General features: G+C 52.0%; 50 protein-coding genes (1 of these 50 running past the window's edge). 5 read left to right on the top strand and 45 right to left on the bottom strand.

Annotation, left to right across the window (positions count from 1 at the left end; all coding sequences use genetic code 11):
* The 21 genes from PHT49_08750 to PHT49_08850 form a co-directional block, all read right to left on the bottom strand.
* A partial coding sequence (locus PHT49_08750) for a formate dehydrogenase (protein MDD5451966.1) occupies positions 1 to 733 on the bottom strand: 733 nt, incomplete at its 3' end.
* Positions 734 to 745: 12 nt separating this feature from the next.
* Positions 746 to 3,793, bottom strand: a complete 3,048-nt coding sequence (gene fdnG / locus PHT49_08755) for a formate dehydrogenase-N subunit alpha (protein ID MDD5451967.1) — start codon at positions 3,791 to 3,793, stop codon at positions 746 to 748.
* A 77-nt stretch (positions 3,794 to 3,870) separates the two neighbouring features.
* Positions 3,871 to 4,512 (bottom strand): formylmethanofuran dehydrogenase subunit E family protein, encoded by a 642-nt coding sequence (locus tag PHT49_08760; protein ID MDD5451968.1) that lies wholly within the window; start codon positions 4,510 to 4,512, stop codon positions 3,871 to 3,873.
* A gap of 138 nt (positions 4,513 to 4,650) precedes the next feature.
* Entirely contained in the window at positions 4,651 to 4,968 is a 318-nt protein-coding gene (locus PHT49_08765) for a hypothetical protein (GenBank protein MDD5451969.1), read from the bottom strand.
* Positions 4,950 to 7,283: a molybdopterin-dependent oxidoreductase gene (locus tag PHT49_08770; protein MDD5451970.1), complete on the bottom strand. Its 2,334-nt coding sequence runs from the start codon at positions 7,281 to 7,283 to the stop codon at positions 4,950 to 4,952. Before PHT49_08770 ends, PHT49_08765 begins: the two co-directional genes overlap by 19 nt.
* Positions 7,284 to 7,307: 24 nt before the next feature.
* Positions 7,308 to 8,846, bottom strand: coding sequence for an NADH-ubiquinone oxidoreductase-F iron-sulfur binding region domain-containing protein (locus PHT49_08775; protein MDD5451971.1), 1,539 nt, complete (start codon positions 8,844 to 8,846; stop codon positions 7,308 to 7,310).
* Between the two features lie 78 nt (positions 8,847 to 8,924).
* Entirely contained in the window at positions 8,925 to 11,651 is a 2,727-nt protein-coding gene (gene fdhF, locus PHT49_08780; GenBank protein MDD5451972.1) for a formate dehydrogenase subunit alpha, read from the bottom strand.
* A 177-nt stretch (positions 11,652 to 11,828) separates the two neighbouring features.
* Positions 11,829 to 11,978 (bottom strand): hypothetical protein, encoded by a 150-nt coding sequence (locus tag PHT49_08785; protein ID MDD5451973.1) that lies wholly within the window; start codon positions 11,976 to 11,978, stop codon positions 11,829 to 11,831.
* Between the two features lie 425 nt (positions 11,979 to 12,403).
* Positions 12,404 to 12,793, bottom strand: coding sequence for a LysR family transcriptional regulator (locus tag PHT49_08790; GenBank protein MDD5451974.1), 390 nt, complete (start codon positions 12,791 to 12,793; stop codon positions 12,404 to 12,406).
* Positions 12,794 to 13,079: 286 nt separating this feature from the next.
* On the bottom strand, positions 13,080 to 13,382 hold the full coding sequence (locus PHT49_08795) for a hypothetical protein (GenBank protein ID MDD5451975.1): 303 nt from the start codon (positions 13,380 to 13,382) through the stop codon (positions 13,080 to 13,082).
* Between the two features lie 223 nt (positions 13,383 to 13,605).
* Entirely contained in the window at positions 13,606 to 14,217 is a 612-nt protein-coding gene (locus tag PHT49_08800; protein MDD5451976.1) for an N-acetyltransferase, read from the bottom strand.
* Positions 14,218 to 14,221: 4 nt separating this feature from the next.
* Positions 14,222 to 14,956: an Abi-alpha family protein gene (locus PHT49_08805; GenBank protein ID MDD5451977.1), complete on the bottom strand. Its 735-nt coding sequence runs from the start codon at positions 14,954 to 14,956 to the stop codon at positions 14,222 to 14,224.
* Positions 14,957 to 15,062: 106 nt separating this feature from the next.
* Positions 15,063 to 15,242, bottom strand: coding sequence for a hypothetical protein (locus PHT49_08810; GenBank protein ID MDD5451978.1), 180 nt, complete (start codon positions 15,240 to 15,242; stop codon positions 15,063 to 15,065).
* A gap of 15 nt (positions 15,243 to 15,257) precedes the next feature.
* Complete coding sequence (locus PHT49_08815; protein MDD5451979.1) at positions 15,258 to 15,830, bottom strand: hypothetical protein; 573 nt, start codon at positions 15,828 to 15,830, stop codon at positions 15,258 to 15,260.
* 110 nt (positions 15,831 to 15,940) lie between these two features.
* On the bottom strand, positions 15,941 to 16,165 hold the full coding sequence (locus PHT49_08820; protein ID MDD5451980.1) for a type II toxin-antitoxin system HicA family toxin: 225 nt from the start codon (positions 16,163 to 16,165) through the stop codon (positions 15,941 to 15,943).
* Entirely contained in the window at positions 16,162 to 16,368 is a 207-nt protein-coding gene (locus tag PHT49_08825) for a type II toxin-antitoxin system HicB family antitoxin (GenBank protein MDD5451981.1), read from the bottom strand. The genes PHT49_08820 and PHT49_08825 overlap by 4 nt, the downstream gene beginning before the upstream one ends.
* Before the next feature lie 327 nt (positions 16,369 to 16,695).
* The gene (locus tag PHT49_08830; protein ID MDD5451982.1) at positions 16,696 to 17,238 is read right to left on the bottom strand and encodes a transposase; all 543 of its coding nucleotides are present in this window, start codon (positions 17,236 to 17,238) and stop codon (positions 16,696 to 16,698) included.
* Positions 17,239 to 17,302: 64 nt separating this feature from the next.
* Complete coding sequence (locus tag PHT49_08835) at positions 17,303 to 18,361, bottom strand: hypothetical protein (GenBank protein ID MDD5451983.1); 1,059 nt, start codon at positions 18,359 to 18,361, stop codon at positions 17,303 to 17,305.
* Between the two features lie 112 nt (positions 18,362 to 18,473).
* The gene (locus tag PHT49_08840) at positions 18,474 to 19,337 is read right to left on the bottom strand and encodes a M48 family metalloprotease (GenBank protein MDD5451984.1); all 864 of its coding nucleotides are present in this window, start codon (positions 19,335 to 19,337) and stop codon (positions 18,474 to 18,476) included.
* A 9-nt stretch (positions 19,338 to 19,346) separates the two neighbouring features.
* Complete coding sequence (locus tag PHT49_08845; GenBank protein ID MDD5451985.1) at positions 19,347 to 19,844, bottom strand: SH3 domain-containing protein; 498 nt, start codon at positions 19,842 to 19,844, stop codon at positions 19,347 to 19,349.
* Between the two features lie 2 nt (positions 19,845 to 19,846).
* Positions 19,847 to 21,526 (bottom strand): CHASE2 domain-containing protein, encoded by a 1,680-nt coding sequence (locus tag PHT49_08850; protein ID MDD5451986.1) that lies wholly within the window; start codon positions 21,524 to 21,526, stop codon positions 19,847 to 19,849.
* Positions 21,527 to 22,184: 658 nt separating this feature from the next.
* Between PHT49_08850 and mscL the strand changes: the two genes are divergently transcribed.
* The 4 genes from mscL to PHT49_08870 all read left to right on the top strand — a co-directional run bounded on the left by mscL (position 22,185) and on the right by PHT49_08870 (position 28,786).
* Complete coding sequence (gene mscL, locus PHT49_08855) at positions 22,185 to 22,658, top strand: large-conductance mechanosensitive channel protein MscL (protein ID MDD5451987.1); 474 nt, start codon at positions 22,185 to 22,187, stop codon at positions 22,656 to 22,658.
* Between the two features lie 158 nt (positions 22,659 to 22,816).
* Positions 22,817 to 24,019: an OmpA family protein gene (locus PHT49_08860; protein MDD5451988.1), complete on the top strand. Its 1,203-nt coding sequence runs from the start codon at positions 22,817 to 22,819 to the stop codon at positions 24,017 to 24,019.
* Positions 24,020 to 24,128: 109 nt separating this feature from the next.
* A complete protein-coding gene (locus PHT49_08865) occupies positions 24,129 to 27,020 on the top strand; it encodes a DUF748 domain-containing protein (protein MDD5451989.1) in 2,892 nt (963 codons plus the stop codon).
* 395 nt (positions 27,021 to 27,415) lie between these two features.
* A complete protein-coding gene (locus PHT49_08870; GenBank protein MDD5451990.1) occupies positions 27,416 to 28,786 on the top strand; it encodes an MFS transporter in 1,371 nt (456 codons plus the stop codon).
* Here PHT49_08870 and PHT49_08875 read toward each other — a convergent pair.
* Positions 28,744 to 29,367, bottom strand: coding sequence for an HAD-IA family hydrolase (locus tag PHT49_08875; protein ID MDD5451991.1), 624 nt, complete (start codon positions 29,365 to 29,367; stop codon positions 28,744 to 28,746). The genes PHT49_08870 and PHT49_08875 overlap by 43 nt on opposite strands.
* 383 nt (positions 29,368 to 29,750) lie before the next feature.
* Here PHT49_08875 and nadB point away from each other — a divergent pair, with 383 nt between their 5' ends.
* Positions 29,751 to 31,361 (top strand): L-aspartate oxidase, encoded by a 1,611-nt coding sequence (gene nadB / locus PHT49_08880; GenBank protein MDD5451992.1) that lies wholly within the window; start codon positions 29,751 to 29,753, stop codon positions 31,359 to 31,361.
* A 73-nt stretch (positions 31,362 to 31,434) separates the two neighbouring features.
* Here the strand turns inward: nadB and nrfD are convergent, their stop codons facing one another.
* The 23 genes from nrfD to tilS form a co-directional block, all read right to left on the bottom strand.
* Complete coding sequence (nrfD, locus tag PHT49_08885; protein MDD5451993.1) at positions 31,435 to 32,673, bottom strand: polysulfide reductase NrfD; 1,239 nt, start codon at positions 32,671 to 32,673, stop codon at positions 31,435 to 31,437.
* Between the two features lie 46 nt (positions 32,674 to 32,719).
* Positions 32,720 to 33,496 carry a 4Fe-4S dicluster domain-containing protein gene (locus PHT49_08890; GenBank protein MDD5451994.1) on the bottom strand — a complete coding sequence of 259 codons (777 nt, stop codon included), beginning with the start codon at positions 33,494 to 33,496 and terminating at the stop codon, positions 32,720 to 32,722.
* A 9-nt stretch (positions 33,497 to 33,505) separates the two neighbouring features.
* The gene (locus PHT49_08895; GenBank protein MDD5451995.1) at positions 33,506 to 35,830 is read right to left on the bottom strand and encodes a molybdopterin-dependent oxidoreductase; all 2,325 of its coding nucleotides are present in this window, start codon (positions 35,828 to 35,830) and stop codon (positions 33,506 to 33,508) included.
* Positions 35,831 to 35,874: 44 nt separating this feature from the next.
* Positions 35,875 to 36,465 carry a cytochrome c3 family protein gene (locus tag PHT49_08900; protein MDD5451996.1) on the bottom strand — a complete coding sequence of 197 codons (591 nt, stop codon included), beginning with the start codon at positions 36,463 to 36,465 and terminating at the stop codon, positions 35,875 to 35,877.
* A 99-nt stretch (positions 36,466 to 36,564) separates the two neighbouring features.
* The gene (mpl, locus tag PHT49_08905; GenBank protein MDD5451997.1) at positions 36,565 to 37,995 is read right to left on the bottom strand and encodes a UDP-N-acetylmuramate:L-alanyl-gamma-D-glutamyl-meso-diaminopimelate ligase; all 1,431 of its coding nucleotides are present in this window, start codon (positions 37,993 to 37,995) and stop codon (positions 36,565 to 36,567) included.
* 140 nt (positions 37,996 to 38,135) lie between these two features.
* A complete protein-coding gene (locus PHT49_08910; GenBank protein MDD5451998.1) occupies positions 38,136 to 39,860 on the bottom strand; it encodes a hypothetical protein in 1,725 nt (574 codons plus the stop codon).
* 266 nt (positions 39,861 to 40,126) lie between these two features.
* Positions 40,127 to 41,497: a helix-turn-helix domain-containing protein gene (locus PHT49_08915; protein MDD5451999.1), complete on the bottom strand. Its 1,371-nt coding sequence runs from the start codon at positions 41,495 to 41,497 to the stop codon at positions 40,127 to 40,129.
* A complete protein-coding gene (locus PHT49_08920; GenBank protein ID MDD5452000.1) occupies positions 41,494 to 41,823 on the bottom strand; it encodes a Fic/DOC family N-terminal domain-containing protein in 330 nt (109 codons plus the stop codon). Before PHT49_08920 ends, PHT49_08915 begins: the two co-directional genes overlap by 4 nt.
* Before the next feature lie 383 nt (positions 41,824 to 42,206).
* Positions 42,207 to 42,386, bottom strand: a complete 180-nt coding sequence (locus PHT49_08925; protein MDD5452001.1) for a hypothetical protein — start codon at positions 42,384 to 42,386, stop codon at positions 42,207 to 42,209.
* Between the two features lie 38 nt (positions 42,387 to 42,424).
* The gene (locus PHT49_08930; protein MDD5452002.1) at positions 42,425 to 42,823 is read right to left on the bottom strand and encodes a hypothetical protein; all 399 of its coding nucleotides are present in this window, start codon (positions 42,821 to 42,823) and stop codon (positions 42,425 to 42,427) included.
* Positions 42,824 to 42,909: 86 nt separating this feature from the next.
* Complete coding sequence (locus PHT49_08935) at positions 42,910 to 44,628, bottom strand: DUF87 domain-containing protein (protein ID MDD5452003.1); 1,719 nt, start codon at positions 44,626 to 44,628, stop codon at positions 42,910 to 42,912.
* Entirely contained in the window at positions 44,625 to 45,818 is a 1,194-nt protein-coding gene (locus PHT49_08940; protein MDD5452004.1) for an SIR2 family protein, read from the bottom strand. The genes PHT49_08935 and PHT49_08940 overlap by 4 nt, the downstream gene beginning before the upstream one ends.
* A gap of 227 nt (positions 45,819 to 46,045) precedes the next feature.
* Positions 46,046 to 46,489 carry a hypothetical protein gene (locus PHT49_08945; protein MDD5452005.1) on the bottom strand — a complete coding sequence of 148 codons (444 nt, stop codon included), beginning with the start codon at positions 46,487 to 46,489 and terminating at the stop codon, positions 46,046 to 46,048.
* Between the two features lie 247 nt (positions 46,490 to 46,736).
* Positions 46,737 to 48,179: an ATP-binding protein gene (locus PHT49_08950; GenBank protein ID MDD5452006.1), complete on the bottom strand. Its 1,443-nt coding sequence runs from the start codon at positions 48,177 to 48,179 to the stop codon at positions 46,737 to 46,739.
* 91 nt (positions 48,180 to 48,270) lie between these two features.
* On the bottom strand, positions 48,271 to 49,365 hold the full coding sequence (locus PHT49_08955; GenBank protein MDD5452007.1) for a serine hydrolase: 1,095 nt from the start codon (positions 49,363 to 49,365) through the stop codon (positions 48,271 to 48,273).
* A 19-nt stretch (positions 49,366 to 49,384) separates the two neighbouring features.
* On the bottom strand, positions 49,385 to 50,308 hold the full coding sequence (locus PHT49_08960; GenBank protein ID MDD5452008.1) for an LD-carboxypeptidase: 924 nt from the start codon (positions 50,306 to 50,308) through the stop codon (positions 49,385 to 49,387).
* A complete protein-coding gene (locus PHT49_08965) occupies positions 50,292 to 51,059 on the bottom strand; it encodes a type III pantothenate kinase (GenBank protein MDD5452009.1) in 768 nt (255 codons plus the stop codon). The genes PHT49_08960 and PHT49_08965 overlap by 17 nt, the downstream gene beginning before the upstream one ends.
* A gap of 14 nt (positions 51,060 to 51,073) precedes the next feature.
* Positions 51,074 to 52,423, bottom strand: coding sequence for a phosphoglucosamine mutase (gene glmM, locus PHT49_08970; protein MDD5452010.1), 1,350 nt, complete (start codon positions 52,421 to 52,423; stop codon positions 51,074 to 51,076).
* Positions 52,424 to 52,435: 12 nt separating this feature from the next.
* Entirely contained in the window at positions 52,436 to 53,362 is a 927-nt protein-coding gene (locus tag PHT49_08975; protein MDD5452011.1) for a CdaR family protein, read from the bottom strand.
* Positions 53,363 to 53,488: 126 nt separating this feature from the next.
* Positions 53,489 to 54,289: a diadenylate cyclase CdaA gene (gene cdaA / locus PHT49_08980; GenBank protein MDD5452012.1), complete on the bottom strand. Its 801-nt coding sequence runs from the start codon at positions 54,287 to 54,289 to the stop codon at positions 53,489 to 53,491.
* A 36-nt stretch (positions 54,290 to 54,325) separates the two neighbouring features.
* The gene (gene folP / locus PHT49_08985; GenBank protein MDD5452013.1) at positions 54,326 to 55,264 is read right to left on the bottom strand and encodes a dihydropteroate synthase; all 939 of its coding nucleotides are present in this window, start codon (positions 55,262 to 55,264) and stop codon (positions 54,326 to 54,328) included.
* Positions 55,265 to 55,341: 77 nt separating this feature from the next.
* Positions 55,342 to 57,153: an ATP-dependent zinc metalloprotease FtsH gene (gene ftsH, locus PHT49_08990; GenBank protein ID MDD5452014.1), complete on the bottom strand. Its 1,812-nt coding sequence runs from the start codon at positions 57,151 to 57,153 to the stop codon at positions 55,342 to 55,344.
* 288 nt (positions 57,154 to 57,441) lie between these two features.
* Positions 57,442 to 57,671 carry the end of a tRNA lysidine(34) synthetase TilS gene (gene tilS / locus PHT49_08995; GenBank protein MDD5452015.1) on the bottom strand. Its footprint extends 1,186 nt past the window's final position, so 230 of the gene's 1,416 nt are visible here — the last part of the coding sequence; its start codon lies beyond the right edge, outside the window — the gene reads right to left on this strand; its stop codon occupies positions 57,442 to 57,444.

Below are 57,671 nucleotides of genomic sequence, written 5' to 3' on the forward strand. Positions count from 1 at the left end.
GCCAATTCGCCAGATTGGTCAGAGGCCGTATTATTTTCTTGATGGCTGCCAGCCTGGTAACACCAAAGGTGTCATTGGCCGCAGCGAACTTGTGATACTTTTGAGGATCATCAACTACCAGGAAGATCGTCCGGACTGCATCCGCGTTAAGGAGCTGGGCCTTGGGATACTTTTTCTTAAGTTCTTCCAACCTCTTACTGGCTAAAGCCAGCATCTTGTCCCGATCCCCGAAATTCATGGCACCGGAAGGACAGCTCTTGACGCAGGCCGGCAACAGGCCGTTAGTGATCCGGTCGAAACACATGGTACATTTAGCCATAGTACCGGTCTTTTCATTCCGGCGCGGGATATCATAGGGGCAGGCTGAACGGATCTCCTTGAAATCAGCCTTGCTGACTTTTACTTTAGAGTTGAACAAGACAGCGCCGGTAGCCGCGTCCCGGGTAATAGCCTTGGACCCAAGCCCCTGGGCCATTTCCATACAGGGCGCATCAATACAATGCCGGCACTGGTCAGGGAAGAAATACCAGTAGGGTTTACCGTCCTCTTTCTTGCCGTCGGCGAAGCGTACAAGTTTCCAGGTGGCGGACGATAAGTCCTGGGGGTTTTGATAGGTACCGACCTGCTTGGTCTTCGTTCCAGGCAGATTATTCCATTGTTTGCATGCAACTTGACACCCCCTGCAGGCAGTGCATAATGAGGTATCTACTAATATTGATTTTCCGTTTGACATAGCTTTCACCTCCTAAACCTTTGTCACATTGACCATGAAGGCCTTGTATTCAGGCGTCCCTGTATTCGCGTCTCCCGCAGTGGGAGTAAGCAGATTGGCACTGTCACCACAGTCCTCCGGGAACAGCCAGCCATAGTTGTAGGTCATTCCAACCAGGTGGATGGTCTGTCCGCCGCAGCTGAAGGGGCGCAGCCGGGTCGTTACCATTGCAACACAGGGCAGAGAACCACGGGGTGACTCAACCTTCACCTTATCCCCGTTCTTGATGCCTCTGAGCTGTGCCAGTTCTTCGCTGATTTCCACATATACCTGAGGCTGCGCCTCGGTAAGCCAGGACTGCCACCTGGTATTGCCGCCGGTACACCAATGTTCCGTGCTGGAATATGTGGTCATCACAAAGGGATACCTGGGATCGCAGCCGGAAAATTTATCGCATGTGCCTGTAAATATCTTCATGACAGGGTTTTTCAGTTGAGATGACAGCGGATTTTTCTCCATCGGACCTTCAAGAGGTTCATAATGTTCGGGGAATGGTCCATCACTCAGTGCCGGGCCAAAGAGAGAGGACACGCCGTCCGGCTTCATGATGAACGGGTATTTCCCTTTTTCGAGATCTGCCATTGGAGGCCATGGGCCGTCGGGAACGTCACCCACCCATTTTCCATCCACCCAGGCCAGTAAAGGCCTCTTGGGATTGTAAGGCTTGCCATTCAGGTCCACTGAAGCGCGATTGTAGATAATGCGCCTGTTGACAGGCCATGCCCATGCCCACTGCGGATAGAGGCCGAGACCAGTTGGGTCGTCCTTTTTTCTGCGTTGCATGAGGTTTGTGCCATCCTGGGCAAATGACCCGGACATGAGCCAATTACCTGATGAGGTCTTGCCGTCTGCCTGAAGCAGGGCAAAGGAAGGTACACAATCACCCTTTTTGTACGTCTTGTCGCCGATAGTGACGTCTTCAAGAAAATAGCCGTTGGTGACCTTGGCTACCTCTACCACATCAAACCGGCCTTTCTCGTCGGTATAATCCCACTTCAGGTTCAAAATCGGATCAGGGAAGGCGCCTTTTTCCTTTTTATAAAGTTCCTTAAGCTTCGAAACGATCCGGATTATGATATCGCCGGTATAGATTGCGTCTCCCGGTGCCTTTGCCGCCTCGTATTTCCATGAGACCAGGCGTCCGCTGTTGGTCTGGCTTCCCTGCTTCTCTACGGAAGCCGCTCCTGGAAGCAGGAAGACCTCTGTATTGATCTTTTTGGGGTCCACTCCGGGCCCCTTCCAGAAAGAGGCTGTTTCGTTGTTATACATATTGACATGCACCATCCAATCCAGGTTGGAAAATGCCTGACGTACTTTATTGGCATTGGGAAGGCTGCAGGCAGGATTCTGGGCGACACAGATAAACCCTTTGATCGACTTTTCAAACATCCTGTCAATCATATTCAGGATAGTGCAGTCCTGTCCGTCATCGAGCTTGGGCACCCATAAATAGCCGAAGTCATTTTCCTTCTTTGCGTTGTCACCGTACCAGGCCTTGAGAAGACTTACCGTATATTTGGGGTAGTTCTGCCACCAGTTGGCCGAGCGGGGGTCGCTGGTTTTCGGGGTATTTTTCTTAATGTAATCGTCCAGGGTAGGCAGCGATGCCACCGGCGCTTTAAGATACCCAGGCAGGATATGAGACAATATGGCATGGTCTGTAGAGCCTTGCACGTTCGGTTCTCCGCGGAGAGCATTGACTCCCCCGCCGCAGATGCCCATGTTTCCAAGCAAAAGCTGTATCATACAAAGGGTCCTGATATTCTGTACTCCCGAAGTGTGCTGTGTTTGGCCTAAGGCATACATAACGGTTCCGGCCTTGTCGGGCACACCGGTGGATGAGTACAGTTCATAGACCGTTTGCAGGTCTTTTACAGGTGTCCCAGTAATCTTTGAGACCGTATCCAGATCATAACGGGAATAATGCTTCTTCAAAAGCTGGAAAACGCAGCGGGGATCTTTCAGTGTAGGGTCTTTTTCAGGAATACCGTTAGCGTCCTTTTTTATCGTCCAGGTCGCTTTGTCATATTTTCTCGTGCCGGAATCATACCCGGAGAAAAGACCGTCATTGAAATCGAACTTATCATTGACCAGGAACGGTGCATTCGTGTAGTTTACGACATAGTCCTTGAAATATTTTTCGTTTTCGATAATATACTTGATCATCCCGCCCAGGAAGGCAATGTCTGTACCCGAACGCAGGGGGACATAAACATCTGCTTTTGAGGAAGTCCTTGTAAAGCGCGGGTCAACATGAATGAGCTTACCTCCCCTCTCCTTGGCTCTCATAACCCATTTGAATGAGATGGGATGATTTTCTGCAGCATTGCACCCCTGAATGAGAACAACATCGCTGTGCTGAAGATCTATCCAGTGGTTGGTCATTGCGCCACGTCCGAACGACTCTCCCAGAGCCGCTACAGTAGGCGCGTGTCAGACCCGGGCCTGATGATCGATATAGACCAGTCCCATGGACCGGGCCATGGCGGTAATGAGCCAACACTCTTCATTGTCAATATTTGAACTTCCTATATGAGCGATGTTTTCAACGCGATTCACCACATGGCCCTTGTTGTTCTTAGTGATAAATCCTGCATCGCGTGTTGCTTTGATGTTTTTAGCAATCCGCGTGATTGCCCAATCCCAGGACTTCTCCTGCCACTTGTCGCTTTTGGGTGCACGATAAAGCACCTTGGTCAGACGATGCTCGTTAGCGGCCGTCGTCTGATAACTACCTGCGCCTTTGGCGCACAGCGTCCCCTCATTGATGGGATGCTCGGGGTCGCCCTCGATGTTGATAATCTTCCCTGTTGCAGCGTCCGTGCTGCAGACCAGCCCGCACCCGACTCCACAGTAGCAACAAATGGATGTAGTCTGTTTGGCACTCTTCACCTTATCGATCTTTTTCATTTCTTCGGCATAGGCTATCACCGGACTCAGGTCGATCCCGAGAGATGAAAGCGCCAACCCCCCGGCAAGGGTGCCTGATCCAACTAAAAAATCGCGCCGTGTTACTTTCATGTCTTCCTCCTTTCAAAAAAGGTTAGAGAATGACTAATAAAAATCTTTTCTTTTAGAAAAAACTCTCCTCCTTCACTTTATGTCTGCTTATAGCCTTCATGAGATCTAATGTATTTGTCTTCATGTGCATTTCCCTCCGGATATTCAGGGATAATGTAGGGCGAACTCCCCTGGCACGCGAAACAGATGCTGCCATCCTTCAAAGGATAAGCTTCCTCACATGACGGACAAATTACAATCTTGCCCTTATCGCGTTTTTTGAGAAATTCAGGCTTAATCTGAACAGGGCATACCCCGCATATTTCTACACCGGCCGTCTTGATCTGCGAGAGAAGATGTTCGTGGTTCTGTTCAGTCCTTGACTTGAGCTTCAAGAACCAGGCTTTTATCTCCGGCCATTGTTCTAATTTGCCGGGGTCAAGAAACACACGGAATCCATTACCATGGTATTTATCATAGAGGCTTAAAGCAAAACGGCCAAGGTTAATAATCTTGAGCCAGCCGTTTCCGGCCGTGCAAGGTGTGAGCAGTTGAACGGCATCAGGAAGGCAGGCCGGAGTTTCACATATAGCATCAAAAAGTACCCCTTCGGGAATTTGTATCCGGGCCAGATGCACCATGAACCCTCCGATGATGACCCCCGGTGCTGCATGGCCATGAAAAGGCTGAATACGATGAATATACTCTTCTATGTCAAAAGCAGAAGTTTTCCCTTGCATCGTTTCTAAGGATACTAACGTCTTATCCACCTCACAGAAATAATCTGTCTTAAGAATGTGTAAAAAGCACCTAGTCTATTAACATTACGGTTACATGAGATAATAAGTCAAATTCATTATTTTCATTGAAAAAATGAATTATTTTAATTTGTTACTATTTATGGACAGACAGAATCGCGTTTCACAGAGAGCCTCGAAAAGGACTCCATCCGGGAGGCCGTTTCGGGCCAACTCGACCATGAAACCGCCGATGAGCATGCCCGGGGCGATAGTCCCATGAAAGCCCCGCACCGCCTCACAATACCCCTCGAATGTTAACGTTCCGATTCGCATATATTTCTTCCTGATAAGATCGTCCACCGTTATCCGTTCACTGTTGCCCGTAAGGACATGGGGAAACTCTTTTCGGTGTACGATGAGCTGTAAGCAGTGAAAAACTACGTAGGCGGCGTCCATTCCACCGGCACGAACAAGCCCTTGCCGCGGGGAAAATCACCGGCCCGGTGGAGAACTGGCGTGCCCGGGTGGTCCTCAGTGGGGCATGGCCACTGAAGACCGTTTCCCTCGATGCGGCGGTATTTGATACCGGCCAGTATGGGGACGAGCACTGAGACCTCATTGTCCCAGATCTCCTGCGCGCTTGCCGATGCCCATTCTTGGCCCATCCGCCGGGCGATCTCACGAAATATCCACCAGTTGGGCCGTGCGAGCCCCGGCGGCTCCTTGCCCTTCCGGACCCGGTTTACCCGCCGCTCGGTGCTCGTAAAGGTCCCGTCATCCTCACACCAGGCCGCCGACGGCAGGACTACATGGGCGTAGCGGTTCATCTCGGTCGGGAAAATGTCCTGGCAGACGAGAAACTCTGCGGACGCCAGGCACTGATAGACGTGTCGATAATCGAACCGGCCTTTAGCCGGGTTTTCTCCGAAGCAGTAGAACGCCTTGACCGCCCCATCCGCCAAGGCGTCCAGCATGTCGGAAAACCTTAGCCCGGGTTTCGCGGGAAGCCCGCGTATACCCCAAAATCGCGAAAACTTTTCCCGGGCCGCAGGATCGGTCACCTTCTGGTAGCCGGGGAGTACATCAGGCAAGGCCCCCATGTCGCAGGCGCCCTGCGCGTTGTTCCGGACCCGCAAAGGATTGACACCGCCACACTCCACCCCGATGTTCCCGAGCAGCATCTGAAGACTGGCGATGGATACCTCCTTATTGCGTGCCGCAGTGCCCCCGGCAAGGCTCGGGGCATAACACACCATGGCCGGTCTCACTGCCGCCAAACGGCACGCGATCTGCCGGATCAAATTCCGGCTCACGCCGCAGATCCTGGCAGTCCGTTCGGGCGAGTAAGCCTTGACTAGCGCTTTGAGTTCCTCGAACCCTTCGCAGTGACGCTCGACGAACTCTTTATCATAGATATTCTCCCTTAGGATAACGTGCATAAGACCATTTAAAAATGCCACTTCGGTGCCCGGACGGATCGGGGCAATCAAGGCGGCATGGTCGCAGAGAAGGTGTTTAACATGGTCGATCACGATGAGTTCGGCACCAAGCCGCACTGCATTCCTCACAAAAGTGGCCGCTATCGGGTGGGTCTCGGTCATGTCGATACCGATGCAAACCAGCATTCGTGCGTTCGCGAACTCCCCGAGGGAATTTGTCATCGCCCCGGGGTTACCGAAAGCCAGGGACAGGCCGTTGGCGGCGTCGGTACGGCCGGTATGCCCGCAAAGGTCGATGTTATTCGTCCCGAATACCGCCCGGAAGAGCTTCTGCAAGTTGTAAGAGTCTTCATTGAGAGCCCGGGCCCAGCTCAAGCCGGCTACGGAGTCGGGACCGTGCAGGCGAATAATATCCCGAAAGCGCGCGGCCACAAGGTCCAGGACTTCGTCCCAGGATGCCGGCCGGAACTGCTCGTTTTCCTTGATCAGCGGCGTGGTAAGCCGTTCCATACCATAGACGAAGTCATAGGCAAAACGGCCCTTGACACACAACCGGCCTATATTGGGGGCAGCGTCGGTCACAGCCGTGACTTTAGTGATTTGCCCATCCTTCACATGGACCCACTGCTGGCAGCCTACGCCGCAGTACGGGCAGGTGGTTCTTACCTTTTGGGTTTCCCAGGCCCGACCGAGCCCCCTCGCCTTTTTTTCGGTCAGGGCGCCCACCGGGCAGGCCTCGACGCACTGCCCGCAGGATACACACTTAGCCGGGTCGGGGAGCGGGAACCAGCCGTGCGGCCCGGCCCGGTCTTCCCGACGGCCGAACGGGTAAGCGATGGCGCCGTTAACCTGAATCTCCCCGCAGGCGGCCACACACCGGCCGCACAGGACACACTTGCTATAGTCCCGGATAATGAAAGCCTCCTCCGGGGCCGACGGGGAGGCATCAGCCGGCTGCCGGACCGTAGTAGGTTCCACTCCGTACTGGTAGGCCAAATCCTGGAGGCGGCAGTCGCCGCTAGCCTCACAGGCAAGACAGCTATGCCGCCCCGCAGCCAGGAGCAGTTCCAGGGTCTGACGGCGGGAGCGAACCACCCGCTCCGTTTCGGTCCACACCTCCATGTCTTCACGCGCGAGTGTGCTACAAGCCGGCAGAAGCCGGTCAACCCCCTTCACCTCCACCACGCAGATCCGGCACACATTGGAGTGGTCCGCCTCTTTCCAGTGGCACAAGGTCGGGATTAAGATACCGGCGGTCTGAGCGACCTCCAGTATTGTCTCCCCCGGGGAAAAGGAAATCTTACGATTATTTAGCAGCATCTGGGAATGCATGGGTTCTCCATTCACTTGGGGAGCTTAGGCGAAAACCGCAAGGGCGATTCGGTAGCAGCGCAGACAGCGGCTTGCTTCTTTCCTCGCTTGTGTGGGAGTAAGTTCACCCTTGAGCTTTGAGAGGCGTTGCCCCCGTTTGGCCGGCCCGGCCGCGGAGGAATTGGACAGTGCCTCTATGGGAGCATCCCCTTTAGCGGTCTCCTGGTTCAGGGCAGAGATGAAGAGGTCGAGCCGATCTTGTTCGTCAGGACTACAGTCTCCCGTTTCCAGGTATTGAATGATGGATTTAGCGGCCCGGCGGCCGGCTGCCAGGGCAGCTACTATCATACTCTGCCCGGTCACGCAGTCACCGCCGCAGAAAATATAGGGTACTGCGGACTGTAGTGTGACCGGATCCACCACCAAGGTGTTGTTGGAGGCCACCTTGATTCCCGCCTGAGCGAACCGTTCGATCTTGCATTTTCCGGTTGAGAATTTAGGGGCTCCAACACTGATAAAAACTGCGAGGTAACCTTCGTTAAGGAGTTCTTGTATGGTGATGTCTTCACCTACTGTCACGCCGTAGCGGATATCAGATCCGAGCTTTTCAACCAAGTCCGCTTCGCGCTGCAGGATGTCCCGCGGAAGACGGGAAGCGGGAATCCTCTCGGCAGCCGTACCGCCGGGCTGAAATGCAGCTTCAAAAATCGTGCTTCGATAGCCGTTGACTCCCAGGTAGTAGGCACAGGAAAGGCCTGCCGGTCCGGCGCCCACGATGGCTACCTTTTCCTCCTGTACAGGCCGGAAATGGTGAGCGGCGCTGTTCCCGGGTGTGATTTCACGGTCGGCCACATAGCGGTGGAAGGTGAGAACCGGAGGGCTGTGCGTCTGTACATATCTCGCTGCTGCCTCACGGTCCGCCGCGTAACGCTTGAGGTTCTTGATGGCGACAGATTCATCTATAACGCCTCGCCGGCATTTCCGCTCGCAGTTTCGGAAGCAAATCCGGCCTATTGTACCCGGCATGAAGCAGGTATTCCGAACGAGATCGAGGGCCTCATCCCAACGATCCACCCGGATTTTTTCCACATACCCCGGGATATCTACGTGGGCGGGGCAGGCGGTTATGCAGGGGGCGGTTACCGACCAGACGTAGCTCCCTCGGGGGAGAGGCTTCGCGTTGCGCACCGCGGCAAGAAATTCATTACGGAAGTACTCCAGTGCGTCCAGAAGCGGGCGGGGCGCGGTCTGGCCGATATCGCAGCGGGCAGATTCCCGGACATAGCGAGCCAGGATCTCCAGTCTGTCGAGGTCATGCTCGGCCCCTCGACCCGCGCAGATTCTCTCCAGGATATCAGCCACCTCCGCAGTGCCAAGCCGGCAGGGAAAACACTGGCCGCAGGATTCTGCTCTGGCCCGGGCCGCATATTCCCGGGCCATGTCCACGACGTCCACCGAGTCGTCACAAATGATCAGCCCATCCCAACCCATGAATGCCCGCAGCCCCAGATCAGGGGGAAAGGACGGCGGCGAGCTTGCACCCTTGGGATCGCTTACGCCCCACGTCGAAAAAACTGCGGTCATCTGTTCTTCACTCCTTGTTCGGTTGCGGGTTACGAGTTAAGAACCGGACAGACGTTCATTAACTCTAGGCACGTTAGCTCACTTTAGGCACTCTCCTGACGCCAGTTTCTCCACCTTCACCGCGCACACCTTATACTCCGGACATTTGGCAACCGAATCAAAGGTGTTATTAGTCAGCAGATTGGTGAGCACATCGCGATAGTGGAAAGACATCCAGACCGTGCCTATGGGCGACCGGTCGGTCACCCTGGCCTTCACCTTGACCTCGCCCCGGCGGGAAGCGACCCTGACGGTTTCCCCGTCCAGGACGTTCAGGCGGAAGGCGTCGTGCGGATTGATCTCAACCTGCTCATGGTTCCATACCTTGAAAATCCCGGTGCGCCGGGTCATTGAGCCATTGTTGTAGTGTTCGCGGCGACGGCCGGTGCACAGGATAAAACCATAATCCGCATCCGGCCATTCACTCGGTTCTTTGAAGTCGATCGGCGTAAAGATCGCCAGACCGTCGACATGGGAGAACTTCTCGGTATACATGGTCGAGGTGCCCTTAGATCCCGGCGGGCAGGGCCACTGTATGCCCTTTTCCCGCAGACCCTCATACGTGCAGCCGCCCATGAAGTGCTCCGCTGCTTGCGTCATCTCCTCGAAAATCTCCGAGGCATGGCCGTACCTGGGGCCGTTATAGCCCATGCGCTCCATAACTTCGCAGAGAATCTGCCAGTTTTCCTTGCCGGAAAGAGGAGGAACGGCCTGGTTTACGAGCTGGATGCGCCGTTCGCCGTTGACGTAAGTTCCATTCTGCTCGGCAAAGCTGGAAGCAGGCAGGATGACATGCGCGAATCGGGTGGTCTCGGTGTGAAACATCTCCTGAACCACCAGAAAATCAAGCGCCTCCAGGTTCTTACGGATGTGCGTGATATGCGGATCGGTATGCGCCGGGTCTTCGCCCAGGATGTAGAAGCCGCGGATCTCTTTGGAAACCATTTTCTCCAGCATCTCCGTGGATTTCAGCCCCGGCCTGTCCGGCAACTTTGCTCCCCAGGCGGCCTCGAACTTGGCCCGCGCCTTTGGGTCGTCCACCTTCTGGTAGCCGATGTAGATGTTCGGCAGGGCACCCATATCGCAGGCCCCCTGTACGTTGTTCTGGCCGCGCAGCACGTTTATCCCGGTGGACACGCGTCCCACGCTGTCTGTCAGAAGGGCCAGATGCGCCAGACTCATAACCCCTTCGGTGCCGAAGGCGTGTTCCGTGATGCCCAGACTGTAGTAAATCATCAGGTTCCTGGCCCGGCCTATCATCCCGGCCGCCTCGACTATCGCCCCGGCGGGGACGCCGGTGATCCTGGCCGTGTATTCCGGGGTGAACTTTCTGAGGTTCTCGGCAAAAGCTTCAAAACCTCTGGTACGTTTCTCGATGAATTCTTTATTGTGCAATCCGTCTCTTACGATTACGTGCATTAAGCCGCTGAAGAGGGCCACGTTGGTGCCTGGACGCAGGCCGAGCCAGTGGTCGGCATGTTTTACCAGCTCGATCTTTCGTGGATCCGCCAGAACCAGCCGGGCTCCATTTTTTACGGCCCGCTTGATGTTCATGCCGATAATGGGATGGGCCTCGGTAGTGTTGGAGCCGGTAACAAAGAGCACATCGGCCCCGTCGACCTGATCGAAGGAGTTGGTGGCCGCTCCGGTGCCGAAAACCGCCGACAATCCTGCCACGGTTGGGGCGTGGCAGACCCTGGCGCAGTTATCCACGTTGTTCGTGCCGAAAACGGCCCGCGCGAGCTTCGTAAGCAGGTAGTTATCCTCGTTGACCGAGCGGGAGCAGGCAAATACCCCCAGACTGTCCGGGCCGTGCTTCTCCTTGATTTCCATAAACCTGCGGGCGATCAGATCATAGGCCTCGTCCCAGGTAGCGGGCACGAATTGGCCGTTTTTCTTGATCAAAGGAGTCGTGATGCGGTCGGGATTGTGGACGAACTCATAGCCGAACCGCCCCTTGACACAGGTGCGCCCCTGATTCACCGGCCCTTCCTTGCACCCGGCTGCCTTGACCACCCGATTTGTCTTTGGGTCCACGAACAGATCGATGTTGCATCCGGTGCCGCAGTAGGGGCAGGTCGTTCGAACTTTCTTGAGCTCCCAGTGCCGTCCGACACGCTTTTCGCGTTTGCCGACCAGCGCCCCGGTGGGGCAGACAGCAATACACTGGCCGCAAAGCTCGCACTCCGCCAGAGTATTGTCTTTGTCGTGCGGAATGTCGGCCACCGCCGTGAACCCCCTGGTCGGAGAAAATCCGATGGCTCCTCTAATCACTATCTCGTTACAAGTCCGCACACAACGGTTGCACATGATGCATTTGTTGCGGTCCCATTCAATCAGCGGATTGTTGTCCTCGATGGAATAGTTGTACTTAGCACGGTCCCAATCGGCCACGACCTCGTCTTTGGTCAGATATTTGTAGGCCAGGGCCTCCAGTTCGCAGTCGCCATTCTTGTCGCAGGTCATGCAACTGTTCGGATGATTGGCCAGGAGAATTTTGATACTGTTTCGCCTTGCGGCCAGGATGTCTTCGTCATCCGTAATGATGCTCATGCCGTCGTACACCCTGGTATTGCACGCTGGGATCAGGCCTGAGGCAGAATCCACCTTTACGAGGCAAACCCTGCAGGCCCCGTATGGCTTCAAACCGGAATAATGGCAGAGGGTGGGGATGTAGTGCCCTGCCTTTTGGGCCGCCTCAAGCACGGTCTGATTCTCTAGAGCAGGGACCTTGATTCCGTTGATTGTGATTTGTATCGCGGCCACCTTGTCTCCCCTTGCGGAAAAACTGCTTTGGTATGAGTTCGAAAAGGATAGGCGACCGGCTGCCGTCACCGCAGGATTGCGGCAGACGGCTCCACCCATCCCTGGGTCATGGCACAATGCACAAGCAAAAATCGTGTTTGTGTTTGAAAAGGTTGTTTTTAAGGGTAATTGACGAAATCATATCGGTCCTCCTCCCGCAGTAAAGTCCAGACGGACGGCTTTACGATTGGAGACTGCCCGATGGTTATAACCCACCTTGATCCCGTCAGCAGCGAAGTCGTTCTGGCGCGGTTCGAAATGAATCCGTTCCTGAAAGAGTCTTTTCATCGGCCAGTTTCCAGCTTCTCCGCCCGGTCTGCGCCTTGTATTTCCCGGCGGTGTGGTTGCTGGAAGCTGATTGTTGCAGCGGAGTATGCCAAAAAAGACATAATGTGTCAAGCGTAAATTCCTTGGCGCAGCTATCGTTCTGCTTTCTACTCTCCCTTGATCTTACCCTGAATTTGTAATCTCTTGAGCAGCTCGGAAATCACTCTTATAATGGCTGGGCAGGTAGTCCATTTTGAAAATCTCAATATGGCCGGAAGGGAGCACACCAATATGGCGCTGGCTGCTCCCGGCACTGTCAATTGCCCTGGCCGTTAACACAAACCGGTCAAACGCGGAGCATGACCTTGAAATACGTGGAAATTTAGTAAGTTAGCTCAGGAATAACGACCTGTTTTTATCTCTGAAGCTGCCAATGAGCTGTTAACCTACTGGCCAGATCGTTTACATCTGCTCCCTTTTCTCCCGGTCTTCTTCACGGTGCGCGAGAGAAGTACCTCCGGCAACAGCCTCGGGCTTGCCTCCTCAAGAAAAGACTGCGTTTCCCGGCGTAAGGCCTTGTATGCCTGAAGGAGTTTCCTGGCCTCCTCTGTAAGCGACATAACTTTGCGGCTCAGGTCTTGCTCTACCAGCTTAAAGCCCAACCGCTCTTCAGATGCCCTCAGCCGGCCCCAAGCGGCCCGGTATGACATATTGAGTTTTTTTGCCGCTCCAATCAGAGTGCGGAATTCTTCGATGGCCTCCAGCAACTCCTCGCGGCCCTTGCCGAAGAGCACTTCACCGTCCTCTTCCAGCCATATTTTGAAATTTATGTTCATTCTGTGTGCCCCCCGGCATACGTTCCCGATACAGGTTTTGTACTCTGCACAATTATCTGATGAGCCAATTCCATGTCAAGTGAAATACCCCGCGGCAAGCGAAGGGGGTTCTGCAAAGGGTTTCGCTAAGAAGTCTCCGGCTAAGAGCAAGGCGTCAGCTACAGCAAAGAATCGGATTTATTGTTCTGTATCTCCTTAAATCAATCTCTCATATTATTTCGTAAAAAACTACCATCAGTTAACTAACCGGTATGCCCGGAAAATAATAAGGACGTGGGTCTGCTACTTAATCAACATTCTCGGGGTTGCCAATTTTAAGAAGTCTGTGTTTGCCTGTGCCTTCAGTGATCTTGACACCATCGTTGTAGAACTCAAGATCGAGGATTTTGTCTAATTTAATATTGAAAGACTTTTTGTCGCCCCTGAAAATAGCTCGTTTACTCGTTAAGACAAACTGACCAAGGCTAACCGTTACTATAGCAGTATCAGAAACGATGTGCCCACGATGGGCGCCGATGCGGTAACTTAAACCCTTAGCGATACGAATACTTACACCATGCGAACCATCTTCATAGCGACGCCGAACCACACGCTCTTCTAAAAGTAGGCGTGAACCGCCGAAGGGCCGAACATGAAGCAGGGAAGGAGTAGCAATGAGCTTTCATGACACGATGAATCCGACCGGAGGAGTGGACATGGGGCGCGTTATTGAAGTACCCGACCCGGATCAACACCAGACACTTGTAGGTGAACATCTACTGTCCGGCTACGGCCCGATAGGCTTCATGAACCGCCTAGTGCGGACCCGCATGCTAGGTGGTGTGGGGGCTGGGGGCTAAACACCCCCGGCTACCCGATTGGCCATCCGCTTTGAATCCTTTGTGGAAAGCGACGGTACCCTGCGGAGTGTGCCCGTCGAAAGACAGAGCGAAGAAGACCTCCTGTGGCACTCCCTCATGCACAAGTCCAAGCATGTTCCTGAACCCGAATTTCCTGTAGTAATCCGGATGCCCCACGAGACAGCATCCTCGGGCATTCATATCTTTCAGACGTGACAATCCTTCTTTTATCAGTGCCTTGCCGATGCCCTTTCGCTGGTGCTCCGGCAAAACGGAAACAGGTCCAAGTCCATACCAGTTCGGTGTGCCGTCGGAAATGGTCACGGGAGAGAAGGCAATATGCCCTATCACGCGGCCATCCATTTCTGCGACCAGCGATACCGTAAGAGCTTTGGCGGCACGTAGTGCCTCGATGATGAACTGCTCCGTGTGGTTGCTGATCTCCAAGGTTTTGAACGCTGCGACAGTCACCTGAGTTATCGCACAAACATCGTCATGCTTCTCGTTCCTGATAACGATCTTTGGATTCATGGTCTCATCTTCCTCTTTCTTGCATGCCCTTGTTAGCCCTCGCCGTACAGCCAAACAGCTATGCATTTCGAAAGCCGCCCTCCGGGATGCAGGCAGATACGAATAATCGCCCGAACTCGGTGAGGCGCATGGTGCTGTGCCTACGAACCCCGGTTTGAATCCCTTCGGGACTGATAATAGGGTCTTGCTTGTGAACCGGCCATTCGACGAGGCTCAAGGAACTCAGATGTGAATAGTAGAGTCCGACTTGGCCAGATTGCCAAAGGTCGGCGGTTGGGATGCTACTCTCCTCGACGATGAGGTTTTCGAATCGGTTCCCCTTGCGGTTCAGGTCTAGAGTGTCGATGACTGTGAACTCGCCCGCCCGAAGCCGATACAGAATCACAGCTTCATCTCGAGACAACTGTGAGATCAGGTGCGCGAAGGATGGGCGGACTTTCGCGATTGCCTCCGAGTCGACTGAGCAAGTCAACAATTCCTCGAACATTTGCCAAAGAGGATTGTCCTCATCCAGGTACTGCATCTGCTGGATCGCAGGCCCAACGATCTCAGCAGGGGCTTGTCTGTGCCTTTCCTCTGGTACTTTTGTACGGATCCTTTCGATGACCCGTTCGAACCGGTCTTGGAACGCGGCGGCGAGTTGGAACGGAGCAAGAAGAAGGCGAGCAGTCTTTACGAGATCAACTGCAACCTTGCTCACCTCCTTCGCGGGCTGAGACGCAAGATCGTCGTACGCCTTCTCGACCACCTTGGCTGGAAGGAGCTTCTCGATCCCGTCTGGCAATCCGGGCATTTGCGGCCTCGTTTGTGAGAGGGCTAGCGGAAAGCTCAGTGGGAGCCGGCTTTTTCGGCGATCCACTGCAGCGCCTTGTTCGCCGCTGTTCCTCTTCCGTTGAACTTCATTGGTCTTTGCCTTTCAATAGCTTCCTAAGCTGGCGCTCACTCTGAAATACAATAGACCTTATTTCTTTCTTCTCTTGCTGTTTAAGTTGGATGTAGTTTCCAGCCTCCAGCGCGAGAAACCGGATGACGTGCATGACATCTATGACGATCTGCGGCATACCACTAGTTTCGATCATCCAGGCGCATGGCCCCTAATGCTCGAAGTTATTCCGCAACCCCTTGTGGAGCGCTGTCACAGAGGTCTTCTGCGACTCAGACATAACGAGGGGCTTGCTTTGAACAGTCATGAGCATCCATTGAGGGTCTTGACACCTTTCAAGGGCCACAGGAAAACTGATGATCTCATGGGTCTTCTCGTACAAATCTATCACGGCATCTTGATACCAGGCATCGTTAGATAGAGCAAGCAATAGATTGGCGGTTTGTAGCGACATTGTCCCTTTAAACTTAAGCTGCTTTTTTGATGGAGTGTCCACAGTCTGGAAATCGGGTGGAAAGGATTTACTATCTAATTCCGCCGGGATTGCCGCTATGTTAACCGAGAAGTCTTTATTGGCTTTCATGACTCTGTGAGGGTTCGTGCCTTTTAGGGCACAAATGGCAAAACCATAGAGTGCGGCATCCAAAGAAATAGTGATCCACTTCCACGCAATGCTGTCTGAAGCCACTTGCCCTATGTACTCTCGGGATTTCCTTAGGTAGTCCAGAGCGTTTTGCTCTTCAGAAAGAACCAGCAGATTAGTATGTGCTAAGGTGTTATCCATTCATCATTTCCTATGGCGAACATTATATTTTAGCTAGCGACTGTCTTTTTTCATAGTCATAGAGAAAAAAGATAGTGAATTGTTCCCGTCCTATCCACCCGATTATTTACTCAAAGCATTTTTTGAAGCTCTTCTCTGGAAATTTCACAGTCCCTCAGTATTTGAGCAAGCAAACCGCGACCTATAGTCTCTCCGCGGTGGACCGGGACTACCGTACAGCGACCGTCAGAATGCTGCAAGAAATGATGGCTACCTTTAATTCGAATTACCTCAAACCCAATTTTGTGTAATGCACGAATAAGCTTGCTGCCGGTAATTGTTGGCAATGTGGTCATGAGTTTACCGCCACTTTCTGAACCCCAATAAATTCACTGGTTATCGGTTTTTCCACTTCAAGGCAGAGCTCGATAGCCTCTTTAATTCTTTTCATCAATGTATCAAGGGATTTCGCTTGAGTATGACATCCACGAAGGGCCGGAACTGAAGCGACGAAATATCCATCCTCATCCCTTTCAATTATCACACTGAATTCCTTCATTTTTTATACCCTCCATTTATAGCGAATTTCTTTAATCAAGTTTGTCTTTCAAGGAACGAACATTACATATTATATCGACTCGACCTTTTTCGTCGAACCCTGTATTAGGGGAAATCGTATAAGAATTTGTTTAATAACACAATAAGAAAATCTATTTAAATATTCAAGGCTTATCTACTGCCAACGCTCCTTGGTAACCTAAACAAAAAAGCGTTCCACCTGTGTTGGTTCCATCCCCAAGCCCCTTTTGAGAGCAAGGTCAAGGTAAAACACCCTCTCATATCCCAGCCCCGTAGGGTGGGCTTTGCCCACCGTCTTTGTCGTCCTTCATTCTCTGCCGACATCAATCGGAATCTCCACCGGTGTCGCACCCCAATCCGGCGAATAGATTTCTTTCTCAACATAACGATGAAATGTCGAATACGGCCAGTCCTTCGGTGCATCTACAATCCGATGCTTTACCGGATTGTAATGGATATAATCACAATGAGCCGAAAAATCCTGATCGTCTCGAATCATGTGTTCCCAAAAACGCCTTTGCCACACCATACCTTCTCTATGCTTCTTTCGAGACGGGGTTGGATTCGGGGTGTCCAGCCAACATCGGATCCTCTTGGTAAATTCAGTCTTTATCAACGCCCAACGCAATGAATAATCGATGTCTCCATCCGGTAAACGCCAAATGCAGTGCATATGCTCCGGCAGCAAAACCCAGGCTTCAATGATGAAAGGATGCGAATTGCGCACCCTTGCGGTGATGTCACGTAACAGTGCTCTCGATTCCTCCAGACAAAGAATCGGCTGTCGTTGGTGCGTAACCACCGTGAAAAAATATGTATTCCCCTCCCGTACCCTTCGATAATTCGGCATTTAATATGACCCGTATCCACAAGATTGTCAGGGGTTCTTGGTGGGCAAAGCCCACCCTACAGGGCTACCGATGATGCCTTTCCGGCAGGCAATAGTAACAACCATCGTACCCGTCATCAAAAGCATCCTGGATATTGTTATAATAGACCTTGTTCTCATCGTGCATCTTTGAGACCCACCTGCAGTCTTTTAGGTGAACTTCCCGGCTGCTTCTATTCCTGTTGGCGACAAAATACGCCGGTTTCATGGAATAGTGCTTGAAATACAGATCGTCATCCGTTACGTCATTATCAATCATAATCACATGCAACCGCCCGGAAATCTTCGGGGCCCGGCCATCGTCCAAATCCCAGAGAGTGATCCCTTCCGGCTCCTCGTGGTTCGGCCATCCGGGGTGGAACTCATAGTTGAACCGGCCATACCCATTAGTGGACTTGGCTATGCGTCTTCCGGTCTCCGCATCAAACACGTGGACACCGCTCCTCTGGCGACTGCAATCCTTATAATACCCGTTTACGATATAGAGATTGCCGTCTTCGGAGAATACCCCGCCCTGCATGTGTTTTAGTTCAAGTCCGGCCCCATTGGGTTTATAGACCTGATAACGGTCTTTAAAGGACATGCTCACCTGCCCCCGAAGCCGAATCTTATCAAAGTCCACTTCATACCTGAACATGGGATTATCATGGGAAACCGTACTGTTGGAGGTGTAAAGCAGGCCGTCTTTCGGATTTATGGCGCACCAACCGGCTCCGCTCTGGCCGTTCAAGACAAAGCAACCGATATAGGAGAGATTCCCGGCCTGGAAGACCCCTATTACCGGTGTCTTGTTTTCTCCGGTAATCGGAATATAGAGAAAATCCTCATGATAATCCAGGTCACCAAAATGGTTATAACCCTTGAGTTCAGACGGCATTCTTGCCATGAGAATGCCTTTTTCCGGGTTAGCCTTGGTTACCTTTTTGTTCAGATCATGTGAGACCGGAAAGCGCCATAGTTTGGTTTCCTGGGTAAAAAACCAGTTGTGGCCGTCATTCGTAACCCCCTGCAGATTATCGCTCCACCCGGTCTCCCGATCTTTGGGATAATTCCCCATGTAATTGTATTCATAGTATCCTGGCATCGTTTGGCCTCCTGCATGTCCGGTCTTTTTGCTTGAGTATCACCGGCCCAATAGCCTGTCATCCATGTCCATGGGGACATCCTCATTTGCAGTATGTGCAAGGGCAGAGCCTTTACTTCTTCAGTCTGTAAAATCGGCCTGATACGGCCTCTCCTTTCAGGCTATCCAGCTTGTCCCCCATGGACGCGTCAAGGTGGTCGAGGCGTTCGTCCGGGTGGGGATGCGTCTTGAACAGAAGCTTGACGGAATCATCATCTTTGCTGTAATGACCCATCTGCTGCAACACCTCGACAAAGGCGTATTGGTCATATCCGGCCCTCGCAGCGAGTACCACCCCCATGCGGTCCGCTTCATATTCGGCGTTCTTGTCCAATCCGCGGGCCACGATTTCCGCTCCGCTTCCGATCAGGTTCTGTATGAGTGGGTTGTCCTGCCCGATCTTCTGGCCAAGCAATCTGCTCCCGAGGTCCACCACCCGGGACTGCCGCATTACACGATAGTGGTGCTGTTTCACTACATGCGCAATCTCGTGGGCCAGAACCCCGGCAAGATGGGCCTCGTTGTTCAATAACCGGTAGAGTCCCCGCGTTATAAAAATATAACCTCCCGGAGCAGCAAAGGCGTTGATGTCATCGCTGTCGATCACACCGAAATGCCATTCGAGATCGGGGCGCTCGCTTTGGTTGGTGACCCACCGGCCGACAAGGTTGACATATTTCTGCAAGGCCTTGTCTTTGACTAAAGGCGCCGCTCCCAGGAGATTGCCGGCAATCTGCCGCCCGACGGCTACTTCTTCTTCATACGGGGCAGGAGTGCCTTCAGCCTTTGGTTTCTCCTGCGCTTCCTTCTGTCCGGTTTTCGTATCCAGCGTCTGCCCAATGCCCTTTAGCAATTCCTGACCCAGTTCCGCGCCGCGGACGGCGGGAGCCGACATCAGGCACATACCCAATATGAAACAAACAATAGATGTAAACATATCCGCCTCCTATTCAGACAGATAATCAACCTTACGGGCCTTAAGCCGCGCCTTTGCAGCAAATTGTTCGGCATCCCTTTTTGTGACGGTATAAGATTCGGTCAGGTTGAGTTCATCCTCATTAAAATGCGCGTTTTTCAGATTCTCTTCATTTAGGCCGCGAATCCCGGTAGATGAAACCACCTTCCCGGTCCCGGCCCTTCCTGAGGCCAGCGCAACAACACCCGACACTCTCGCTCTCGGAGCGGATGCGCCAGCGCCCCTGCGTATGCTGAGCATCCTCACCCAGCCCTTTTTCGGGCTCGAAAGGAGCATCCAGCCCCCTTCTCTTTTGACGATGTTCACCCGAGATCCGGCAGCAAGTGAACCCACTGCCTTTGCATCCAGAAACGGTTCGGCCCTTATCTTATCCGCTTTAAAAGCGGTGCCGGTCTCGCCTGCCATGCCTGTTTGCGCCAAAAAACAAACAAGCAATACTGCCACAAAAAAATCTCTGGAAAATCTCATAGCTATTTCCTCCCTGCCTCGTTCCGGCGCATCAGCGCTTCGCCAAAAAGCAAAGTCCAGCCGGACCTGGCCTGTTCGCCTCCGTCGATCCTCCCCTCATGAAAAATGAACGATATTCCGTCCGGGGTTCCTCTCCCTGTCTGCCAAAGCTCTGCAGCCGCTTCTTCCACGGTTTTCGCCTCTTTCATAATAAGACTCCTTCCTTTTTCATCGTCAGCCGGACAGGTCCATGATACCGCAATCATTCCCTCAAATAATCCCCAGATGCCTTTCTGAAGGCCTTTGAGCGCTTCGACGCTTCTCGCCTGTATCCCGTGCCTTCCCAGGAGGCTGCGTATCCTCGCCACCGCTTTTTCGCTCGCGGAGCCCGGACCTCCGCCGAACCGAATCAGCATCAGGGCCGCATACAGCTTCCCTTCGGAGGCAAGAGAAGACATGACCGCGCTTTTTTCGAGAATCTTCCGGGCGCCAAAGGAATAAATTCTGGCACAGGTAAAATATGCCACGCCGAGCATGACGGGCCCGGTAAGGTTTATGTATGCGGTCATCAAGTTAATGCTTACATAGGAAATTCCTATAAGCAGGAATTGAGAGGCGCTGAAAAATCTGTCGAACTTCTCCTGACCGACATTTTTGAACAATGCTATGGCTGTGGTCCAGATTATCAGGAGGGCAAGCACAAGATTGAACCACTTGGTGTCAGGCACACGGAGATAGTCGTCGTGTTTAAGATTATCGATTGCCGTGGCAAGTATTTCCACCCCCGGATGAAGCCTGTCCATGGGCGTGGCCTTTACATCGAAAAGGCCTGCCGCAGTGGAGCCGATAAGGACGATTTTCCCGGTGAATTCGTTTTGCGAACGTCTGTGGTCCTTGCTTGTCATGTCGAAAAACACGTCGGTAAAGCTGACATAGTGATAAGCGAAAGGCTTTCCGCGCCAATTGATAAGGATATTGTCTCTCTCGGGCAGACTCATGCCGAGCCATTTGACGACACGCGCCGGAAGCGAGGGAATCAGCCAACCGTAATCCCTGCGATGCACGGGATACTGACGGGCAATCCCGTCGTTATCAGGATAGATATTGTGGATGCCTAAACGTCCCCCATTCAGGGCTGCCTCAAAGAACGGCAGGACTACGGCAACCGGTTTGCCCCGCATGGCCTCACCCTGCACGGGTATTGTCCCGGGAATTTGCTCAGGAAGGACACTGCTTAGCCTGTCGTTTTCCGGGTCGAGACGCAGCACCGGGAAGAAAGTGTTGTCTGTGTTACTGATGGCGGCATTGAAATAAGCGTCGCTCTCAGGGTTGAACACATCAGGATCAGAGAAGAGAATGTCGAAGACAACAGCTCTGGGTCGCTGTTTTTCTATCTGCTCGACGAACTCCCCCATGACCTGGCGCGGCCACGGCCAGCGGCCGTAGTCCTTCGCCATGTCGGCAAGGCTCGCCTCATTGATGTCCACTATGACGATATCCGGATCCGGTTTGCGAACGACGATCCTGTTCTTTATCATCAGGTCGAAGGATGCCTGTTTCATTCCCGCCGTAATATTCAGCGCGAGACTGTCGGCAAAAACTACGATTGTAAAAATTCCCGCGAGATAAAGGTAGAAATTGGCCTTCAGACGCTTTCCTACCTTAAGCAACAGCCGGTAAATACTTACGGCAATCCATCTCATGTTAAGGGGTTCACCGTGATAACAAAATAAAGTCCTGGGCCTTGGCCTCCAGACCCTGGGCGCTTCGATATCCACTTTGCCGGTTGGAGGCAATGCATAGCATGGTATGGGCTATTTATTTTTTGTCAATATTTTTCTTCTCCCGTCAAACCTGCCCCTAATGTTGAAAAAGGGCCAAACCCATGGCCATCTATATCTATCATATTAAAAATCTGGCTCATCGTGAAAAAGTATGGGTAATTTTCTCTTAAAATAAGGCGTGCTTCTTATTATCCCCCCTTTAGTAAAGGGGGGCGGGGGGGGATTTGAAAACTCTTGGTAGTAACTATGCTTTCGTATAATAAGAGCCTAAAACAGTCATGATTGATAAAATCTCCCCTTAAACCCCTCTCTTCCAAAGAGGGGAATAGAGAAGAGTAAAAAATTACCCACTCGATTACAGCGAATACCCCGAATATATAGCATACAGCGCTGCCTTCGTGCTTAGTTGCCGGCACAATAACGAACATTTTTTGAAAAAAATCTTGATTGAGGCGCGATTTGTGTGCCATAATTTTAGTATAAGAAATTGGATAGATATCGGCCCGGCATTCTTGCGGGGATACGGAAAAGGCTCTGTGACGCAAATAGCCAGCCCTAATTATATCCGGGGGCGATCATAAGGAAAAGGGGAACGAATGTGTTAAAGGAATTCAAGGAATTTGCCATGCGGGGCAACGTGGTTGACATGGCTGTTGGAGTCATAATTGGTGCGGCCTTTGGCGCCATAGCCAAGTCACTTGTTTCCGATATCATTATGCCGCCTATCGGCCTGCTTTTAGGTGACGTTGATTTTAGCAGCCTTTTCATAGTACTGAAAGAAGGAACAGTTGCCGAACCTTATGCCTCCCTTGCCGATGCCCAGAAAGCCGGCGCGGTTACGGTTAATTATGGCGTTTTTGCAAATACGATCGTCAGCTTTTTAATAGTCGCCTTCGCTGTCTTTATCCTCATCCGCAATATCAACAAACTCAAGCGCCAGGATAAAACCCCGTCAGCCGAGCCAACGACTAAAGAGTGCCATTATTGCCTGTCGGTCATTCCAATTAAGGCAGTACGTTGTCCTCACTGCACTTCGGAGTTGAAGGGCTAATAGATTGGTTAAACTTGCGGGAGATCATAAAAACATTATATGATGGAGAAGTATTTGAAAAAGCTCTCATTTTTGATTCTTTTCTTTGTTGTGTTGTCGGTTTCTTCGGCATACGCCGGATTCCCAGCCGGTATAATAAAATAACAAGGAGGACAGGTATGATTAAAAAAATTTGGCAGGCATTATTTTTTCTAATGATCGGGGTATTATTCGTCGGTTGCGCAACCGTAGAAAAACCACCCCTAATATCGCAAGCCTATAATCTTAACCCAAGGTTGCAATCAGGCGAGCTGGAACAAAGAGTAGATAATTTTGCTGTGGTCCTTGACGCATCGGGGTCCATGGATGAGGCATATAAAAAATACCGGAAGTTCGATCTGGCTAAAAATACCGCTGACCTTATGAATCGCACTATTCCGGATTTAAAGCTCGATGGCGCGCTCAGAACCTTTGGACATGATAAACGTTTAACCGAAGAAAAAACCGCCTTGTTCTACGGCGTAACTGATTATACCCAAAGCGGCTTTGAAAAGGGCCTGAATAAGGTCGAGTATCCCGGTGGAACCACCCCGATGGATGTGGCGATTAGGGCCATGGGACAGGATTTTAAAGGAACGGCGGGAAATATCGCGGCCATTATCGTCAGTGACGGAAAAGACCTGGGACCGGAGCCTCTGAACGCCGCAAAGGAAGTAAAGAATTTATACGGCGAACGAATCTGTTTTTATACCATATTGGTTGGAGACGATAAAAACGGCAGGCAGCTCCTGAACGATATAGCCGAGGCCGGACAATGTGGATTTTTCACATCTGAGGATCAACTGAATTCCTCTGACGCAATGGCCGATTTTGTAAGAAAGGTGTTCCTCAAGGAATCAACACCGAAGGCGGCGCCTGCGAAACCCGTTCCAGCGCCCGCTCCAAAATCCGCAGCCAAACCGGTTGACAGCGACGGAGACGGCGTATATGACGACACAGATCAATGTCCGAATACGCCTGCGGGAGCCAAAGTGGACAAAAAAGGATGCTGGATACTGCCGACGATCCTGTTTGATACCGACAAATCTGATATCCAGACAGTATATTACGCGGATCTGGACGACGTCGCTCAGGTGATGAAAAAAAATCCCGGGTTGAAGATGCACATCAAAGGTTTTACGGATAGCACCGCATCAGATGAATATAATTTAGGCTTATCTGAAAAACGGGCGCAGGCCGTAAAGGCATACCTGGAACAAAAGGGGATTGAAGCCTCTCGATTTAACCTATATGGGTTCGGCAAGACAAACCCCGTCAGCTCAAATGACACCCCGGAAGGCCGGGCAAAAAATCGAAGAGCGGAACTGAAGCCGGTTCTATAAATAAGTTATGACTTAAGTCCAGCGGACATTCTTGCAGAATAATTTATCTTCTGCAAGAATGTCCGTTTTATTTTGATTACCTGTAAAACAACCTTGAGGATGGCTTCCTGTGAGACTGCCACAACGATTCAAATCGGCCGCCTTTTACAAAAAGGCCTTTCTAGGTGTACTCATAGGACTTTTTATCTTTACGGTAGTAGGCTTCTTTGTCCTGCCTCCTATCCTAAAATCACTCCTGATAGAGAAACTTTCTGAGGAACTCCACCGCGAAGTTATTATCCGGGAAATAAAGGTCAACCCTTTTGCGCTTTCATTGGGAGTAAAAGGTTTTGCCGTCAAAGAGCTTGGCGGTTCCGAAACGTTCATCTCTTTTGAGGAACTGTTTGCTAATCTTCAGAGTGTTTCCATCTTTAAAAAAGGTCTAATCTTTAAGGAGATAAGGCTTCAAAAGCCGTATCTGAATGTCAAAAGAAATGCAGACAAGACATATAATTTTTCCGATCTTTTGGGGCCGGATAGAGAGAAAGAGACTACAAAATCAAAACCGCTGAGGTTTTCGTTAAACAATATACAGATACTGAACGGCAGTGTAGATTTTTGGGACGGGCCGAAACAAACTCGCCATAAGGTAAGGGATCTAAGCATAGCGATCCCTTTTATCTCAAACCTGCCGTACCTTGCCGAAGAATATGTAAAACCGTCCTTTGAAGCGGAAATCAATAATCACCCTGTATCACTTAAGGGGAAGTCAAAGCCTTTTGCAGACTCACACGAGACGACGCTTGATGTAAATATAAAACATCTGGATATCCCATACTATCTCGCCTATATCCCTTCCGAGATGAACTTCAAGGTGCTGTCTGGATACCTTGATATGATGACCACCATTTATTATGTACAGTATAGTGAGAAGGAACCGTCGATCAACATAAAAGGCAATCTGGAGTTAAAGGAATTAAAGGTCCGGGACCATGAGGATGAATTTCTCAATGTACCGGTAATCAACGTCAGAGACCTTGGGATCGATCCTGTAAAAAAACAGGTCGTAGTCGGTAATTTCTCCACACAGGACGGCATTGTGACGGTCAGGCACGCAAAGGACGGAACGTTGAATCTGCAAACACTGTTACCCCCTTCTGATGAAAAGGCGGAAAAACCATGGCTTGCGTTACTGAATAAACTGCTTGTAGAAAAATATACGGTCAGGTTTCAGGACATGAAACCGTATCGAACCGTCAAACTGTCCGCAGAGAAACTCAGGCTTGAGATGGAACATGTCTCCACCGCAAAAGACAGCATGGCCTCAACCGCTCTTTCATTTACTCTTGGCAGAAAGGGCTCAGTTTCCGCAACCGGTTCAATAGGCATAGACCCTGCGTTTGCAGATATAAAACTTGATGTAAGGGGTATCGATATCACCCCCCTTCAGCCCTATTTTACAGATAAGATAAAAATAATAGTGACCGACGGCAATATCAACGCTAAAGGGAATCTTTCAGCCGGTTATTCAAAGGCTTCCAGGATGAAACTTATATACAGGGGTGATGCCGCAGTATCGAGCTTTTCATCCATTGACAAGGCCGATGGTGATGATTTTCTGAAATGTAAATCCCTTTACCTTAATAAAGTCGATGTGGCATACGATCCTTTATATGTCAAAATCAATGGTATTGCGCTTACAGATTTCTATTCACGCCTGGTAATAAATGCTGACGGCTCTCTCAATGTTCAGAACATAATGGAAGCTCAAGGTGAAAAAGCGCAGGGTCAGGATAAACCCGGGCTTGATAAAGAAGAAAAAACGGGCAAGCTGATAAAGATAGAGAAGTTAACCCTTCAGGGTGGAACGGTTAATTTTACAGACAAATCCATCAAGCCGACATATACCGCCAATCTACTAAAAATCGGGGGCAGGATATCAGGCCTATCATCCGAGGAGACCAAACTGGCGGATGTTGACGTCAGAAGCAAACTTGAGAACTATGCGCCGATCGAGATCACGGGCAAGATAAACCCACTGAAGAAAGACCTGTATGTTGATTTAAAAGTGGACTTCAAGGATATTGAAATGGGCCCTTTCACCCCTTATTCAGGGAAACACATGGGCTATACAATAGAGAAGGGGAAACTGTTTCTTAATCTGCAGTACCTGATAGTAAAGAGAAAGCTTGATTCCCAGAATCGTATCTTCCTTGACCGGTTTACGCTCGGCAATAGGGTCGAGAGTCCCGATGCCACAAAGTTGCCTGTCAGGCTTGCGATCGCCCTTCTTAAAAACAGAAATGGGGAAATAAATCTCGACATCCCTGTTACCGGGTCGCTCGACGATCCGAAATTCCGCGTCGGCAGGATAATAATAAAAATTATTCTGAATATCCTCGAAAAGGCGGCCACGGCCCCCTTCGCGCTCCTCGGGGCGATTTTCGGAGGAGGGGAGGAACTCAGTTACGTGGAGTTCGATTACGGCAGTCCCGATATAAGCGAACATGAAATCAAAAAACTTGACACCCTTATCAAGGCATTATATGAGAGGCCGTCACTGAAACTTGAAATAACAGGACACGTGGACACCGAGAAGGACAGGGAAGGGCTGCGAAAGTATATTTTCGATAAAAAGATAAGGGCGCAGAAATTAAAGGATATGATTAAAGAAGGGCAGACAGCGATATCTGTAGATGAGATTAAGATAGAGGGGTCCGAATATGCGAAATATCTGAAGAAGGCATATAAAAACGAGAAGTTTCCAAAGCCCAGGAATATCATCGGCATCGCCAAAGACCTGCCTGTGCCCGAGATGGAAAAGTTGATCTTTACGCATATCGAAGTGAAAGATGATGACCTTCGGCTGTTAGCCTCACAACGTGCGTTGAAGGTCAAGGATTACATCCTGAAATCCAAGCAGATCGAACAGGAAAAGATTTTTCTGGTCGAGCCGAAGACCCTTCAGCCGGAGAATAAGGAATCATTAAAAAACAGCCGGGTTGACTTTAAGCTTAAATAGTTTGTACTCGCCGGTCACATACCTTTAAATACCACCGGACCTCATTCCTGGAGTTTTCTGAGTTTTAGGGGACCTCTATGTTTCTGAGCGAAACTTGCTGGAGCAGCGGGGTACCCATCGAGGGCACGTAGGAAGGGGAAAGCCAGCCCTTTAGTGGCTGGAAGGGGTAAGTATTCCCCGCCTGCGAGCCTCGAAAGGGTCGCTGCGCAAGCCGTGAAGCGAAGAGACTAGGGGTTCACATAAGAAATGCAAAATTATCATTAAAATCGAAGCATTATAAAAAACCCCTTTAAAAAGCTCAGGAAACTCCAAACCTCATTCTCCTTGCAAAACCCTCCTACTCAATGGTATCTTTCCTGAAATTTTGATCTCCCTTATTCTCATAAATTAGGCGTATGCTGGCGACCTTGCGCGACAAACAGATCTTCGGCTGGGCAATGTATGACTTTGCCAATTCGGCCTTTGCCACCACTATCCTGGCGGTGATCTTTAACAAATATTTTGCCCTGGAGGTAGCCGGGGGAGAAAGGGGGGTCTTCGTCGCCGGGCTGCACATCCATGGGGCGACACTTTTTGCCGTTATCGTATCGCTTAGTATGGCTGTCTCCGCCCTCACCGCCCCCATCCTGGGCGCGATAGCCGATTTTTCACAACGCAAAAAGGCATTCCTGGCCGGATTCTGCTATACCGGGATTATATTTACCGCCCTCCTGTACCTGGTGCACCCCGGAGATGTCCGGTCAGGGGCGTTTTTTTTCATCATGGCCAATATCGGGTTTTCCGGCGGCAACGCCTTTTACAATGCCTTTCTGCCACAGATGACCACGCCCGCCAATGTCGGCCGCGTCTCCGGTCTGGGATGGGCCTTCGGCTACATAGGAGGCGCCGCCCTACTGGTACTAAACCTATTTATGCTGAACGGCCTCTATATCCCCGGAGCAGGCCGTATAACATTTACCGTACAGGCCTGTTTTCTCTCCGTGGCCATCTGGTGGGCATTGTTTTCCTTGCCTACTTTTCTATGGGTTCGAGAGAAGAAAACGGATAGGAAAAGGGTTAAAGTCGGAGATACGCCGGGGCGTGACAGGAGTTACGCGGCTATCGGCCTCGCCCGGGTAAAACGCACCCTCTCCCGGATCAAAAAGTTCCGCGCATTATCCTTATTTCTCATCGCCTTCCTATTCTATAATGACGGCATAGAAACCATCGTTGTTATGACCTCTGTCTTTGCCGCCGAGGTGGTGGGGATGCAGACCCGGGAGATCATCTTTCTCTTTCTCTTTATCCAGGCAGTGGCCTTTATCGGCTCCATATTCTTCGGCTATGTCAGCGATCGTCTGGGCCACAAACGAACCATACTCTGCACCCTCTTTATCTGGGTGATAGCCGTGATCTGGGCCTTTTTTCTGGGATGGCTTCTGGAAGCACGGCAAGAATTCTGGATTATCTGTTTTCTGGCCGGGCTGGTGCTGGGAGGAAGTCAGGCGGCATCCCGTGCCCTGCAATGCCTGCTTACACCTGTCTCACACGCGGCGGAATTCTTCGGATTCTTTGCTATCTCCGGCCGTTTTGCCTCTATTTTCGGCCCCCTGTCTTACGGCCTTCTGATCTACCTTACCGGAAGCCTGCGTTGGGGGATATTGTCCGTGGCAGTCTTCTTTATCATCGGGGCCATAATATTATTACAGGTAGATGAAAAGGCGGGGATGGCGGAAAAGGCAGGTTATGAAGAACAATTATCCTCTAATATGGGGATAACTTCGTGAAAACTATCCACATGATAGGCCGCCTTTAACCCTTTATTTTTGTAGGCTATAAGGCGAATACCGGCGGCGCCGGCCGCTTTTTCGTCCAGCTCCGAATCACCGATATAAATAACCTCTTGAGGCAAGACCTTAAACCTGTCCATTATCTTCAGCAGGGGTTCGGGATGTGGCTTGGAATTGGCGACATCCAGGGCTGAAACCACCATATCAAAACGACTTTTGAGTTCAAAAATCTCGAGGAGCTTATCCATGGTTGTGGTCCGATTAGTGGCAATAGCCACCCTGTACTTCGGTTGCAGATACCTTAAAAACTCCTTCAATCCGGGGTCCATTATCATCAGGGGAAGAAATGGGGTATAATCCGTGTCAAGCCGATACTGCTGCGCTGACTCCAGTTCTTCCCTGCCTCGAAAAAGATGAGCTATAGAGGCATCGGCCGTGTGCATGTGTACATAAAATAGTTCTTCTTCGGTCATCTCCTTACGTCCGAAGGCCGCCAATATATGATTATAAAAGGCCCGGTTGGCCTCCCGTGAATCAAACATGACCCCGTCGCAGTCAAACACAACTACCTTAATCATAATGCTGCATAACCCCTTAGATGAAATGAGCTTGTTAAGCTTGCTGAACTCGTAAAAGGTCCAAAATATCACGCAACGCCGCCAAGGACGCAAAAAGAATAAAATCTGGAACTCAGGAACTCATGAAAAAATCTTTTAATCCTGATTTCTTGATTTCCAGATTTTCATTTCCAAATAAAGAGGGTTTATCTTTTCCTGATTTCCTGAGTTCCAGATTAATAGCCTTTTCTGATTTACTTCGCGGTCTTTGCGCCTTTGCGTGAAAAATTGACTTTTTACAAAACCATCTCAAGCTTGCTAAAAATAATGTATTGCCCTATGATACCCAAATTTGGAATAATAGCAATAATCGATTGCCTTACAAATACCATGGGGAGATTTAAGTGGAAATTAAAACTGATTTTTTGGTCATCGGCAGCGGTATTGCCGGACTCAGCTTTGCCTTGAAAGCGGCGCGTTATGGTGAGGTAACAATCATCACCAAAAAAGCCATGATGGATACCAGCACCAATCTCGCCCAGGGGGGAATTGCCGTGGTCACAGGCCCGGACGACTCCTTTGAACTGCATATCGCAGATACCCTGCGCTCGGGAGATGGCCTGTCTCGTCCGGATGTAGTGGAGCTGGTCGTAAAGGAGGCCCCGGAAAGGATCAAAGAGTTAGTGGATATCGGGGTACAATTTACTACACGGCCGGAAAACCAGACATACTTTGACCTGGGCAAGGAAGGCGGTCACTCCCGCCGGCGTATCGTCCATGCCCAGGATCTCACCGGACAGGAGATCGAGCGGGCCCTTGTAGCCAGGACCAGAGAAAATCCGCGCATCACCATCTATGAAAACCATATTGCTATCGACCTCCTGACCAGGGGCAAGCTGTTAAAGAAAAAGGGTAAAAACAACCAGGAGACCTGCTTTGGGGCCTACGTTCTGGACACCCAAACAGGGTCAATCCATACCTTTCGGTCCAGGATAACCCTCCTCTGCACGGGCGGGGCCGGAAAGGTTTACCTCTACACCAGCAATCCGGACATCGCCACGGGGGACGGCATGGCCATGGCCTACCGGGCCGGGGCCAGGATGGCCAACATGGAATTTGTTCAATTTCATCCCACCTGCCTCTATCACCCCAAGGCCAAGAACTTTCTTATCTCAGAGGCCGTCCGGGGGGAAGGAGGTATCCTGATTGATAAACACGGACGGGCCTTTATGGAAAAATATGATCCCCTGAAAGACCTGGCCCTGCGGGATACTGTGGCCCGCGCTATAGATGCCGAGCTCAAGAAGAGCGGCGATGATTGCGTCTATCTGGATATCAGTCACCGCCCGGCGGATTTTATCAGGAATCGTTTCCCCAATATTTATCAGAAATGTCTCTCCCTGGGCGTTGACATCACCAAAGAACCCATTCCGGTTGTACCCGCCGCCCATTACATGTGTGGAGGTATATTAACCGATATTTATGCCCGGAGCAGTATCAGCGGCCTTTACGCCATAGGCGAGACCGCCTGCACCGGGCTACATGGGGCAAATCGCCTGGCCTCTAATTCTCTGCTGGAAGCGGTCGTCTTTGCCTATCAGGCCTTACTTTCATCCATCGAAGAGATAGGGCCTAAATCTTCCTATACCCCGCCCTCAGTTCCGCCCTGGGATCCGGGTGGAGCCGTGGACCTGCAGGAATCGGTACTTATATCTCACAACTGGGACGGGATACGCCGTCTCATGTGGAACTATGTAGGCATTGTGCGGACAGACAAACGCCTGGCCCTGGCCCAAAAACGTCTCGAGTTTATACAAAAAGAGATACAGCAACATTACTGGGATTACATAATAACCGGGGATTTCTTAGAACTGCGCAACCTGGCCACTGTAGCGGAATTGATCGTCACCTGTGCCCTCCTGCGTAAGGAAAGCCGGGGGCTGCATTATAATCTTGACCACCCTTCTAAAGACGACACTCATTATAAGAAAGACACCATAATCTGGCGGCAATAACCGCCAGCCACAAAAAAGGCCTGCTTTATTGATATAAAGCAGGCCTCCCGTGTACTTTAAAAGATTTATAAATCTATCTGGCCGGCGGATTCAAATCCCTTTCATACGGAAATACCGGCAGGTAACGATAGGAAAGAGAGATAATCAAGGCGCCATAAGCAATTACGGCCAGTGAGGTCATCCATTCCTGCCAGCTCGGGAAGTAGGTATACCACTTGTCAAATGGATACACGGGCATGGCCAGCGTCTGCACAGTAAAGATAAAGCGGTTAAGAACCACGCCAGTCGAAGCCAGGACACAGGCAAGTGCCAGCCATTTGTCATTCTCGCGCAGGCGGCGGATGATAAGGATAAGGGCCGGGATTACACCACACAAACCAATCTCTACGAACGGCAGCCACATACCATACTGGTATCCATGGTACTGCTCGGCAAAGGTAAGCCCTCTAGCCGGGAGGATATGCGTAGCCCAGTAATAGGTATCCACTGTCTTCGCAATAACATAACCGCAAAGCAACCAACCGGCTATCTTGGCCAGGACGGAAAGCGACTCCCGCGGCACCAGCCGTTTTTTGGTCACCTTCTGCAAGATCATGGTGACAAGAACGGTGAACGTCGGTCCGGTGGAAATCGCCGAGAAGATAAAGAGAAAAAATGTCCACGGCCAGACAAAAAAGCCTTCCCGGAAGGCAAAAGGCCGGGCATACATTACACCATACATGCCGCCCAAAGAACCTTGATGGAAGAAGGAAAGGAATGTGCCTATGGCCGCAAAGATGGCCATGGCCTCATGAAAATTGTGGCTCAGGGTGTGTGCCACCGGATTAGCGTAGATCTTCCGGTTTTCGAGGATTAAGGGTACGTACTCAATAGTCAAAACCGTAAAATACAGGGTGATGCAAAAGATAACTTCGGTCAGCATGGAGTGGATGTTGGGGAACCAGTAACCGAACCAACCCCGAAGTGGCTGGCCGATATCCAGGGTCAGTATCAATAGAGCGCTGCTGTAACAGATGAACCCGATGATAACGGCAAAATTAATAAGGGCCTTGAGTTCCTTTACCCGTACCACGTAGGTAAGAAAGCCGCTGAAAAAGGCCCCGGCGCCAAGGGCGATCACCCCTAGATCGACAGTGATCCAGGCGCCGAACCCGAAGTAATCATTCATATTCGTCTGATTCAGGCCCTTCCAGAGTATCAACAGGGCTGTACTTACGGCAGCGCCCAGCACGAACAACCAAAGCGCCATCCATGAAAAAAAGGCCCCGGCGCCACATCTTTGAACCCCTTCTGGTATCCATGCACGATCCATATACTTCCCCTCTTTTCAACCAAAATTCAGGATTTAACCCTTGTTTTTAAGCCAGACCGCCCGTCCTCTTTCTCCCCAACGCATTATCCGCTAATTCTCTGATCCAGGACTCACTGCTCAAATAATAGACCTTCGGCTCAGTGCCCAGCTTCTCAAGCAACCGGAAGGCCCCCGGACTCTTAATAAGTTTGGCTACGGCGCTTTCCGGATCTTTCATGTTACCGAAGGTAATAGCCCCGGTGGGACAGGCCTCGGCGCAGGCGGTCACATATTCGCCATCCTTCAGTTCCTTCCGGCCTTCCACGTAGGCTTTATCTTTGGCCTTTTGTTGCCGGTGATTGCAAAAGCTGCATTTCTCCACCACACCGCGCATACGCGGGGACATATCCGGGTTCAATAATTTATGCATGCCTTCCGGCCATACCGGATCCCACCAGTTGAAATATCGGGCATGGTAAGGGCAGGCCCCAACGCAGTACCGGCAACCTATACATCTGGTGTAAATCTGACTGACAATGCCGGTTAACGGATTGTAGTCTGTAGCCATGACCGGGCACACTGAAACGCACGGTGTATGGTGATCGCAGTGCATACAGGGACGCGGGATGAAAGCCACCTTTGTATTTGGAAACGGCGCGCCGTTCGTCACCTTATAGACCTTCATCCAGGTAACGCTATGGAGTTTATCCGACTCATCTTCCCGAACGTAATGGTTATTCTCTGAAAGACAGGCTACCGTACATGTGCCACAGCCCGTACACTTATCCAGGTCAATAACCATGCCGTATTTTTCTTTGCTGGCGACCTCATGATGCTCACTCATATCTCAACCTCATACTTTTATAAGTTTAGCCCGCGTTCCCCACCACACAGCCAGGCCAGTCACCGGGTCTAATTCCGGCTCGAGTACCTCATAGGCATTAACGCCTTTTCCGGTCAAAAACGGGTCATCGTTGCTATGCCCCAGTCCGAGGGGGATGCCGATAACATCCGGCATCATACCCACATCCATGTGAACACGAACTGATAATCTTCCGGCAGGACATTGAACTGTGGCCGCATCCCCTTCAACCAGTCTCAACCGGCCGGCCGTCTCCGGATTTACCCGAACCAAAAGGTCATGTTTCTGAAGGACAGTGTTATCGATATTTTTTGTTAGATAGGGCAACGTGTCCACTGCCCTGCGATTTGCTATATTGATATTCTCATAAGCCACTAAAAGCACCGGAAACTCTCGAGAAGCCTTCATCCAGCTTACCGGCTCAAGGCGCGGCGTCCGGCCCTGAGGACTAAATGTAAGCCCCCCGCCTCCAAATATCGGATCCTCATACCAGCACTTCCCGGCATTGAGACCTTCCCATAGCTCATCTGACGAGCCGAGCATGGCCACTTCCTGATCTCCGATCCGGCCGCGTCTGGAGGCAAAAATCCCACCGACTTTTTCCTTGAGCAAGGCCTCGAAGTTATCCCAGGGAAGCGAGCTACTGACGCTTCCGCCTATGGCCCTGGCCAAAGTCAGAAAGACATCTCCGGGGTGCCTGGCCTCAGGCACATTAGCCAGAACGGGCCGGGTCAAACTCATGGAGGCGTAAGGAACCCGGGCCGCCGAAGTTACATCCTCCAGCCTTTCCAGATAAGAAGCAACCGGCAAAATAATATCTGCCGACCGGGCGGTTTCATTCATACAACTCGTAAGGGCCACCACAAAGGGCACTTTCGCCGCCGCTTCCTCGAACTTATTGGCCCTGGGCAGCGCATAGCACGGATTGGCTTCGTGGACTACCAGGGCATTAACCGCGCCGCTCTTAAGCGCTGCGGTCAAGTTATGCGCCATGCAAACGCCATGTTTAATCTCCCCGCCTTCCCCATCGATCCGTGGCTGGGCGAGTCCCTGCTGGGCTACCGCATCTGTTGCCAGCGCCAGCCAGGAACTAAACGGCACCTCCCGCTGTACAACCACCCCGCCCTTTGCGCCGATACTGCCCACCAAGGCATTGAGGCTATAGATGCTCATAAATTCCGCCAGGTTGCCGGACATCACTCCCTGGCCGCGGCCATAGACCGCAACCGCAGGCCTCGTCACGGCAAAGGCACGGGCTGTGTTGGCAATAACTACCGTTGGAATCCCCGTTATCTCTGAGACTTTACGGGGATCATATTCACTCTCAAGGAGCGCCTTGAATCCTTCAAATCCCTGGCAACGTGCGACGGATGAATGGTCATATAACCCTTCCGTAACAATGACGTTGGCCATGCCCAAGGCCAAGGCAGCCTCAGTCCCCGGTTTTACCGCCAGCCATTTATCAGCCTTGGAGGCAGTAATGGAACAGTTTGGTTCTATCTGGACCAGGGTATGCTCATTCGCCTCCTGCCATTTTCCAAACACCATCATGTTATGGACCGGGGCGCCCCAGCCCTCCAGCAATGCCGCCCCAAAGGACAAGACGTACTTGCTGTTTTCCAGGTCATAGGCCAGGTGCCCGCCTGTTCCCTGCATCAATGACAGGCCTACGGTCTCGACATCCTCCTGTGAGGGCATAGTAATCACGTTGGGAGAACCATAGGCGCGGAAAAACCGGTCTATTAATTCCGCGGTCAGTCCTTTTTTGTTATCCAGGATACAGGCTACCGTATGCGAATTGCCAGCTTCCCGTATTTCCCTTAATTTTCCGGTCACTATATTGAGGGCTTCATCCCAGGTAATCTTTTCCCATGCGGCCTCACCTTCTCCCTTGGGATTTGTCCTCTTAAGCGGAGCGGTTATACGGTTTGTCCCGTATAAGAGCTGCAAGCCGGCCGCTCCCAGCGGGCAAATCCCGCCGCGGTTTACCGGGTGGTCAGGGTTACCGGCAATCTTAACCGCCCGAAGCGGCACTGCCGGAAGCCTGCGCCTGTCTATAAATTCTTTATGATGCCAGCCCCGCCACTCATCGCGGCCCGATTTGTCCTCAACCAGCCGCAGAGTTATACCGCAGCCTCCCGGGCAAAGCCGGCAGGTGCTATGAACAAATGAAGACGGTCCCTTTGCGGGCTCCGGGGCCCAAAGGTCGGTAAATTTAGCCGATTCATCGAGCAGGTCCCAGGGTATGGGCGTGGCCAAGGTCCCTATCACACCCCCAGCAGCAAATTTCAGGAATCCTCTACGATCTAATTTCATAGGTTAACCCTCTTTAAGACTTTTGGTTAAACAAGCTCCCAACATCATTTATGACACACAAAACAGGCATTGCTCGTGCCCTTTTTGGCGTGGCAATCCTCACACGCTTCCATGGACATGGTATTCTTGCTGTAGCCTGATATTCTATAGACCTTTACCGGAGGACTGCTACTGGATTTGCTCATATCCTCATGGCATGTCGTGCATTCCAGTTGAGCCATTTTGACATGGGCGGCATGGGAAAAGAAGACACACAATGGCTGATAGGAATAACTAAGCCACGGTATCTCCTTATTGGGCGTGACATACTGTTCGACCAACTTGGCCTCTTCCGGACTCTCACCCTGCGCCGATGCATGACACTGGATACAATTGTCCAGCCTGGGAATGCCGGTAAAACTGCCATCTTCACGGAAAGTATGGCAACCGTCACAGGCTAATCCCGCTCCTTCTACGCCGTGCACCTTATGGTTGAAATTAATGGGTTGAGGCTTCGAAGACATGACAATAGCCGGATAAAGAAGCCAGCCAACCACAATGGCTACTACAAAACCAGCAGCCAGCATACCTAACCCCCCGCCGGCCTGCTTGTGTCCCCCTTCTCTTCCTCCAGTCGATACGTGCTCTTCAGACATCTCGGTCAAGCCTCCCCCTTATACCTTTAGCTGCGACTCTTTTATAACCATCACTTATATTTGTCAAGCGAAATTTGAATGAGGCCTCATTTCGTAACCTTATAAAATAGCCAGCAATTTTTCATGGATATTGTCAAAACCGCCGTTGGACATAATGGCAATTACATCCCCTCCCCTGGCATGTTCCTTCAAAAATCCTAATATGCCGTCTGTGTCGGGAAAATAATAGGCAGTCCGGCCCCGTGTCTTTAAATCCTCAATCAGGTTCCTGGAAGAGAAGCGATCCTGTTCCGGGATATTTTCCAGACCAGGCGGTTCACGCACAATTATGGAATCAGCCGCATCAAATGAAAGGGCATAATCATCCTGAAATACCCTGCGACGGCTGGAATTGGTTCGTGGTTCAAAAACCGCTATCAAACGCCTCCCCGGATAAGCAGCCCTGAGGGCCAGAAGGGTCTCGCGCACGGCCGTAGGGTGGTGGGCAAAATCGTCGATGACCGTGACATCATTCTTTATACCCCTTACCTCCTGCCTGCGGCATACCCCCTGGAAGGAAGACAGTCCGGCCTGAATCGCCTCCGGCGAAAGGCCTATCCTGTCCAACACCGCTATGACCGCCAGGGTATTAAGAGCATTGTGCCTGCCTATAAGCGGGCTGATGAATTCGGCATAGAATCCGCCCTCTTTTTTAACGGAAAACCTCACTCCTTCTCCTTCAGTCAGGCAACCTGCCAGGGTCCATGTCAACCCCTTATCTTCACCGTATCCTATAACCGGGCAGGGGGCATCCTTAATAACCTCTCTTACTATCCCGTCCTCGGTATGCGCCACCAAGGCGCCTGACGCCGGGATAATCCGGACAAAACGCCGGAAGGCATCCTTTACCTCCGCCAGATCCCGATAGATATCGGCATGATCGAACTCCACGCTGGTCAATATGGCTATATGGGGCTGGTAGTGCAGGAACTTGGGACCCTTATCAAAAAAGGCCGTATCATATTCATCGCCCTCTATTACAAAATAAGGCCCCTTGCCCAGTTTATAATTGCGCCCGAACCCCTTGACGATACCCCCGATCATGAAACCAGGATCCAGCCCGGCATGTTCCAGTATGGCGGCCAAAATGGAGGCCGTAGTGGTCTTTCCATGTGTACCGGCCACCACCAGCGGAGTCTTTTCTCTTAAAAAAAAGTATTTCAACGCCTGTGGAAAAGAGACAAAGGGGATATTCCTTTCGGCCAGGCCTCGTGCCTCTTCATTTTCGCGGCGGATCACGTTGCCGACAATGACCAGGTCCGGATCGTGACCCAGGTTATCCGGGCTATAGCCCTGAAAGATTTTGATGCCGAGAGAGGCCAGAAAAGTGCTCATAGGCGGATAGACCTGGGTATCGGAACCGGTGACCTCAAGGCCTTTTTCCTTAAGCATCCCGGCCAAGGCGCCCATGCCTGTCCCGCAGATACCCATAAGATGGACGCACTGCAACTTTTCAGGCACCTTGTTTAGGCTCATATCTAAGTCAGACATACTAAATCACTCCATCTCTAAAAAGCTTTCGGCCGTCAGCATGTTTGTTATCCGTTATCCGTTAACCGTTGTTCGATATTTTCTTTCGGTAAACGGTCAACAGTAAACGGTGAACCGGCTTCATGCTGATAGCCGAGAGCTTAAATCAATCCGATCTCCCTTAACAGCCCCCTGGCCGTATCGAACAGGTCTTTTTTACCTTCTTCAGTACGGGCCTCCACATAGAATCTGATCTTGGGTTCCGTACCGGAAGGCCGGATTAAAAGCCAACTCCCTTCTTCAAAAACCATCTTGTGGCCGTCAACCGTCAGGACCTGCCGCACCACCTTTTCTGCCGCACCGACCTTTAATCTCGTGCCGGTTACATACCGGGATAAGGCACTCAGGGTGGTCGATAGTTCTTCCCCCCGCTGTGACACGACCACGGCATCCCGGGCGGCATAGAAATGGCCGAACCTATCTTGCACCTCGGCCAGATACCGGCCCAGATTCTGATTGAGATGAAGGGTCATGGCCAGGGCCAGGATAAGCCCTATATAGGCGTCCTTTTCCGGGGTATGCCCCTTTATGGTAATACCGTCGCTCTCCTCAAAACAGACCACGGCCCGATCTATAACCGGCTTAAATTCCTTAAACCCGACCCTGGGCTCAAAGACCTCCTCGCCTAATTGAGCGGCTATGGCATTGGCAAAATTGCTGGTAGCCACGGTCTTCGCCACCAGGCCCTTAATGCCTTTGACCTCGTGCAGATAATGGTAAGCCAGGGCCCCGAATTGATTCATCTCTATCTCTACCCTGCCGTCGGTAAACCGGATACGGTCTGCATCCGGGTCCATGATAACCCCAAGCCTTAACCTCTCCTTGCGGGCCTTAAGCGCTTCATTTACCAACCGCATGTTTTTGCCGGACGGCTCCGGGGCCACGCCACCAAACGTGGGGTCATCCTCTCCGCGGAGAATGATTAATCGGTCAGTTGAAGCCCCGCCCAAAAGGTCTCTGATGTGTATGCGGCTGGCGCCGTGGACACAGTCCACGGCTACCACAACATCATCTCTCCGGCCAAACTCTTCAATGATGGCGTCATAATCAATGTGGTGGATACCCTTGTTTTTCCTAATCAGACCCTTCCAGACGTCCAGGGCATTAAACGGGGTTATGAGAGAGGAGTCAACGACTTTCTTTACCGGCAGGTCTCCCTCGATGATCTCTTGCGCCTTCTCCTGGATAAATTTTGTTATCTCAGGCGCGGCCGGGCCGGCGTCCGCCGCATTAAACTTAAAGCCGCCATACTCCAGGGGGTTGTGGCTCGGGGTCAGGTTGCAGGAAAAGGCCGCATCCAGCTCCATAACCGCAGCGGAAAGGACACCGGTGGTGGACTCACCGGCAAAGTGAACCCGGAAGCCGTGGGCAGTCAATACCTCCGCCACGGCCTGCGCAAATATCTCGCCGCCAAATCGATTGTCATGGCCCAGGACACAACCCCGCTCCCTGGCCTCTTTATAGCTCCCCACCCCCAGATTCGAACCCAACGCCGAACCGTTATCCAGCTCTTTGTACATATCACAGATGGCCTGGGTCACCTGGCCTACCGACTTGACCGTCAGGTCTTTCCCGATAATGCCGCGCCAGCCCGAGGTGCCGAATTTGACCGGCGATATGGGCCTGGCTTGCGAGGTCAGGATTTCGTCCCTGACCAGGGAATAAATACCGTCGATCTCTTTCTGATAAAAGGCCCTGTTATCCGGATCGGTATTTCTTAACTGCACCAGTTCAGAAATGGCCGCAAAATATTTACTCCTGGCATGATTGCCCGGAATGATACACTTATCCCGAATCTCCTTGCTCATCTCCTCACATCGCATCATTATATAATTACCCTTAACAGTTCGCCCTATCCCTCAGCTCAATTGCAGCTCATGTTTCAGCCCAGATATGCGTTTTCCCCTTAATTTTCGCCGGGTTTTGGCTCACCAGCGGCGCACGTTCCGGCTCACTTTCGGGCCATTTGGACCCCGAATCGGGCCAGATTCGGGCAAACTGGTCCGAATCACTTGTGGATTAGCAATTGTGCCATTATCGCGCCAATCGCGCCATTATCGCGCCAATCGCGCCATTCTGTCGCTGCTTTCAGTCATTTATTCGGCTCATACCGAGTGGTTTTTCCGGTGCCGCGTTTGACCAATAGCCCTTTCTTCAGTAAGCCCTGGATGTCACGTTGTAGCGTGCGCTTGGGCATCTTCATAAGCTGAGCAAACTCCGATAGTGTGATCTGACCTCTCTCCGCGATGAGGCTGAGCGCTTTCAACTGCCGCTCGTTCAGTCCCGCTTCCGCGAATCGCCGTTCCACAGGAATAGTCTTCCGAAAGACAACCCTGAAACTCCCGCCGCGCGACTCAAACTCGGGCTCCGGGATGCCTGCCATCCGGCATTCTTCAATCATTCGGCCGGTCCCGGTTCCAAACTGCTCGATGTAACGGATCAGGAAGAACATACGGGCAATCAACTTGTTTCGCGGCTTGGACTCATGGTTCCGGCGCAGATCGTCCACGGTAAGCCCCGCCGGCAACGTTCCGGGATTCCATACCTCAAGACCGTGATCGAAAATCCGTACCTGGACATTTCCGGAATCGGCATAGTCGCGGTGGCACACCGCATTGGTGATCGCCTCGCGGACCGCGTCCAGCGGATATTCCCATTGCTCGGTCCGTTCCGGTTTTCCCTCGATCTTTACCGCCATGCTTGTGTTGCGCCGAACAAACGCCATCGCCTCTTCGACCTGATCGATAACGGATCCTTCTATAACCTTCATGTCGAGGAAATGAACCGTATCGTCGCCCTTGAAACGCGCGCACCGTAAGGCAGACTGGGGCATCAACCGCTCCGGCTCTTTTCCGAAGAGCAAAATTGCCGCAATAGTGGTTTTCTTGTCCCGAATCAGATTCAGTTGACGCAGTACTTGATCGGCAGGCGTATCGGCGCCTGCATTCAGTCGCCGTTCATTTCTTGCCCGCCCCAAAAAACTCCGTACTTTTTCAACATTGATGTCCTGGAGGGATGCCTCGTCCAATATCGTCTCATCCCAAGTAATTCCACGTGTAGCGAAATAAAGGTCGGCCGCCTCGGCTGGCGAGAGTGTCTGGTTCGTCCTGCCGGAACGACGCAATGGTTTATCGAAGGCATATACCGGCTTCGCAGGGTTTTCCGGCACATCGAGCGTAATGACAATCTTACCTTTTCTTTGGATTATAGCAACAGCCGGGACGGTCTTCGGATTGGTGTTTTGGACTATCTTGTTGGTGAGGTCCTCCAGTGTCCCTTTGCCGATCTGAACACCGACTGGCTGGCCATTATCCGCGACTCCGATAAAGATACGGCCGCCATGTGCCGTCGCAAAGGCTGCGCAGGTTTTGACGATTTCTTTCCACTCCCCCACGGATTCCTTAAGTTCAACCGCTTCTCCCTCAGTAGGAATCGCTATCTTTTCAAAGCTTTTTTGCTTCACGCCGGATTCCTCATAGCTTTGCCGAAAAGACTACTCTCCGTCGCGGCCAGCCGTTGATCGATGAGCGCCCGCCAGTTGGCGACGAGTTTCTTGAGCGCAGCCTCATATTCCAGCACCTCTTCCATACCGGCTTGGGTGCCCTCGATGCGGGAAGAAAGCATGGCCTCTTGGGTGGTCAAAGGCGAAAGCAGCACTGCCGGGTTGACCACCCCTTGGAGCATGCCGTCATACCTGGCCAGGGCGGCGTTCGCCTGTCCGATCAGGGAAACATGGGCGGCCCAGTCAACACGGTCGAGGGGCAGGCTGTCCGGTGTAAAGGGTTTCATGAAATAACCTCCTCGCGCACGTCGATCTTGCCCATCACCGCTGCCGAGATAAGGGCTGAACGGTATTTGAACATGCATAGCGAGCGCATTCCCCGCTGCTTGCGGCGGGGTTAGCGAGCGAATACTATGCTTTTTACCTTACATACGGAGATTCCCCGCAGCTTGCTGCGGGGAGCTTCAATTTTTCAGAAAAAAGACGCAAGGTCATCATCTCTCGTTTCGTGCCTTTCGTGTGTTTCGTAGCCTCTTTAACTGTTATCCAGTTCCTTGTACATATCAGAAATGACCGCAAAATAGCTGCTCCCGGCATAATGTATTTATCACGAATCTCTTTGCTCATCTCCTCACAGCTCATCATTATATAATTACCTTAACAGATTCTCCTATCCCTCAGGTATCCCCCCGATATCCGCCTCGTCGAGCGGTTCGTCCACGGCATTACGCAGCCATGATGGATCGAAGCCGGCAGCCGAAGTTCCCTCGACCCTGATCCTGACCTTGGCCCCCTCGGACTTGTCCGCCAGGTTCTCGATGGCCGGGAATGCAAGGAAACACGCCGACAACTTCTGGCGCCTACGTTATTGAATTTCAGTCTGCATTTTTATGGCATAGAGGAAAATATTTTTTCAACATAAGATCCTTCCTGTCGGAAAAGCGGATAATCTTTTTCCAAATCCTCCCAAGTCTTTCCCTTGGCGCCAGGGATTTTGTCCGGGGATGTATCCGCCGGGGCAAGGATGTAGCCGTCCAATTCGATTCTCTTTGTCCCGAACTTCTTATTAGCACCAATGACCCGCAGTTTCTCAATGGCCGCAAAGCGGTCATTGTCCACGATCCCTTCATGGTGAAGCCCGTGGGGATCGAGAAACACGACACGGACCGATTTCGTGTTTTTGTTGCGTATCCAGAGGATGAAGTCGGGCCTAATATCCGTTCTATTCCCCTGCCCCCGCGCCGGGCGCGGCAGGCAGATCGTGCTCGACCTCCAGGCCATGGTCATACTCGTCCGCCAAGTCTGGGTAGCCCACTGTGGTGACCTCGAGTTGGGTTTCATCCGGCAGGACGACCGTTAACCATCCTCCTTCTTCATTGCCCTGTCGGATCTCTCCGCTGAATTCGCCATCTGTTTCCAATCTCCGTCAAGAGTTCATCAGGGAGGGGATCATTCTGCCAGCCCCTGTCGAAATCAATGTCGTGCGAACGGGGAAGTTGATCTTTTTGCAATTGTTTCACCAGAATGCGTGATGGGAGCAATGTCGCTTGCCCAACGAAAATCGCTTCTCGGCGACGAAGACCAGAAAGGATCTTAGTCAACCCGGATAGCGAGTCTGGGAGAATCGCCCGCACGTGTTCACGGTCGGCGTCGTTCGTAATTCGCATAATGATCCATGAGTTACATTGAGACAAAACTGTCGCCTCAACTTCATTCGGCCGTTGTGATACAAGCATTAGGCCGATACCGTATTTTCGACCTTCCTTTGCGAGCCTTCGGATAGCGTCCTGGGCGGCCTCATATTGAGCCTCGCCTCTGTTCGGGACATAGCGATGGGCCTCTTCACATACAACAAGCATAGGTGACCGCTCCCTTTCTTTCACGGTCTGCCACACTTTAATCGAGAAAAGTGTTCTGGCGATCGCCGAGCTCGCCGCGCCCGCAACCTCGTTGGGAACTCCTGATAGATCCACAATTCGTATCGCCTCACCACCGCCAAGAAATTGGTGCACGATCGAAGCAAACTCATCCGTGCTTCCGTTCCAGTCGTTCATCATGAAGCGCAAACGCGCATCGCGGCGTAACACCTCTAACTTTTGAAGAATGGAATTGTGCGAATCCTGCTTACTCGCCTGTGTCGGCCTGTCAGCTTCCACCAATTGTTTAAACTTGTCTAGGGAATAGGGAACTGGGGAATCAACAGTAATCTCTTTTGCGTCCACGCCAATTGCCGTTGCCCCCTCTTGGCGAACAGTTAGAAGCGCAGTCTTGACAATGTTCGCTTGCGAAGTAGCAACGAATTCGGTTTTCCCAATTAGAAGGCTGATTGTCTCCTGGAAATTTAAAAGCCAATAAGGCAAGGATAGTGTTCTCTCGTCCGTTGAAAGCCGTTTGTGCCCTGGAAAGGCATCTCCGTATTCATTATGTGGGTCGAGGATCACGATCCTGGGGTTCCAGCGTACGTAGTTCTTGTCACTTCCTCGCGCTGTAATCGCATGAAGGATAGAGGCAACCGCTCCCGACTTGCCCGCACCTGTTGAACCGAGAATTGCTGTATGCTTTCCCAGCAACTCATTCATGTTTGCGTATGCAGGGGTCCCGCCTGATCCCACGTGCTCGCCGATTTCGATTGGTACACCCTCGCCTTCGCCGAATACGTATTTCAACTCTGTCTTTGGCGTGAGGTAGACCTTCTGTTGGGGCAATGGGAACGTCGATACGCCGCGCTCGAACCGCAGTCTCCAGCCCTGGTGAGTTCCATCCCCTTCGTGTACCCACTCGCCTTCACCGAAAAGGTCTGCTTCAACTACACGAGCCGTAGAGCTGGTCTCCGACACGATTCCCTTCTCTCTTTGATATTCAGCCTTCATGCGAAGGCGACTCACATATCCATAGATGAGCGTTCTGCCGTAGTGAATCCTAATGATCGAGCCAAATTGTCCAATGGGGTAGATGACCCCACCGTAGACCCGTGACAGCTCGGATATCTGAGCATCGAGCTCGGCGACAATATGGGTCCCATCGACTTCGATAATTGTCCCTATGGATAGGTTTTCAATCGGGTCACCGGGTTGTTGGCGAGTCTTGCTCATCGCTCGCCTCCCAACAATCGAACGAGTAGCTCGAACCGCCACCATGGTAAGGGTGTCTCAGATTCGGTCCGTGTATCTGCATGGAAGAAACCCTTGTTCGCGTGAATACGCACGTGCTCTTTTACCGATGAATCGTCTAGCCAGTCTTTCAAGATCCCGGTTGGTGTGTCGTCACTGGTAAAAATGACGAACGATACTCGTCCGTCAGACTCGTGCAGCGCTCGATTAAGTTCATAATTGATGTGGGAATCGCCAAATGAATAGCCAATGATGGCAAGCACGACCTCGTTGCTGGGGCCAGGCCGCAGCGTGGTCCGTAACCTGCCAATGATCTGCGCATAGGGGTCTCGTTGTGTTTCGCGGTATTTTGTCGCCGCTGGCCAGATTAGAACCGGCTCTCGCTGCTTATCATCCTTCAGGCTCGGGCGTATTCGTGACGGAAGCACATCGTCTTCGATCAGGCACCAATCAATCGAACCATGCACTTTGAAAACTCGCGCATGAACGCCGCGTTCGTCATACGCATCGGTGCTCCACCAGCCCGTTACGCCACCATTGAAGCCGTCCGCTATCGGAATTCTCTCTAGCGACAACGCATCTTCAACGAGCGTGTCATAGTTGAGGGTGAAATAATCCACCGGCTGAACCGCCCCGGATTTGCCCGATTGAAGCCTACCGTGGATTGCCTTCACGAAGCTGCGATGGTGCTGGATGTCTACCTGCCTCTTAACAATCGCTTGTTCGATCTGCTGCTTTATGGCAGCCAAGGCCTCCTCCAATTCCTTGGCTGAATAGGATGTAGCCTCGATGGTGACGTTCGCCTTAGTAGAAAATCGAAACGCTCTTCTCGTCGCAATGGAGATAAAATCTACAAGCTCGCTCATGTAGTCCTCGATAGTACAACCCTGTGCTCCCTGAAATTGCTGAATAAGCTCTTGAAGTATCTGATGGGCTTTGTCCGTCGAAGGGATCGCCGTGAGAACCTCCTGTGTTAGTTCTTCCATCAGCGGCAAGCCCGCGCACTTGCTGCACCCTGCGCCAATCAAGAAAGCTCGCCTGCTTTGAGATAAGAGTTTCACGAACTCTTCGACTAGTTCATAAAACTGGGGTGCCTTCAAAGCCGACATGACATCCTCTGCTTCGATAACCGAGGTTTCCGCTGACGCTTGGGCTTCCCGTTTCTTAGCCATGTAACACCTCCACGCCTTGGTCATATATCGCAGGCAACTCGATCTCGCCGTTCACGAATTTGGCAAATTGAGTGCCTCGTAGACAACCCATCTGTACGCGCGCCCCGCCACCTACCTGTGCCGCGCCATGGCTTGGCGCGACTGAGAAATCGGCGCAGGTCGCCTGGATCGCCTCGCCTGCGTCAAGGCTTCGGCAAGCAGACAGGAAGTCTTCTGTCAATCTACGGTCATTCATTAGAATATCTTTCTTGGTAAAAAGCATTTAAGCCATTTATGATCCCTTTGTCCCCTTTATGTCCCTTTTTGTCATCGGGTATTACATGCCCCCTTTGTCTGGTTTCGCCATCCAGTGGGCCTTTGTCGGGTTTTTGTTCGTCCCACATCTCGCGATAGGCGTGGACGTATGAAACCGTTGCCTCCGGGTCAATATCAAAGTAGTGGCGGCAAAGCTTCTTGTATAGTACCAGCATGCCCTCATCGAAACAGAAATCGAGCATGCCGTCAAGGCATCTTTCGATACGCCTTGCATCACGGTCTTGCGCCTTCAGGATGGCCTCAACTTCAGCCGAATATTGCTGTACAGCAACACGAGCAAGCTTTTGTGCGTCCCTGGCCAGCTCGCCTATGCGATTAACGAGATCATCCTTCCGTGATTCCGTTTCACTCTTCATCTGTACTCGCTTTTTGCGCCTGTTTCTTTCCGGTTTGTGTCCGATTTCCCTTCTTCTGGATGCTGGTGGCCAGCTTCGCCCACAAGGCTGATTCGACCGCTCTTGTCGTAGGCCCTTTGAGCCCTTTGTGAGCCTATGCATCTATATTTACCAAACCATGGCGATGTCCCAATTGTCCCATAAATGTCTCATATTGCACCGCAAGCAATCCACTTTTTCTTGATGTCTCATATGTCCCATTAATGGCTCATTTCTTTCTCGCCAAGACATAATGCACGCCCCGCTTCGAACCTACGCGTTTCAGAACATCTTTTGCCACAAGATCATCGAGATCGCGCGCAGCCGTTTTCCGGATAATGCCTGCCAGTACCTGATACTCTGAGTTCGTGATGCGCCCATGTACTTTCACATAAGTTACAGCCTTTGTCTGCCGGTCGCTCAAGCCGAGCCCGGTCATCACCTGCGCCGTCAGCCAGTCCCGCCACAGAGTCACCACCCACTGCCCGGCCCGTTGCTCGAAGTCCGGTTCTGGAAGGCTAATGTCCCTGCAGCGCTCGATCATATCAAGAGTGCCGCTTCCCGCCTTTTCGATGTAGCGGGCCAGGTATAAAGGCTCAGCTATGAGTGGATTGCGCGGGATGGAAGCATGAGGTTGCCGAAGCAGCGCCGGGGTGAGCGGCGGCGGCAACTCGCCGGGGTTCCATACCTCCAACCTGTCGGCGAAGAGCATGACCTGCACGCTGGCGTTGCTTGTGTAGTCCCGATGGGCCACGGCATTGACGATGGCTTCCCTTACCGCCTCCAGCGGCAGTTCGTAGTCCACAGGGGCTTGAACGCTGTGTTCACGGGTGCCGATGCGCCGATTGATCTTGGAAAGCACGAAGTCCAAAGCCTGATCCACCAACTCAAATACAGTGCCCTTATATATTTGGTAGGACGGAATGGGCTTGCGAACCTGGGTGCCATGGAAATGAAGACACTTCACTTCCGACGTAATCAGAAACCGTTGGGGCTCCTTGCTGAACAGAAGGACGGCCGCGTGGTTTGGTCTGCCCTCATCCACGAGATTGAGGTGGGCAAGCACCTTTTCGCGGCCGGCATTCGCCAGCAGAGGATAGTTTCGTTCCCGCCTTGCCACAGCAAGAAACGCCTTGATCTTCTCCCGGCACAGATCGTCCATCGTCGCCCGCTCGCAAGCGGAAGCATCGAAGGGCAGCCTTCTCAGATCGCCGGAGTGTTCCATGTGCTCTACGAGAGAGGCGTACAGGGAAGCCGTCAGATCGGGGATACCCGCAAAACGGCGGCGGATGAGCTGGCTGCGGGCTTTACGGATCAATTGCAATGCCTTCGGATGCCGTGCCTTGTCGTCTGCTCCCTTGACGAAAATGAGACGCGGCTTGCCTTTGGCGGTTGCCTCGTCGAATTCGAGTTCGGTCGGGGAAACGCCGTCAATGCTTTCGAATCCGTATTCGTTGCCGAACAGACCCAGATAGATATCGCACCGTCCGACTTCTTCCAGATAGACTTCATCGGCCCTACGGTCCTGTGCGGGCAAGTCCTCGAACAGAAAGACCTCAAAGAAACGTCGGAGCAAGGGGTCATTCCCCACGAATTCCTTGATGGCCCATCGCTCTGCCTGGAGTTCCTTCCGGACGCTGCTGACAAAGATTGTCTTCCGGTGCTCCGTCATCAGGAAAAGCCTCCTTCACGAATCGCCGCCTGTTGTACCGCCTCCGCCGGAATCTCGTAGAACCTCACTGCCGCGATCTCCCGTTTGATCCTTAAATCAAGTTTTCCATTATAGCATCATGGATGAGCGGCCGGAAGGCCTTTATTTTTTCATTGGTCCGGCTGGGGTGAATACGGTTGGTAAGCAGGAGAATGATTATTTCTCTCTCCAGGTCTATCCAGAAAGATACACCGGTAAACCCGAGGTGGCCGACGGTTTTTCGGGAAAAATACCGGCCGGCGCTCGAACCCTCTTCGGATGGGGTATCAAAGCCGAGCGCCCAGGTGGTTCCAGGGGGCGACCCCTGCCGCGCCAGGAAAATCGACATTAGTTCGCGGCTGAAGATTCCCGCCTCTATTTCTCCCCGATAGGCCTTTAATATCATCTTCAGCAGGCCATATAACTCCCCCGCCGTGCCGAAGAGTCCGGCATGACCGCACACCCCGCCCACGGCATAGGCGTTGTCGTCATGCACCTCGCCGCACAAGACCTTTTTGCGCCAGGGGCACTCCTCGGTGGCCGCTATCATCCCGGGTTCAGGTAAACCGCGGCTGTTAAGGGGCCGGAATCCGGTAAAAAACAGGCCCAGCGGCCGGTAAATCCTGGCCAAGACAAACTCATCCAATCCCTGGCCGGAGGCCTTTTCAATTATCCATTCGAGCAGCATGAACCCCAGGTCGCTGTAAAGGGCCGCTTCCCCGGGGACAGCAGCCAGGGTTTCATCCAGGAGCCACCCGCGTAATATCTTCTTTCGTTCCCCCGGAGGATAAGTCCTTAACCGCTCAAAATAAGGTTGATAGGCAGGCATACCCGAGGAGTGGGAGAGAAGCTGTCTCAAGGTAATCCCCTCCTTGGGGTTATCCCGGCCAAGACCCAGAATATCCCCTATTTCTTGATCGATCTTCAGCTCACCATTGGCCACCAGGGTCATAATCGCCATAGTGGTGGCCAGGGGTTTGGTAAGCGAGGCCAGGTCAAACAGCGTATCTGTCGTCATTAATTGTCTGGACGGAATAAGGGAGGCATGTCCGTAGGCGCGATGGGATAAGACCTTGTCCTCAGCCGCTATAAGGAGCACGGCGCCCGGAAAAACGCCTTCCTCTACGGCCCGATGCATAAGGGTGTCAACTTTTGAAAAAACAGGCATGTTAGCTGTTAATGCAGGCCTATTGTATGCAAGGTTCGGTCAATTCCAGCGCCCCTTCGTATCCATCCAACCTGAACATGGCGCCGATAGGCACGGCCATATTTTCCTTACCGTGCCCAAAGGGGAAGCCCGCAACAATCGGGATATCCAGGTCCCGCAGGTTCTGATGGGCAAATTCCCACACCTCTTCCTGCCCGACTCCCTCTGTGAATTGCCCCAGGACCAATCCGGCCAGCTTCGAAAGCCTCCCGGCGAGTTTAAGCTGGGTAAAAAGGCGATCAATGCGATAGAGTTTTTCCCCGCATTCTTCCACAAAAAGGATGCGGCCCTCCCAGGAAGGCTCGTAAGGCGTGCCTAGCAGGTGAACCAGGGTAGTAAGATTTCCTCCCATAAGCCGGCCCTGCGCCCGGCCCTTCTGGATAATCTCCCGGCGCGAAGGCGCTATAATCAGAGGCGATTCTCTGGTAAGGAGGTCCAGGAAGCGGCGCAGCCCATCATCAGAAAGACCGGGCAGCCCGGTCAGCATCGGCCCGTGAAACGTAACCAGGCCGCCGGAGTCAAAGGCAAAGTTCAGGAGGGCGGTGACATCGCTAAAACCCAGGATGATCTTGGGATGGGTCTTAAATAGCGAGGCATCTATATGACTCAACATCCGCAGCGTACCATAGCCGCCGCGCACACAGAGCACGGCCTGAACCTCGTCATCTGTAAGCGCCCCGGTTAAAAGGCGGGCCCGATCTTCATCAGAACCGGCCAGATAACCGTTTCGTTCGAATAACAGGGGATGATGCTTGACTTCAAAACCCAGGGAGACCAGAACCTGTACGCCCCTATCAAAATCCTCTCTCTCAAAGGGGCTGCCGGTAGCCACCAGGGCGATCCGGTCGCCTTTGCTCAATCTCCTGGGTCTGATTATTTCAGAATATCTAGACGTTCTGCTCATAGATGAGGCGCAGCCCTTCCAGGGTAAGATGGGGTTCGACTACCTTTATGGTCCTGGATTCAGAGGCGATTAGAGAAGCCAGCCCTCCTGTGGCCATTACCTTAACCGGGCTTTTAATATCCTTTTTCATGCGGGTAACGATACCATCGGCCATATCTGCAAAACCATAGACAATACCGGCATTCATGGCCGCTACCGTATCTCTGGCCATAACCGACCGGGGTCTGGCAAATATAGCGGCACGGGGCAGCCTGGCGGCCTTGGCAAAGAGGGCTTCACAGGAAATAAGCACACCGGGCGCGATGGCCCCGCCCAGGTACTCCCCGCGTCCCGAGACATAATCAAATGTGGTGGCGGTGCCGAAATCCACGACAATCACGCCCCCCGGATACCGGGCAAAGGCCGCTACGGCATTGACCAGGCGGTCAGCCCCTAATTCTGCCGGGTTATCTATACAGATCTTTATTGGGGACGCAATCCCCGGCCCAACCACCAGCGGCTTGACTTTCAGGTATTCCTGACAAAAGGTCTCGACCGCATAAAGCATGGAAGGGACCACACAGGAAATGGCCGCACCGCGAATCTCAGGAATGGCTATGTTTTCACGGGATATAAGGCAGGAAAAGCTGACAAAAAGCCCGTCGGCGGTCACCTTCGGGTCTGTACGCAACCGCCAGTCTCTAAGGAGACGGTCTCCTTTAAAGAGGCCGAATACGATATTTGTATTGCCTATATCTATCGCCAGGAGCACAGGGCATCCCTTTCTTATTTCAAGGCCTTTTCCAGAAATAAAGCCAGATCCTGTGCCAGGGCCTCGATCTGATCTTCTCTTTCCCCTTCCACCATCACGCGGACTAACGGCTCTGTGCCGGAGAAACGCACCAGAACCCGGCCCCGGCCCCCAAGCTCACGCTCTGCCGCGGCCAGCTTTTTCTTGAAGCCGTTAATCTCGTCCAGATCTTTTTTCACACTCACCCGCATATTTATCAGCTTCTGGGGATATGATTCCATGATCTTCGCCAACTCGGAAAGGGGACGGCCGGTCTTACAGATGATCGCGAGGAGCTGCAGCGCCGCCAATATGCCGTCGCCGGTAGTAATGTGATCGAGAAAGATCAGATGTCCGGATTGCTCTCCTCCAAAGTTATATCCGCCCCTGACCATCTCTTCCACCACATAACGGTCACCGACCTGGGTGCGGACAAGGTTGCCCCCCATATTCCTCATGCACACCTCAAGCCCCATGTTGCTCATGACCGTGGTAACCAGGGTCTTTTTGCGTAGTTTTTTCTCCCCGGCCATCATAGAGGCGCAGATGGCCATGATATGGTCTCCGTCAACCTTATTCCCTTTCTCATCCACAAAGATAACGCGGTCTGCGTCCCCGTCGAGGGCGATCCCCATGTGAGCGCCCTGTTCACGGACGCTATTTTGCACCAACTTTGTGTCGAGGGCCCCGCAACCACGGTTGATATTCGTCCCATCCGGGTTGACTCCGAGCAGAGTCAGGGCGGCGCCAAGCTCGCCAAAGACGATCGGAGCCACTTTATACGCCGCGCCATGGGCGCAATCCAGCACGATCCGCAGGCCATCCAGGCTATAAGCAGAGGGAAACGTGTTCTTGAGAAAAACGATATAACGCCCGGTGGCGTCATCGATGCGGTATGCCTTTCCCACCTCATCTGCCGTAGGCCTCAGGGAGTCAATTTCCTTGGAAAAAATAAGGTCTTCGATCTTTTGTTCTGTGGCATCTGGAAGCTTAAAACCGCTGCCGGCAAAAAATTTTATTCCGTTGTCCTGAAAGGGATTATGAGAGGCCGAGATAACGACCCCGGCGTCAGCGCGCATATTCTTGGTAAGAAAGGCTATGCCGGGTGTCGGGAGCGGACCGACCAGGAGCACATCCACCCCCATGGAACAGATACCGGAGGCAATGGCATTCTCAATCATGTAACCCGAAAGCCGCGTGTCCTTTCCAATAACTATGCGGTGTCGCCGGTTTTTGTCCTTAAATACATAGGCTGCGCCGCGCCCCAATTGCATGGCTATTTCCGTGGTCATGGGATAGATATTGGCCACACCGCGCACGCCGTCCGTACCAAAAAGTTTACGCATATATCAACCCTGTTACTTCTTCAAAATAATTACCCTGGCCGATTTCGGCTTAACCTTCTCTATCTCTACACCTGACGGGGCGTTAATAACAGGCCGCCTCACATACGTGCCGGGACCGAGTCCCCCCAATTGCACCACAGCCCGAATATCCTGTTTCCGGGCCGCATTTCGCAGCACACTCACCGGTCCCTGCATTGATACTTCTATGTTACGGGGGTCAATCTTATACCCATAGGCCGCACCCGCACCCTCCACAGGTATAACCAGGCTTTTCCGTATAATCTTTTCTTCAACCTGTATATAGGCAGTCACCTGCGGTTCACCCACCACCCTCAGGTGATACCTCTGCAGGTCAAGACCTGCTACAGCCTTCGTGCTTACACTAAGTCCTGAAATATCAATGGGCCGGGTCAAGACCTTTTTTACCTTAGCCACTTCTCTGACCGCACCGGACAAAACTACCTTAGCCGGTTTAAGTTCCACGCCCTTTAGCTCATAATCAGCGGCTATTGCGCCTTTTAACACGGCCTCAACCGGCGCTTCCCGCCGGGCCAGCGGCTCCAGTACCAGGTTCACCTGAGAAGGATGAATACGTGTTACCTGGACCTCCCCCGGGAGACGGATACCTTCGGGAGTAATATGTAATGTCATCTTCCCCGGTGTGGCCTTAGCCAAATCCACCACATGGCTAAGACGCCGGGTGACCAGTTCACGCACCAGACTACGCGGCCCATAGACACGCACATCTATCGCGCCGTTAAACTCATTGCTGATAACCAGATCATCGGGCATGTTAACCAATTCCAGGGGGACACTAAGACTTACCTCGGCCTTTTCCTCCCCCACCACAAAGAACCATAAAAATAGGGCAAACGCCAGGGCTAAGAGCTTAAGCCCGATATTCTTTCTCCAGAATCTCTGTGTCTTGCCGGCCTTCATTTTTGTAACCGTTCACCACATTCTATTCACCGCTGAGAACGCGGAGATCGCAGAGTATGAAAACACAATATTTTTAAAATTTATATTCTCTCTGCGTTCTCTGCGCACTCTGCGGTGCACTATTACTCATTTTTTAATCTTTGTACCCATGAGTTTCTTCCACCACTGCCTGCCGTCCTTTTCCTCTCTCCAGATACCCTGAAGCATATTTCTTAAGGTCGCAGCGTCGAGATCGCGTGTTATTTTGCTGTCAATAGCCGCAGAGATAGTCCCGGTCTCCTCTGAGACCACTACTACCACCGCATCGGTATGCTCGGTCAGGCCAACTGCAGCCCGGTGGCGCGTACCCAGTTTTTTGCTCAAAAAAGGGTTGGTGGAAAGAGGCAAAAAACACCCCGCATGCGAGATGCGGCCATTACGAATGATGACTGCTCCATCATGTATGGGTGAGGTCGGATAAAAGATACTCAAGAGTATCTCCCGGCTGACCCGGGCATCGATAGGTACACCGGACTCCAGGTAATCCTTCAGGCCGGCCTCCCTCTCGATAGCTATTAATCCACCAATTCCCTTATTCGACAGCGATACAGCCGACCGGACCACCTCTTCCAAAATTTGCAGCGTGGCTGTATCTGCCTTTAGAAACGGGGTACGGCCAACCTGCATTAAGGCCCGGCGAATGTCATCCTGAAAAATGATGACCACTAAAAGAAAAAAGGAGCTTAAAAAGGTGCCGAGCAGCCAGTGCAGGGTTTGCAGTCCCACCTCGCGCGCCATGAAATAGAAAACGACCAGAATAGCCAGGCCGGCCACCATCTGCACGGCCCGGGTACCGCGAATAAAAAGGATTATCTCATAGATAATAAAGGCTACCAGCAAGATATCCAGGACATCCTGCCAGCGCAATGTAGTCAAATATTCAATCATTTTCCTGCGTGCTTTCCAGCGCTCATTGCTCAGTACTCAGCACTCATCACCACTTCTGTCTCCTGACTCCTGTCTTCTGTCTGCTGACTGTCGATCCGCCGGAGACGGAACTGCTGTATGCTGAACGCTGCCCTTTCTGATGGCTTCTACTATGCGGACCGTGTGTACGGCAGAACGCACATCATGTACCCGCACTATATGCGCGCCCTCCCAGACACCCACAGCCGTTACGGCCTGCGTAGCCCCATCCCTTTCCCCAACGTCGATATCCAATATCTTGCCTATAAAACTCTTGCGTGACGGCCCGATCAGGATGGGCCGCCCCAGTTCCTGAAAAGCAAAGATAGACCGAAGAAGCATTAAGTTGTGATCCGCGTCCTTGCCAAAGCCGATGCCGGGATCGAGAATAAATCTATCTCTATCCAGCCCCATTTTCCCGGCCCAGGCCAGGCGTTCACGCAAAAAAGCCATTACTTCCCCCACCACATCGTCATAATAAGGCCTTACCTGCATGTCTTGCGGCATTCCCTGCATGTGCATAAGGATGGCCGGGACCTGATGTTTGAGAAGCACATCAACCATGGCCGGGTCATAACGCAGCGCCGTAACATCGTTGACTATGTCCGCGCCGGCAGAAACGGCTGCACCGGCTACTTCGGCCTTATAAGTATCTATAGAGAGCAGGACATCCCATCGTCTTCGGATAGCCTCTATCACAGGCACCACCCGGCACAGTTCTTCCCGGACGGAGACAGGCTGCGCAAAAGGACGGGTGGATTCTCCGCCTACGTCAATGATGTCCACCCCGGCCCCGATCATATCTTCCGCGTGCTTAAGGGCCGCATCCGGCGCCGTATAGCGTCCGCCGTCAGAAAATGAATCCGGCGTGACATTAAGTATGCCCATTACATAGGTCTTTACACCAAAGGACAGCACCCTGCCCTTGCAGACCAATGTCAAACCCTCTTCATTCATGATGACCGTCTTAAAGAAATACCGGAAACTTTAACTCAATAAATGTAAGGAAGGTCCCTTACCAGGCGGATCTGGCGTTAAGCTGCTGTTGGCTCTCTTCTTCCGTTTAACCCTAAAATTTTGTCGATGTCTCCTGCATCCAGAGACTCCCGCTCCAATAAGGAGCCGGCCAGCTTATGCAGGGACTGGATATTCTCATGGATAATGTCTTTGGCGCGTTGATAACTTTCCGTTACCAGCCGCTTAATCTCCTCATCAATCCGAACCGCTGTTGCCTCGCTATAATCCTTGTGCTGAGCTATTTCCTTACCCAAAAAAATGTGCTCTTCCTTCTTGCCAAAAGACAGCGGCCCCATATCTTCGCTCATACCCCAGTTACAAACCATCTTACGTGCCAATTCGGTAGCCCGTTCGATATCATTGCCGGCTCCGGTAGTAAACTGTTTTAAAACAAGCTCCTCGGCCGCCCGTCCTCCCAGGAGAATGACGAGATTATTAATCAGATAGTCCTTTTGATAGGTATGCCTCTCATCAATAGGTAGTTGTTGGGTAAGACCCAGTGCCCTGCCGCGGGGAATGATGGTTACTTTATGGATGGGATCAGCCCCAGGCAGGAGTTTAGCTACCAGGGCATGGCCGGCTTCATGAAAGGCGGTTATGCGTTTTTCTTCCTCAGTGATGATCATACTACGCCTCTCCGTGCCCATCATGACCTTGTCCTTGGCCTCCTCAAAATCAGACATCTGGAGTTTTTCCTTATTCTTCCGGGCTGCGAGTAAGGCTGCCTCATTAACCATGTTTTCCAGATCCGCTCCGCTGAAGCCGGGCGTGCCCCGCGCCAGGACGCTCAAATCCACATCACTATCCATGGGCATATTTCGCGAATGCACTCTCAAAATACCTTCACGGCCGCGGATATCAGGCGTGGGTACGACTATCTGCCTGTCAAACCGGCCGGGCCTGAGTAAGGCCGGGTCAAGGACATCCGGCCTGTTGGTGGCGGCGACGATAATAACCCCCTCGTTCGACTCAAACCCGTCCATCTCTACGAGAAGCTGATTGAGGGTCTGTTCCCTTTCATCATGGCCTCCTCCCAGTCCGGCGCCCCGGTGGCGGCCCACCGCATCGATTTCATCGATGAAAATAATGCACGGGGCGTTTTTCTTCCCCTGCACAAAGAGGTCTCGTACTCTGGAGGCGCCCACACCTACAAACATTTCCACAAAATCAGAACCGCTTATACTGAAAAAAGGCACTCCGGCTTCTCCGGCTATGGCCTTAGCCAGTAAGGTCTTCCCCGTCCCCGGCGCTCCCATGAGGAGCACACCCTTGGGAATCCGTCCTCCGAGACGCGTGAACCTTTTGGGATCTTTCAAAAAATCGATAATCTCGGCCAGCTCCTCCTTGGCCTCATCTATACCCGCTACATCGGCAAATGTTGTCTTGACAGTCTGGCCGGAAAGGAGTCTGGCCCGGCTCTTGCCAAAAGAAAGGGCCTTGCCGCCCCCGGCCTGCATCTGACGCATAAAAAATATCCAGACCCCTATGAGAAGCAGCATGGGCAGCCATGAGATAATAAGTGTCCAATACCATGGCGATTCTTCCGCCGGTTTTACCGCTATTTTGACGCTAGCCTGCCGCAGAATTTTAACCAGGTCAACATCCTTTGGGGCGTACGTCTTGAAGGCCCGGCCATTAACATACTGCCCATGGATGCGCTCTCCCTGCACCGTTACCCGCGACACCTCCCCCTTTTCCACCTTATCCAGAAAGTCGCTATAGGTTACCTCACCGCTCTCCTCTCCCGGACGATTGAAGAATTGAAACAAAAGGATCATTACCAGGCCGATAACCAGCCAAAGGGATAAATTCTTATAAAACGTATTCAAAAAATCCTCCCTGCTCTGCTTCTCAGTAAGATTTAATAGGGACGTCCGCCTGAGGCGGACCGATACCCGCAGAAAATTATCTTCTTAAATTTAAAAATCCTAACAATCTGCGTTCATCTGCGTCCAAAAAAGAATTTCACCTTTAAACTAAGGGAAAATGCCATTTTTTGCAAGCAAAACATATGCCTTCGTGCCCTTAAGCCACCAAGGCACTAAGATTATAGAATAATTCTCTTAATGTCACACTCATTCTTTATGTCTTGGTGCCTTTGTGGCTAAACAGGCACCTTAGTCTAGTGAAACCCTGAGTATCTGTTCTGTCTTTTCGGTAACTTTAAACCGTTCGTCAACCCGCCATCCAGGTATCCCCACAATCTGACCGCCTTGCTCAATTATGGGTATTTTTGACCTGAGAGGCCGTGGTATTTTTTTGTTAATAAAATAGTCCTTGACCTTTTGACTGCCGCCCATGCCGTCCGGATAAAACCGGTCGCCCGGCCGAAAATTACGCACTACCA

The organism is Desulfovibrionales bacterium (assembly GCA_028715605.1).
Classification (GTDB): Bacteria; Desulfobacterota; QYQD01; order QYQD01; family QYQD01; genus QYQD01.

Bases quoted from the DNA above. Each gene is read 5' to 3' on its own strand.
- PHT49_08760 (MDD5451968.1), bottom strand. From the start codon at position 4,512: ATGCAAGGGAAAACTTCTGCTTTTGACATAGAAGAGTATATTCATCGT.
- PHT49_08765 (MDD5451969.1), bottom strand. From the start codon at position 4,968: ATGGACGCCGCCTACGTAGTTTTTCACTGCTTACAGCTCATCGTACAC.
- PHT49_08770 (MDD5451970.1), bottom strand. From the start codon at position 7,283: ATGCATTCCCAGATGCTGCTAAATAATCGTAAGATTTCCTTTTCCCCG.
- PHT49_08775 (MDD5451971.1), bottom strand. From the start codon at position 8,846: ATGACCGCAGTTTTTTCGACGTGGGGCGTAAGCGATCCCAAGGGTGCA.
- PHT49_08785 (MDD5451973.1), bottom strand. From the start codon at position 11,978: ATGAAAAGACTCTTTCAGGAACGGATTCATTTCGAACCGCGCCAGAAC.
- PHT49_08790 (MDD5451974.1), bottom strand. From the start codon at position 12,793: ATGAACATAAATTTCAAAATATGGCTGGAAGAGGACGGTGAAGTGCTC.
- PHT49_08805 (MDD5451977.1), bottom strand. From the start codon at position 14,956: ATGCCCGGATTGCCAGACGGGATCGAGAAGCTCCTTCCAGCCAAGGTG.
- PHT49_08810 (MDD5451978.1), bottom strand. From the start codon at position 15,242: ATGATCGAAACTAGTGGTATGCCGCAGATCGTCATAGATGTCATGCAC.
- PHT49_08815 (MDD5451979.1), bottom strand. From the start codon at position 15,830: ATGGATAACACCTTAGCACATACTAATCTGCTGGTTCTTTCTGAAGAG.
- PHT49_08820 (MDD5451980.1), bottom strand. From the start codon at position 16,165: ATGACCACATTGCCAACAATTACCGGCAGCAAGCTTATTCGTGCATTA.
- PHT49_08825 (MDD5451981.1), bottom strand. From the start codon at position 16,368: ATGAAGGAATTCAGTGTGATAATTGAAAGGGATGAGGATGGATATTTC.
- PHT49_08830 (MDD5451982.1), bottom strand. From the start codon at position 17,238: ATGCCGAATTATCGAAGGGTACGGGAGGGGAATACATATTTTTTCACG.
- PHT49_08835 (MDD5451983.1), bottom strand. From the start codon at position 18,361: ATGCCAGGATACTATGAATACAATTACATGGGGAATTATCCCAAAGAT.
- PHT49_08840 (MDD5451984.1), bottom strand. From the start codon at position 19,337: ATGTTTACATCTATTGTTTGTTTCATATTGGGTATGTGCCTGATGTCG.
- PHT49_08845 (MDD5451985.1), bottom strand. From the start codon at position 19,844: ATGAGATTTTCCAGAGATTTTTTTGTGGCAGTATTGCTTGTTTGTTTT.
- PHT49_08850 (MDD5451986.1), bottom strand. From the start codon at position 21,526: ATGAGATGGATTGCCGTAAGTATTTACCGGCTGTTGCTTAAGGTAGGA.
- PHT49_08860 (MDD5451988.1), top strand. From the start codon at position 22,817: ATGATTAAAAAAATTTGGCAGGCATTATTTTTTCTAATGATCGGGGTA.
- PHT49_08870 (MDD5451990.1), top strand. From the start codon at position 27,416: ATGCTGGCGACCTTGCGCGACAAACAGATCTTCGGCTGGGCAATGTAT.
- PHT49_08875 (MDD5451991.1), bottom strand. From the start codon at position 29,367: ATGATTAAGGTAGTTGTGTTTGACTGCGACGGGGTCATGTTTGATTCA.
- nrfD (MDD5451993.1), bottom strand. From the start codon at position 32,673: ATGGATCGTGCATGGATACCAGAAGGGGTTCAAAGATGTGGCGCCGGG.
- PHT49_08890 (MDD5451994.1), bottom strand. From the start codon at position 33,496: ATGAGTGAGCATCATGAGGTCGCCAGCAAAGAAAAATACGGCATGGTT.
- PHT49_08895 (MDD5451995.1), bottom strand. From the start codon at position 35,830: ATGAAATTAGATCGTAGAGGATTCCTGAAATTTGCTGCTGGGGGTGTG.
- PHT49_08900 (MDD5451996.1), bottom strand. From the start codon at position 36,465: ATGTCTGAAGAGCACGTATCGACTGGAGGAAGAGAAGGGGGACACAAG.
- mpl (MDD5451997.1), bottom strand. From the start codon at position 37,995: ATGTCTGACTTAGATATGAGCCTAAACAAGGTGCCTGAAAAGTTGCAG.
- PHT49_08910 (MDD5451998.1), bottom strand. From the start codon at position 39,860: ATGATGCGATGTGAGGAGATGAGCAAGGAGATTCGGGATAAGTGTATC.
- PHT49_08920 (MDD5452000.1), bottom strand. From the start codon at position 41,823: ATGAAACCCTTTACACCGGACAGCCTGCCCCTCGACCGTGTTGACTGG.
- PHT49_08930 (MDD5452002.1), bottom strand. From the start codon at position 42,823: ATGACCATGGCCTGGAGGTCGAGCACGATCTGCCTGCCGCGCCCGGCG.
- PHT49_08935 (MDD5452003.1), bottom strand. From the start codon at position 44,628: ATGAGCAAGACTCGCCAACAACCCGGTGACCCGATTGAAAACCTATCC.
- PHT49_08940 (MDD5452004.1), bottom strand. From the start codon at position 45,818: ATGGCTAAGAAACGGGAAGCCCAAGCGTCAGCGGAAACCTCGGTTATC.
- PHT49_08945 (MDD5452005.1), bottom strand. From the start codon at position 46,489: ATGAAGAGTGAAACGGAATCACGGAAGGATGATCTCGTTAATCGCATA.
- PHT49_08950 (MDD5452006.1), bottom strand. From the start codon at position 48,179: ATGACGGAGCACCGGAAGACAATCTTTGTCAGCAGCGTCCGGAAGGAA.
- PHT49_08955 (MDD5452007.1), bottom strand. From the start codon at position 49,365: ATGCCTGTTTTTTCAAAAGTTGACACCCTTATGCATCGGGCCGTAGAG.
- PHT49_08960 (MDD5452008.1), bottom strand. From the start codon at position 50,308: ATGAGCAGAACGTCTAGATATTCTGAAATAATCAGACCCAGGAGATTG.
- glmM (MDD5452010.1), bottom strand. From the start codon at position 52,423: ATGCGTAAACTTTTTGGTACGGACGGCGTGCGCGGTGTGGCCAATATC.
- PHT49_08975 (MDD5452011.1), bottom strand. From the start codon at position 53,362: ATGAAGGCCGGCAAGACACAGAGATTCTGGAGAAAGAATATCGGGCTT.
- cdaA (MDD5452012.1), bottom strand. From the start codon at position 54,289: ATGATTGAATATTTGACTACATTGCGCTGGCAGGATGTCCTGGATATC.
- folP (MDD5452013.1), bottom strand. From the start codon at position 55,264: ATGAATGAAGAGGGTTTGACATTGGTCTGCAAGGGCAGGGTGCTGTCC.